The organism is Ruegeria sp. H6 (assembly GCF_056532975.1).
The window spans coordinates 55,373-110,736 of the sequence record NZ_JBQFOA010000008.1; the positions used below are offsets into that span (position 1 = coordinate 55,373).

The 55,364-nt window shown below is 59.0% G+C and carries 60 protein-coding genes (2 of these 60 running past the window's edge); 25 read left to right on the top strand and 35 right to left on the bottom strand.

The annotated features are described in order from the left end of the window. Positions 1–1,233: the 5' portion of a radical SAM protein gene (locus tag ACR0AG_RS14250; RefSeq protein WP_480839996.1), read on the bottom strand. Its footprint begins 141 nt before the window's first position; only the first 1,233 of its 1,374 coding nucleotides appear in the window; the start codon lies at positions 1,231–1,233; the stop codon falls past the left edge of the window. Positions 1,234–1,322: 89 nt separating this feature from the next. After that, positions 1,323–1,814 carry an RNA pyrophosphohydrolase gene (locus tag ACR0AG_RS14255; protein ID WP_480839999.1) on the bottom strand — a complete coding sequence of 164 codons (492 nt, stop codon included), beginning with the start codon at positions 1,812–1,814 and terminating at the stop codon, positions 1,323–1,325. 131 nt (positions 1,815–1,945) lie between these two features. Here ACR0AG_RS14255 and ACR0AG_RS14260 point away from each other — a divergent pair, with 131 nt between their 5' ends. Together ACR0AG_RS14260 and ACR0AG_RS14265 are read left to right on the top strand one after the other, a co-directional pair. Next, complete coding sequence (locus tag ACR0AG_RS14260; RefSeq protein ID WP_480840001.1) at positions 1,946–3,973, top strand: FAD-dependent oxidoreductase; 2,028 nt, start codon at positions 1,946–1,948, stop codon at positions 3,971–3,973. A 48-nt stretch (positions 3,974–4,021) separates the two neighbouring features. Continuing rightward, on the top strand, positions 4,022–5,320 hold the full coding sequence (locus tag ACR0AG_RS14265) for an MFS transporter (RefSeq protein ID WP_480840003.1): 1,299 nt from the start codon (positions 4,022–4,024) through the stop codon (positions 5,318–5,320). Here the strand turns inward: ACR0AG_RS14265 and ACR0AG_RS14270 are convergent. Beyond that, a complete protein-coding gene (locus tag ACR0AG_RS14270) occupies positions 5,307–5,747 on the bottom strand; it encodes a DUF4399 domain-containing protein (protein WP_480840006.1) in 441 nt (146 codons plus the stop codon). The genes ACR0AG_RS14265 and ACR0AG_RS14270 overlap by 14 nt on opposite strands. Before the next feature lie 229 nt (positions 5,748–5,976). On the opposite strand from ACR0AG_RS14270, the gene ACR0AG_RS14275 reads away from it, so the two are divergent. After that, positions 5,977–6,882, top strand: coding sequence for a LysR family transcriptional regulator (locus ACR0AG_RS14275; protein WP_480840008.1), 906 nt, complete (start codon positions 5,977–5,979; stop codon positions 6,880–6,882). 51 nt (positions 6,883–6,933) lie between these two features. Here ACR0AG_RS14275 and ACR0AG_RS14280 read toward each other — a convergent pair whose 3' ends face one another. Beyond that, positions 6,934–7,851: a hydrogen peroxide-inducible genes activator gene (locus ACR0AG_RS14280; RefSeq protein ID WP_480840010.1), complete on the bottom strand. Its 918-nt coding sequence runs from the start codon at positions 7,849–7,851 to the stop codon at positions 6,934–6,936. Positions 7,852–7,948: 97 nt separating this feature from the next. On the opposite strand from ACR0AG_RS14280, the gene ACR0AG_RS14285 reads away from it, so the two are divergent. Next, complete coding sequence (locus ACR0AG_RS14285) at positions 7,949–8,911, top strand: sodium-dependent bicarbonate transport family permease (RefSeq protein WP_480840012.1); 963 nt, start codon at positions 7,949–7,951, stop codon at positions 8,909–8,911. Positions 8,912–8,914: 3 nt separating this feature from the next. On the opposite strand, the gene ACR0AG_RS14290 is transcribed toward ACR0AG_RS14285, so the two are convergent. The 4 genes from ACR0AG_RS14290 to ACR0AG_RS14305 are packed head-to-tail and all read right to left on the bottom strand — an operon-like array spanning position 8,915 to position 11,830. Beyond that, positions 8,915–9,817 (bottom strand): OmpA family protein, encoded by a 903-nt coding sequence (locus ACR0AG_RS14290; protein ID WP_480840014.1) that lies wholly within the window; start codon positions 9,815–9,817, stop codon positions 8,915–8,917. Beyond that, positions 9,814–10,386: a peroxidase-related enzyme gene (locus ACR0AG_RS14295; protein ID WP_480840016.1), complete on the bottom strand. Its 573-nt coding sequence runs from the start codon at positions 10,384–10,386 to the stop codon at positions 9,814–9,816. The genes ACR0AG_RS14290 and ACR0AG_RS14295 overlap by 4 nt, the downstream gene beginning before the upstream one ends. After that, on the bottom strand, positions 10,383–11,111 hold the full coding sequence (locus ACR0AG_RS14300) for a GNAT family N-acetyltransferase (protein ID WP_480840019.1): 729 nt from the start codon (positions 11,109–11,111) through the stop codon (positions 10,383–10,385). Before ACR0AG_RS14300 ends, ACR0AG_RS14295 begins: the two co-directional genes overlap by 4 nt. Beyond that, positions 11,108–11,830, bottom strand: a complete 723-nt coding sequence (locus ACR0AG_RS14305) for a competence/damage-inducible protein A (protein ID WP_480840021.1) — start codon at positions 11,828–11,830, stop codon at positions 11,108–11,110. Before ACR0AG_RS14305 ends, ACR0AG_RS14300 begins: the two co-directional genes overlap by 4 nt. Positions 11,831–11,879: 49 nt before the next feature. On the opposite strand from ACR0AG_RS14305, the gene sfsA reads away from it, so the two are divergent. Continuing rightward, the gene (sfsA, locus tag ACR0AG_RS14310; RefSeq protein WP_480840023.1) at positions 11,880–12,584 is read left to right on the top strand and encodes a DNA/RNA nuclease SfsA; all 705 of its coding nucleotides are present in this window, start codon (positions 11,880–11,882) and stop codon (positions 12,582–12,584) included. A 420-nt stretch (positions 12,585–13,004) separates the two neighbouring features. Next, the gene (map, locus tag ACR0AG_RS14315) at positions 13,005–13,817 is read left to right on the top strand and encodes a type I methionyl aminopeptidase (protein WP_480840025.1); all 813 of its coding nucleotides are present in this window, start codon (positions 13,005–13,007) and stop codon (positions 13,815–13,817) included. On the opposite strand, the gene ACR0AG_RS14320 is transcribed toward map, so the two are convergent. Genes ACR0AG_RS14320 through ACR0AG_RS14335 form a run of 4 tightly spaced genes read right to left on the bottom strand, consistent with a single transcriptional unit; the run spans position 13,805 to position 16,412 of the window. Continuing rightward, on the bottom strand, positions 13,805–13,984 hold the full coding sequence (locus ACR0AG_RS14320; protein ID WP_480840027.1) for a hypothetical protein: 180 nt from the start codon (positions 13,982–13,984) through the stop codon (positions 13,805–13,807). The two genes, map and ACR0AG_RS14320, sit on opposite strands and share 13 nt — an antisense overlap. 25 nt (positions 13,985–14,009) lie before the next feature. Beyond that, positions 14,010–14,645: an HAD family hydrolase gene (locus tag ACR0AG_RS14325; RefSeq protein WP_480840030.1), complete on the bottom strand. Its 636-nt coding sequence runs from the start codon at positions 14,643–14,645 to the stop codon at positions 14,010–14,012. Between the two features lies 1 nt (position 14,646). Beyond that, positions 14,647–15,204: a 16S rRNA (guanine(966)-N(2))-methyltransferase RsmD gene (gene rsmD / locus ACR0AG_RS14330; RefSeq protein WP_480840032.1), complete on the bottom strand. Its 558-nt coding sequence runs from the start codon at positions 15,202–15,204 to the stop codon at positions 14,647–14,649. Continuing rightward, complete coding sequence (locus ACR0AG_RS14335; RefSeq protein WP_480840034.1) at positions 15,201–16,412, bottom strand: NAD(P)/FAD-dependent oxidoreductase; 1,212 nt, start codon at positions 16,410–16,412, stop codon at positions 15,201–15,203. The genes rsmD and ACR0AG_RS14335 overlap by 4 nt, the downstream gene beginning before the upstream one ends. A gap of 98 nt (positions 16,413–16,510) precedes the next feature. On the opposite strand from ACR0AG_RS14335, the gene ACR0AG_RS14340 reads away from it, so the two are divergent. The 4 genes from ACR0AG_RS14340 to ACR0AG_RS14355 all read left to right on the top strand — a co-directional run bounded on the left by ACR0AG_RS14340 (position 16,511) and on the right by ACR0AG_RS14355 (position 18,040). After that, positions 16,511–16,996 carry a redoxin family protein gene (locus ACR0AG_RS14340; protein WP_480840036.1) on the top strand — a complete coding sequence of 162 codons (486 nt, stop codon included), beginning with the start codon at positions 16,511–16,513 and terminating at the stop codon, positions 16,994–16,996. Between the two features lie 103 nt (positions 16,997–17,099). Then, entirely contained in the window at positions 17,100–17,345 is a 246-nt protein-coding gene (locus tag ACR0AG_RS14345) for a glycine zipper 2TM domain-containing protein (protein WP_480840039.1), read from the top strand. A gap of 11 nt (positions 17,346–17,356) precedes the next feature. Continuing rightward, positions 17,357–17,704: an EF-hand domain-containing protein gene (locus ACR0AG_RS14350; protein ID WP_480840041.1), complete on the top strand. Its 348-nt coding sequence runs from the start codon at positions 17,357–17,359 to the stop codon at positions 17,702–17,704. 24 nt (positions 17,705–17,728) lie between these two features. After that, complete coding sequence (locus ACR0AG_RS14355; RefSeq protein WP_480840043.1) at positions 17,729–18,040, top strand: hypothetical protein; 312 nt, start codon at positions 17,729–17,731, stop codon at positions 18,038–18,040. On the opposite strand, the gene ACR0AG_RS14360 is transcribed toward ACR0AG_RS14355, so the two are convergent. From ACR0AG_RS14360 to ACR0AG_RS14370, 3 genes are all read right to left on the bottom strand, one after another. Further along, positions 18,037–18,330, bottom strand: a complete 294-nt coding sequence (locus ACR0AG_RS14360; RefSeq protein WP_480840045.1) for a 4a-hydroxytetrahydrobiopterin dehydratase — start codon at positions 18,328–18,330, stop codon at positions 18,037–18,039. The genes ACR0AG_RS14355 and ACR0AG_RS14360 overlap by 4 nt on opposite strands. Beyond that, a complete protein-coding gene (locus ACR0AG_RS14365; RefSeq protein WP_480840047.1) occupies positions 18,327–19,514 on the bottom strand; it encodes a GNAT family N-acetyltransferase in 1,188 nt (395 codons plus the stop codon). Before ACR0AG_RS14365 ends, ACR0AG_RS14360 begins: the two co-directional genes overlap by 4 nt. 145 nt (positions 19,515–19,659) lie before the next feature. Beyond that, positions 19,660–20,115 (bottom strand): RidA family protein, encoded by a 456-nt coding sequence (locus tag ACR0AG_RS14370; RefSeq protein ID WP_480840050.1) that lies wholly within the window; start codon positions 20,113–20,115, stop codon positions 19,660–19,662. A gap of 340 nt (positions 20,116–20,455) precedes the next feature. Between ACR0AG_RS14370 and ACR0AG_RS14375 the strand changes: the two genes are divergently transcribed. Both ACR0AG_RS14375 and ACR0AG_RS14380 read left to right on the top strand, forming a co-directional pair. Further along, complete coding sequence (locus ACR0AG_RS14375) at positions 20,456–21,226, top strand: MlaA family lipoprotein (protein WP_480840052.1); 771 nt, start codon at positions 20,456–20,458, stop codon at positions 21,224–21,226. Further along, positions 21,216–21,824, top strand: a complete 609-nt coding sequence (locus ACR0AG_RS14380; RefSeq protein ID WP_480840054.1) for an MlaC/ttg2D family ABC transporter substrate-binding protein — start codon at positions 21,216–21,218, stop codon at positions 21,822–21,824. The genes ACR0AG_RS14375 and ACR0AG_RS14380 overlap by 11 nt, the downstream gene beginning before the upstream one ends. Before the next feature lie 25 nt (positions 21,825–21,849). Here the strand turns inward: ACR0AG_RS14380 and ACR0AG_RS14385 are convergent, their stop codons facing one another. The 5 genes from ACR0AG_RS14385 to ACR0AG_RS14405 form a co-directional block, all read right to left on the bottom strand. Further along, entirely contained in the window at positions 21,850–22,596 is a 747-nt protein-coding gene (locus ACR0AG_RS14385; RefSeq protein ID WP_480840056.1) for a hypothetical protein, read from the bottom strand. A 143-nt stretch (positions 22,597–22,739) separates the two neighbouring features. Beyond that, positions 22,740–23,837 (bottom strand): ABC transporter ATP-binding protein, encoded by a 1,098-nt coding sequence (locus ACR0AG_RS14390; protein WP_480840059.1) that lies wholly within the window; start codon positions 23,835–23,837, stop codon positions 22,740–22,742. Positions 23,838–23,842: 5 nt separating this feature from the next. Beyond that, a complete protein-coding gene (locus ACR0AG_RS14395; protein WP_480840061.1) occupies positions 23,843–24,742 on the bottom strand; it encodes a carbohydrate ABC transporter permease in 900 nt (299 codons plus the stop codon). After that, complete coding sequence (locus ACR0AG_RS14400) at positions 24,735–25,607, bottom strand: carbohydrate ABC transporter permease (protein ID WP_480840063.1); 873 nt, start codon at positions 25,605–25,607, stop codon at positions 24,735–24,737. Before ACR0AG_RS14400 ends, ACR0AG_RS14395 begins: the two co-directional genes overlap by 8 nt. Before the next feature lie 57 nt (positions 25,608–25,664). Continuing rightward, positions 25,665–26,909, bottom strand: coding sequence for an ABC transporter substrate-binding protein (locus tag ACR0AG_RS14405; protein WP_480840065.1), 1,245 nt, complete (start codon positions 26,907–26,909; stop codon positions 25,665–25,667). A 221-nt stretch (positions 26,910–27,130) separates the two neighbouring features. On the opposite strand from ACR0AG_RS14405, the gene ACR0AG_RS14410 reads away from it, so the two are divergent. Both ACR0AG_RS14410 and ACR0AG_RS14415 read left to right on the top strand, forming a co-directional pair. Then, entirely contained in the window at positions 27,131–27,868 is a 738-nt protein-coding gene (locus ACR0AG_RS14410; protein WP_480840067.1) for a response regulator transcription factor, read from the top strand. Further along, positions 27,865–29,307 (top strand): sensor histidine kinase, encoded by a 1,443-nt coding sequence (locus ACR0AG_RS14415; protein WP_480840069.1) that lies wholly within the window; start codon positions 27,865–27,867, stop codon positions 29,305–29,307. Before ACR0AG_RS14410 ends, ACR0AG_RS14415 begins: the two co-directional genes overlap by 4 nt. 5 nt (positions 29,308–29,312) lie before the next feature. Here the strand turns inward: ACR0AG_RS14415 and fliP are convergent, their stop codons facing one another. From fliP to fliF, 4 genes are read right to left on the bottom strand one after another with little or no spacing between them, the layout of a single operon-like run. Beyond that, positions 29,313–30,041, bottom strand: coding sequence for a flagellar type III secretion system pore protein FliP (gene fliP / locus ACR0AG_RS14420; RefSeq protein ID WP_480840072.1), 729 nt, complete (start codon positions 30,039–30,041; stop codon positions 29,313–29,315). Next, entirely contained in the window at positions 30,041–30,328 is a 288-nt protein-coding gene (locus ACR0AG_RS14425) for a FliM/FliN family flagellar motor switch protein (RefSeq protein ID WP_480840074.1), read from the bottom strand. Before ACR0AG_RS14425 ends, fliP begins: the two co-directional genes overlap by 1 nt. Then, the gene (locus tag ACR0AG_RS14430; protein WP_480840077.1) at positions 30,321–30,917 is read right to left on the bottom strand and encodes a FliH/SctL family protein; all 597 of its coding nucleotides are present in this window, start codon (positions 30,915–30,917) and stop codon (positions 30,321–30,323) included. Before ACR0AG_RS14430 ends, ACR0AG_RS14425 begins: the two co-directional genes overlap by 8 nt. Further along, positions 30,917–32,500, bottom strand: a complete 1,584-nt coding sequence (fliF, locus tag ACR0AG_RS14435; protein WP_480840079.1) for a flagellar basal-body MS-ring/collar protein FliF — start codon at positions 32,498–32,500, stop codon at positions 30,917–30,919. Before fliF ends, ACR0AG_RS14430 begins: the two co-directional genes overlap by 1 nt. A gap of 119 nt (positions 32,501–32,619) precedes the next feature. Between fliF and ACR0AG_RS14440 the strand changes: the two genes are divergently transcribed. Genes ACR0AG_RS14440 through ACR0AG_RS14460 form a run of 5 tightly spaced genes read left to right on the top strand, consistent with a single transcriptional unit; the run spans position 32,620 to position 37,297 of the window. After that, a complete protein-coding gene (locus tag ACR0AG_RS14440; protein ID WP_480840081.1) occupies positions 32,620–33,117 on the top strand; it encodes a flagellar basal body-associated FliL family protein in 498 nt (165 codons plus the stop codon). Between the two features lie 9 nt (positions 33,118–33,126). Next, positions 33,127–33,654 carry a hypothetical protein gene (locus ACR0AG_RS14445; RefSeq protein WP_480840084.1) on the top strand — a complete coding sequence of 176 codons (528 nt, stop codon included), beginning with the start codon at positions 33,127–33,129 and terminating at the stop codon, positions 33,652–33,654. Further along, the gene (locus tag ACR0AG_RS14450) at positions 33,651–34,235 is read left to right on the top strand and encodes a MotE family protein (RefSeq protein ID WP_480840086.1); all 585 of its coding nucleotides are present in this window, start codon (positions 33,651–33,653) and stop codon (positions 34,233–34,235) included. The genes ACR0AG_RS14445 and ACR0AG_RS14450 overlap by 4 nt, the downstream gene beginning before the upstream one ends. Positions 34,236–34,280: 45 nt before the next feature. Continuing rightward, entirely contained in the window at positions 34,281–35,150 is an 870-nt protein-coding gene (gene motA / locus ACR0AG_RS14455; protein ID WP_480840088.1) for a flagellar motor stator protein MotA, read from the top strand. After that, positions 35,147–37,297 (top strand): hypothetical protein, encoded by a 2,151-nt coding sequence (locus tag ACR0AG_RS14460; RefSeq protein WP_480840090.1) that lies wholly within the window; start codon positions 35,147–35,149, stop codon positions 37,295–37,297. The genes motA and ACR0AG_RS14460 overlap by 4 nt, the downstream gene beginning before the upstream one ends. Before the next feature lie 54 nt (positions 37,298–37,351). Here the strand turns inward: ACR0AG_RS14460 and ACR0AG_RS14465 are convergent, their stop codons facing one another. Next, entirely contained in the window at positions 37,352–38,704 is a 1,353-nt protein-coding gene (locus tag ACR0AG_RS14465) for an MmgE/PrpD family protein (RefSeq protein WP_480840093.1), read from the bottom strand. After that, complete coding sequence (locus ACR0AG_RS14470) at positions 38,701–41,136, bottom strand: GcvT family protein (RefSeq protein ID WP_480840095.1); 2,436 nt, start codon at positions 41,134–41,136, stop codon at positions 38,701–38,703. The genes ACR0AG_RS14465 and ACR0AG_RS14470 overlap by 4 nt, the downstream gene beginning before the upstream one ends. Before the next feature lie 364 nt (positions 41,137–41,500). Between ACR0AG_RS14470 and ACR0AG_RS14475 the strand changes: the two genes are divergently transcribed. Continuing rightward, a complete protein-coding gene (locus tag ACR0AG_RS14475) occupies positions 41,501–41,830 on the top strand; it encodes a hypothetical protein (RefSeq protein ID WP_480840098.1) in 330 nt (109 codons plus the stop codon). Between the two features lie 13 nt (positions 41,831–41,843). Here ACR0AG_RS14475 and ACR0AG_RS14480 read toward each other — a convergent pair whose 3' ends face one another. After that, complete coding sequence (locus ACR0AG_RS14480; RefSeq protein WP_480840100.1) at positions 41,844–42,344, bottom strand: potassium channel family protein; 501 nt, start codon at positions 42,342–42,344, stop codon at positions 41,844–41,846. A gap of 66 nt (positions 42,345–42,410) precedes the next feature. Further along, complete coding sequence (gene trhO / locus ACR0AG_RS14485) at positions 42,411–43,325, bottom strand: oxygen-dependent tRNA uridine(34) hydroxylase TrhO (RefSeq protein WP_480840102.1); 915 nt, start codon at positions 43,323–43,325, stop codon at positions 42,411–42,413. 98 nt (positions 43,326–43,423) lie between these two features. Between trhO and pncA the strand changes: the two genes are divergently transcribed. Next, positions 43,424–44,017, top strand: coding sequence for a bifunctional nicotinamidase/pyrazinamidase (gene pncA / locus ACR0AG_RS14490; protein ID WP_480840104.1), 594 nt, complete (start codon positions 43,424–43,426; stop codon positions 44,015–44,017). On the opposite strand, the gene ACR0AG_RS14495 is transcribed toward pncA, so the two are convergent. Then, positions 44,014–44,547: a hypothetical protein gene (locus ACR0AG_RS14495; RefSeq protein WP_480840107.1), complete on the bottom strand. Its 534-nt coding sequence runs from the start codon at positions 44,545–44,547 to the stop codon at positions 44,014–44,016. The genes pncA and ACR0AG_RS14495 overlap by 4 nt on opposite strands. A gap of 161 nt (positions 44,548–44,708) precedes the next feature. Here ACR0AG_RS14495 and pncB point away from each other — a divergent pair, with 161 nt between their 5' ends. Continuing rightward, on the top strand, positions 44,709–46,001 hold the full coding sequence (gene pncB / locus ACR0AG_RS14500) for a nicotinate phosphoribosyltransferase (protein ID WP_480840109.1): 1,293 nt from the start codon (positions 44,709–44,711) through the stop codon (positions 45,999–46,001). A 2-nt stretch (positions 46,002–46,003) separates the two neighbouring features. On the opposite strand, the gene ACR0AG_RS14505 is transcribed toward pncB, so the two are convergent. The 6 genes from ACR0AG_RS14505 to ACR0AG_RS14530 are packed head-to-tail and all read right to left on the bottom strand — an operon-like array spanning position 46,004 to position 53,416. After that, positions 46,004–47,455, bottom strand: a complete 1,452-nt coding sequence (locus tag ACR0AG_RS14505; RefSeq protein ID WP_480840111.1) for an aldehyde dehydrogenase family protein — start codon at positions 47,453–47,455, stop codon at positions 46,004–46,006. A 33-nt stretch (positions 47,456–47,488) separates the two neighbouring features. Continuing rightward, complete coding sequence (locus ACR0AG_RS14510) at positions 47,489–49,087, bottom strand: ABC transporter ATP-binding protein (protein ID WP_480840114.1); 1,599 nt, start codon at positions 49,085–49,087, stop codon at positions 47,489–47,491. Next, on the bottom strand, positions 49,084–49,899 hold the full coding sequence (locus ACR0AG_RS14515; protein WP_480840116.1) for an ABC transporter permease: 816 nt from the start codon (positions 49,897–49,899) through the stop codon (positions 49,084–49,086). Before ACR0AG_RS14515 ends, ACR0AG_RS14510 begins: the two co-directional genes overlap by 4 nt. Beyond that, on the bottom strand, positions 49,896–50,843 hold the full coding sequence (locus ACR0AG_RS14520) for an ABC transporter permease (RefSeq protein ID WP_480840118.1): 948 nt from the start codon (positions 50,841–50,843) through the stop codon (positions 49,896–49,898). The genes ACR0AG_RS14515 and ACR0AG_RS14520 overlap by 4 nt, the downstream gene beginning before the upstream one ends. Positions 50,844–50,883: 40 nt before the next feature. Continuing rightward, positions 50,884–51,900 carry a hypothetical protein gene (locus tag ACR0AG_RS14525; protein WP_480840120.1) on the bottom strand — a complete coding sequence of 339 codons (1,017 nt, stop codon included), beginning with the start codon at positions 51,898–51,900 and terminating at the stop codon, positions 50,884–50,886. 28 nt (positions 51,901–51,928) lie between these two features. Next, positions 51,929–53,416 (bottom strand): ABC transporter substrate-binding protein, encoded by a 1,488-nt coding sequence (locus ACR0AG_RS14530; protein ID WP_480840122.1) that lies wholly within the window; start codon positions 53,414–53,416, stop codon positions 51,929–51,931. 170 nt (positions 53,417–53,586) lie between these two features. Between ACR0AG_RS14530 and panB the strand changes: the two genes are divergently transcribed. The 3 genes from panB to glpK all read left to right on the top strand — a co-directional run. Then, on the top strand, positions 53,587–54,426 hold the full coding sequence (gene panB / locus ACR0AG_RS14535) for a 3-methyl-2-oxobutanoate hydroxymethyltransferase (RefSeq protein ID WP_480840124.1): 840 nt from the start codon (positions 53,587–53,589) through the stop codon (positions 54,424–54,426). Next, positions 54,423–55,268: a pantoate--beta-alanine ligase gene (gene panC, locus ACR0AG_RS14540; RefSeq protein WP_480840127.1), complete on the top strand. Its 846-nt coding sequence runs from the start codon at positions 54,423–54,425 to the stop codon at positions 55,266–55,268. The genes panB and panC overlap by 4 nt, the downstream gene beginning before the upstream one ends. Before the next feature lie 69 nt (positions 55,269–55,337). After that, a protein-coding gene (gene glpK / locus ACR0AG_RS14545) for a glycerol kinase GlpK (protein ID WP_480840129.1) crosses the window boundary here: on the top strand, positions 55,338–55,364 show its start. Its footprint extends 1,452 nt past the window's final position; the window shows 27 of its 1,479 coding nt (coding positions 1–27); its start codon is at positions 55,338–55,340; the stop codon falls past the right edge of the window.

Genomic DNA, 55,364 nt, shown 5'->3' on the forward strand with positions numbered 1-55,364 from the left:
CCCGTTTGGTGTGTCCACCTCATCCTTTTGGGCCAGGAACATGTCGCGCTGCGCGTTATGGGCACACATCGACATCGGCCCCTTGGCGGTGGCCACCATGAAGACGCACGAGGCGCAGCGGTCTTCTTCCAGGGCATCTGCGGCCATGAAGTTGTGAATGAATACCGATTGCCGCCGCACAGGGCCTTTCCAAAGCCCCGTGCCCAGCCGCAAGGCACGCCCGGTCAGGTACGCAGCCGCCCTGAGCGCAAGCGCCGGATGGCGCAGAACAAGGCGCCGGACACTGTCGCGGATCTCCATATGGCCATCTTCTGTCGTATCCACGCCTTCCAGGGCGTCGATCACGCGATGCACCAATGCACGGTCTGACAGCACGGAAACAGCGCGCCCGCCTGCGGTAAACACACTTGCATAGCGGTTGCACCGCGAATGCCCGACCGAGGCGGCATCAAAATCAAGCGGTGTCTCATACCCCTGTTCGACCGCACGCATCACGCTGTCCTGCGTGATCATGTCGGGTCGTTCTCGCAGGACACCGCGTCCGGTATCGGCCTGCATCTGGAACGAGACAAAGGCGACCTCGGGCTGATCGCGAAGAAACCGGGCCAGGTCGGGCAGCTCGGCAAAATTGTCTTCGAATACCGTTGTGTTGAACAGGATGCGCAGACCCAGACCCCTTGCGCGCCGGATATAGGTGCTGCGGACGGTGTTCAGTTCAACCTCGGTTTCAAACCCTTTGCGTTCCTGTGTCAGATCGACGTGAAAGGCCACATCATCCAGACCAGCGGCGGCCAAACGGGTCAACATGGCGCGGCTGGCCCTTATGCCATTGGTCATCAGGCAAGACCGCATCTCCAGGCGCCGGATTTCGCGGCAGAGCGCCTCAAGATCTTCGACCTTGCGCAGGGTCGGGTCACCCCCGGTCAGCTGGACCGAAACACCTGGCCCATAATGGCTGTGAATCGTCTCAAGCCGCGCGAACAGAACCGACAGGGGCGGGTCATAGGTCATCTCGGCCCGGTCCGAGAGATAGCACAAGGTGCAATCCAGGTTGCAGCGCTGGGTAACCTCAAGAGCGACGCAGGCGATAGGATAAAACCGGCCCGCTGTTTGACCGGGGCCGTATTCGCCACTGCTCCACAAACCGTCGCGCAGGGGCTCGCGCCGGTCAGTGCCGTGGAACCGGCGTCCGGCGGGTTGGAACATGGTCAGATCGGGCAGGGTGTCCTTCATGCGCACCAAGCTATGCGGCGGGGCACGGGCGGGCCATGCCCCCTCACGGCAACGTGCGGCGCGGTGAGTTTTGTTACCTCGGCCTGCTGTCAGGTGCCCGTCAGATAGGCGTCAAACGCTCCAACAACGCGCTCATAGACGTCCCGTTTGAAGGGCACGATCTCGTCAATCAGCTTTGCCGGATCCTGCCACTTCCACTCACAGAACTCGGGGTGGTCTGTGTCGATATTGATCTGATCGTCCGTGCCAGAGAATCGCATCAGATACCATTTCTGTTCCTGCCCGCGATACCGGCCTTTCCAGATTTTCGGCACGATGTCATGGGGCAGGTCATAGGGCAGCCAGCCCTCGGTTTCAGCCACTACCTCAACCAGATCGGTGGAGACGCCGGTTTCTTCCCACAGCTCACGCAGTGCGGCGTCGCGCGGATCTTCGCCCTTGTCCACACCGCCCTGCGGCATTTGCCAGGCGTCTTTGGGGCCGTCGTTGCGCTTGCCCACGAAAATCTTGCCATCAGCATTCATCAGCATCAGCCCGACGCAAGGGCGATAGGGCAGTTTGGCGATGTCTTCGGGTGTCATACGCGGGCCTCTTTCAGTGCTAAGCCGATCTCTAACAACCTGCGCCGCAGCCGCAAAGGGGGTGACGTTAGGTTTCGCGTGACAACAGGCGCATGCGCGTCGATTTTGACGGCACCTAAGGGAGAGGTTCCATGACTGCGTACCCAAACATGCTGGCCCCGCTGGATCTGGGCTTTACCACCTTGAAAAACCGCGTGCTGATGGGCTCGATGCATACCGGGTTGGAAGAAACCGGCGACTGGAATCGCGTGGCCGAGTTCTACGCCGACCGGGCGCGCGGCAGCGTGGCGCTGATGGTGACAGGTGGGATTGGGCCGAACCTCGAAGGCTCGGTCCTGCCCGGTGCCTCAATGATGACCAATGACACAGAGGTCGCCAACCATTCCATCGTAACGCAGAGGGTGCATGAGGCAGGTGGCAAGATCGCGATGCAGATCCTGCATGCCGGGCGGTATGCTTATGGTCCGAAATGCGTTGCACCCAGCCCGGTCAAATCCCCGATCTCGCCCTTCCCACCGCATGAGCTGGACGAAGACGGGATCGAGAAGCAAATCAGCGATATCGTGAATGCCGCGGTTCTTGCCCAAAAGGCGGGCTATGACGGAGTCGAGATCATGGGGTCCGAGGGGTATTTCCTGAACCAGTTCCTGGTGACCCATACGAATAAACGCACCGACCGCTGGGGCGGGCCCTATGAGAACCGGATGCGCCTGCCGATTGAGGTGGTGCGCCGAACCCGCGAGGCGGTCGGTACGAATTTCATCATTATCTACCGCTTGTCGATGATCGATCTGGTGCCCAACGGCTCGACCCATGACGAGGTTGTGCAACTGGCGCAAGAGATCGAAAAGGCCGGGGCGACGATTATCAATACGGGCATCGGCTGGCATGAGGCACGGATACCGACCATTGCCACAAGCGTTCCGCGCGCGGCGTTCGCGTGGGTGACGAAAAAGCTGATGGGCAAGGTGGGCATTCCGGTCATCACCTCGAACCGGATCAATACGCCCGAAGTGGCCGAAGAGGTTCTGGCGACGGGCTGCGCCGATATGGTGTCGATGGCGCGCCCCATGCTGGCGGATGCGGATTTCGTCGATAAGGCCATTGCGGGTGAGGCCGCAAAGATCGCGCCTTGCATCGCCTGCAACCAGGCCTGTCTGGATCACACATTTGGCGGCAAGCTGACCTCATGCCTTGTGAACCCACGCGCCTGCCATGAGACGGAACTGGTGATCGGTCAGGCCGAAACACCCAAAAAGGTGGCCATCGTCGGGGCCGGTCCTGCGGGCTTATCCACAGCTATGACAGCCGCGCAGCGGGGCCATGACGTGACGCTCTTTGATCGCGCGTCTGAGATCGGCGGTCAGTTGAACATGGCCAAACAGGTGCCGGGAAAGGAAGAGTTCTGGGAGCTGGTCGACTGGTACCGCACCATGATGGATGATCTGGGCGTGTCCGTCAAACTGAACCAAGAGGTCAGCGCCGATGACCTGACCGGTTTTGACGAGGTGGTGATTGCCACCGGCGTCAGCCCCCGCGATCCGGGGATTCCGGGCCAGGATCAGGACAATGTCCTCAGCTATGTCGACGTTCTGCAGGGCAAGGCCCCGGTTGGAAAATCGGTCGCCGTGATCGGCGCGGGCGGGATCGGGTTCGATGTTTCCGAGTTTCTGCTTGAGGAAGGGCACAGCCCGACCACCGATTTACCGTTGTGGATGAAAGAGTGGGGTGTAACCGACCCAGCGGATCACCGCTCGGGCCTGGCACCTGAAGGGCCGCAACCGGCCGCACCTGCGCGTCAGGTCACTCTGCTGCAAAGAAAGGCGCAGCGACATGGCAAGGGATTGGGCAAAACCACCGGCTGGATTCACCGCGCAGCCCTGAAGATGAAAAACGTCAACTTCGTGGGCGGTGTGAACTATGAACACATCGACGCGGACGGGTTGCATGTCAGCTTTGGCGAAGATCGCGCCGACCCCACGGTGATTGCCGCCGACACAATCGTGTTGTGCGCCGGGCAGGTCTCGGACCGCAGCCTGGCCGATGAGCTGATCGCGCGAGGAATCACGCCGCATGTCATCGGTGGCGCAGACGTGGCGGCCGAGTTGGATGCCAAACGCGCCATCAATCAGGGCACCCGGCTGGCGGCAACGCTCTAGCAACCGAACAGCTTGCGCATTCCGGTCAGATGTCATCCAGTCGATGGCATGGAGCAGCCGACAGAGCGCGACAGCAAAGACCCGCACCCGATCACCGTGCCGATCATGGCCGGGCAAGGTGCGCTGGCCGTTGTGGCCTGGTCCATGGCCAGTCCGTCTATCGTGATGACCTTTCTGGCCGTGGCAATGGACCTGCCCGTAATCCTGGCAGGTCTGCTGGTCACCATCCGCCACGGGGCAGGCACCCTGTCGGATGTGTTTCTGTCCGGCCGGATCGCAAAGATGAGCCGGAAGAAATCCATCATCGCACGAACGGATCTGGCGGTAGCCCTGTGCTTTCTGCTGGTTGTCCTCACCGTGTTTTACGGGTCCAGACCCATGGTCATCGCGGCCTTTGTCGTCGGGATTTTCATGATCGGCGTGTTGGAAGAGATCAAAAGCCTGATGATCATCGACTTCATCAGCGACAACCTCGCCTCACATGACAGGATGCGCGTCACCTATATGCAAAAGGCAATCGGCGGCGGCGGCACCATTGTGATGGCATTGGTGCTGCATCATGTGATGCAAGAGGCACCTGCGCTTACCCGGCATAGCGTTGTGGTCGCGTTCGGTGCCGTCTGCTTTGTGCTGTCGGCCCTTTTCATCATGCTCATGAACGAGGCTGCGCGCGCACCCGATCAAGCCCTCGAATCGCAGCCAATGACGCTCCGCGAAAAGCTTCAGACCTTCTGGCAGGACACATCCGCTTTGTTGCAGCAGGCCTGGTTCAGGAAATTCATCGTCATCCGGTTGTCTTTCATCTTTGCCGGGCTGTCCTTGCCGTTTTACGCGCTGATCGCTGCGGAATCCCATCACGGATCAACCAGCGGCCTGACGGCGCTGGTGGTGTCGTCTGCGGCGGCCCTGCTGGTGTCGGCACCGATGTGGCGGGCGCTCAGCACCTATTCCAACCGCGCGGTCATGATTGCCGGGGCGTTGATGGTCGCCGCCTCGGGGCTGGCTTTGATCGTGATCCACAACAACGGGCTGGACCACACCGTGCATCTTCACGCCGCGTCGCTGTTCGTAGCCACCGTTGCCGTCACCGGGCTGGGCACGGCGCGCACGCTTTATTTTATGGACATTGCTCCCAAGTCTCAGCGCATCAAAGCCATGGCGATTTCAAAAACGCTCGGACGGCTCGCGATTGTTTCGTTTTCCGCAATATTGGCCACGATTGCCCATATGAATGAGGTCACATGGGCCGTGGTCGCCATTTCGCTCGGCAGTCTGATGGCAGTTCTTGTTGTGTTGTCCTTCGTCGAGCCCGCACCGCGGAGCACGCAGGCACCTACTCGACAGTGATCGTTATCACATCGGAGACAATTGGCGTGGCATGCGGCACGTGCCCTGCATCGCCCAGAACCAGTTGCAACGTGTGCTCACCCGGCGCCAGATCAAGCGTAACCTCGGTCTGGCCGCCGCCGAAATGCAGGTGGTTGTCATCAGCGGGCAATCCATAAGCCAGCTCATCGGCGCCATCTTCGCCCTGACCCAAAGGGGGCCGGTCGATCAGAAGGTGATGATGGCCGGTATTCTCAGCTTCAGTGCCCGATGGGGCAACGCCCATACCGCTGAGCCCGAACACCACAGTCACCGGGGATTGCACGATGTCACCATCCGACAAAGTCACGAAATACACCTTGGCGTCGGGATTCGAAGGAGTCGGCCCGCCAGCCGCCGCGATTGTGGCGGACAGACAAAATACAAGTGTCGCGAGAATTGTTTTCATTTTCACCTCCCAGGTCACAAAATTGCCATTCTCAGCATAGCACGATTGGGCGATGGACCTGAAAAACCATGAAATAAGGCCTGTCTGCCCCGGCCCCGCAGCCTGCGCCCGGCGTTTCCCATCCGCAAACGATCCGATTCAAAACCCTGATATTATCCCATGTCTGCCCCGTTCTTGCCCAGATTGATCGCAATATTGAGACAACGAACAGGAGACCTGGGGAACGAGAATGGATCGACTGACCGAAATGGAGGCCTTTTCCAACGTGGTGGACCAGGGTGGTTTCACTGACGCGGCCAAGAAAATGGGTATCTCCAAATCGGCCGTCTCAAAGCACGTGTCGAGCCTTGAGGCCCGATTAGGTGCGCGGCTGCTGAACCGGACAACGCGCCGGGTTTCACCGACCGAGATTGGACTGGCCTATTATGACCGCGCGCGCCGCGTTCTGAATGATGCGGGCGAAGCGGATGCGCTTGTGACCTCGATGCAATCTGCGCCCTCTGGTCTGCTGCGGATCAGTGTGGCGACGGATTTTGGCGTCAATCACCTGTCGCCGGTTCTGTCGGACTTTCTGTCTGCCTATCCCGACATCACCGTGAACATGGTTCTGAACAACCGCTATGTCGAACTGATTTCCGAAGGGTTCGACGTTGCCGTCCGCATCGGAGAGCTTGAGGACAGCACGTTGCGCGCCCGCAAGCTGACCGAAACCGTGAAACGAATGGTCGCGGCCCCCAGCTATATCGAACAATTTGGGCGTCCGCAGAAGATCGACGATCTGAACGAACACAAATTGCTGCATTATTCCAGCCAGTCTTCGGGCAATGTCTGGAAACTGACTGCGCCTTCGGGTGAAAAACGTCAGGTCCGCACCGCCGGTTGGCTGAGTGTGAATGACGGGCAGTCCCTGCTGAATGCGGCGATCTCGGGTCTGGGTATCGCTTACCTGCCCAGCTATCTCTATGCCGACGCGCTGAAATCGGGACAGGTCGTGGACGCCATGCCCTCCCTGCCGAACGAAGTTCAGGGTGTCTTTGCCGTGTACCCGCCGGGCCGTTTCACACAGCCCAAAGTGCGCGCTTTCATTGATTTTCTTGTCGAGTCCTTTGCAGAACGAGGACCGATGGATTGGTAGAATTCTCCCTGCGGTAGCAAACTGGCCCGTGCTGAAAGGCGCGGGCTTTTTTTATGCATCGATGACACTTACCCCCATACTGTGCGCAACGGATCGCAAGGATTGGGTCAGGACGTTTTGTCCGGGCAAAGGCCTTTCACCGCTGCGCGACAACAGCGCAATATCGCGGTTCGCGTTCGCAATGCCCAACGGGCGCAGGCGCACTTCGTCGCGATAGATGCCCTGACGCCGCGCATAAAGGTCCGGCAATACCGCAACCCCGACGCCCGAGGCCGCCATCAGGACAATCGAATCCAGCGTCGTGCCTTCGTATTCGTCTGATACCACACCGCCACATTCCGCGGCCAACGCATAGACGATGCGGGACAGGCGGTGGCTTTGATCAAGCGTCAGGAACAGTCTGTTTTGCAAGTCTTCTGCCGCCACGCTTTGCAGATCACTGGCCAGAACATCGTCAACCGCAACGGCAACCCAGAGGGATTCGTTAAACAATCGGTGCTGCACCGTGTTCGGGTGATCTTCGGGCGTGGACAGGATCAGGTCGAAGCGCCCCGATTTCAGTCCTTGCTCCAGATCGCGGGTGTTTTCCTCGCGTACGATGACGCGCAAGCCAGGTCGCAACCTGTGCACCTCTTTGATCACCTGTGGCAGCAAATATGGCCCGATCGAGGGCAAAACACCCAGCCGCAAACGCCCACCGACCGACATATCGCTGGACATGGCGTGACGCAGATCCTTCACATCCGCCAGGATTTTCTGGGCGCGCGCGATAAAGTCCTCGCCCCTGGCGGTGATCTGCACGCCACCCCGGTTGCGGTCGAAAATGCGAATGCCCAATTCATCCTCGACCGTCGCGATCTGGGCGGACAGGCTGGGCTGGCTGACGTTCAAAACCTCGGCGGCAAGGCTGAACCGGCCAAGGCGGCTGACGGTGACGATATATTCAAGCTGTCGTAGGGTCGGGCGCATTACATAGTTTTAACCTAATTAAAAATTAGAAAGATAGTATTTGGATAAACAAACTTTGCAAGGCACCTAACCCGCAACGAGGGAATAGGAGCATAAGATGCCCGGAGTGATCGAAACACTGTCCAGCAACCTGCTGGTGCCAACAATTCTGTTTTTCGCGCTTGGCCTGCTGGCCGCCTTTGCGCGCAGCGATCTGTCGATCCCCGCGGGCGCGGCCAAGTTCATGTCGCTGTATCTGTTGCTGGCCATCGGGTTCAAGGGCGGCGCGAGTCTGGCCGAACACGGTATCCATCTGGACCTGTTCTTTACCCTGCTGGGTGGTGTGGCGCTGTCCTTTGCCATTCCATTTGTGGCCTTTGGCCTTTTGCGGGTCATGACCCGACTGGATACCCTGAACGCGGCTGCTGTGGCCGGGCACTATGGCTCGATCTCGATCGTGACCTTTGTGACGGCGACCAGCCTGCTTGATCTGGTGGGTCTTGGCCATGATGGGTTCATGGTGGCTGTCGCGGCTGCGATGGAGGTTCCCGCGATCCTGTCGGCCCTTTGGCTGGCCCACAAAACCAGCGGAAATGGCGTCAAGGATGACGGGTTATGGCGGGATCTTCTGGCCAATGGGTCGATTGTTCTGCTGACCGGTTCGTTCCTGATCGGAGCGATCACCGGCGGCGAGGGCATGCAGATGATCGCACCCTTCATCGTGACCCCATTTACTGGAATTCTGTGTCTATTCCTGCTGGATATGGGTCTTTCGGCGGGGCGCAGCCTGCTTAAGAATCGCGACAAGCTGACACTTGGGCTGTTTGCTTTTGGCGTTGTCATGCCACTGGTCGGCGCATTCATGGCCTGGGGTGTCGGCAGCCTGATCGGATTGCAGCAGGGCAGCCTGTTCCTGTTCATGGTGCTATCGGCCTCGGCGTCTTATATCGCGGTACCGGCGGCCATGAAAATCGCGCTGCCCAAGGCCGAAGCCGGGATTTACCTGACCCTATCGTTGGGCGTGTCTTTCCCCTTCAACATCACTGTTGGGCTGCCGCTCTATCTGTGGTGGGTTGGCTAGGGGCTAGTTGACCAGCAACACGGCCTCGACCCGGCGATTGATATCACGCCCTTCGGATGTGGCATTCGACGTGATCGGGGCCAGATAGCCAGCCCCTTGCGCCTCAACCCGCGCCGCATCCACGCCATGCGCGTCGATCAAGCGCTGCCGCACCGCTTCGGCCCGGCGTTTGCTGACCGAGATATTGGCCTCCAGAGCACCGGTGTCATCCGTATGACCCACCAGCGCCAGACGCGTTCCGGGGTTGTCGGTCAGATAGGTTGCGATCATGTCCAGTGACGCAAACGGCCCCTCGCCCAGTGTCACCTCGCCGGTGCGAAAATGCAGGTCGTCCAGGATCACATGCCCGTTCTGCGCCAGATCGTTCAGCACCCCACCGGGCCCATCGACAACATCTTCGACCACCAAGGGGGGCTCGGGGCGTTCGCCCACCGGGGTCACCCGGATCATCTGCACATACCCGTCTGGTGGGTTGCGGCTGATCAGCAGGCTCAGAACTTCATCATCGCGCGTGGCGGACAAAAACCGATAGTCGTGAATGGCCACGTACATATCAGGCGTCGGCACAACCTCGGTGCCAAAGCGAAAATCAAAACCACCGCACAGGCTGGCTTCGCATTCAAATACGATCTCATAGCCCTGGGCCTCAAGCTGATCGCGAAGGGGGGCCAAAAGCTGCAAGGTCGTGCTTGACCCAGCGGTCATACGCCATGTCGTCCGCTCGACCCGGCCCTCGATGGTATTGGCGGGAACGTGACCATCGGCAAATACAGCTGTCGGCATCTCATAGCTGTCAAGCTCACTGATCCGTTCGCTGATCTGACGCGCATTGGCCGGCAGCTTGAGGTTCTGCGCGGCCACCGGGGCGGCCAAACACGATATGAACAGGATCAGGACCCGGATCATCGGTTCTGTGCGTGGTATTCGGGGTTCGGCACCATGGCCGTGGCACTGGCCACACGGTTGGACATGTTGAAAAACCCGGTCACGTTGGCGATGTCCCAGATATCGCGATCACTGAAGCCTGCATCGCGCAGGACTTGGCGGTCGCCCTCTTCAACTTCGCTGCTGACGGTTGTCATTTTGGCCGCAAAATCCAGCATGGCCCGCTGTCGGGCATCGATGGGGGCGACGCGGTAATTCATCACCAGCATTTCACCCAGCTGCGGATCACCAGACAGCTGCCGCACCGCAGCCCCATGGGCCACAAGGCAGTAAAAGCACTTGTTGATGGAGGACACCACAACCGCAATCATCTCGCGCTCCAACTTGGAGAGGCCGCTATCGGCCAGCATCAGATCGTTATACATCGCGGTAAAGGCATTCAGCTTGTCGATGTCGAACGCATAGGCCTGCAGCACATTGGGCACCATGCCCAGCTTGTCCATGCAGATGTCGAAATACTTCTGGGTTTCGGGCGGCAGCGGGTCCACCATCGGCAGGTTCAGCGCGGTGGGTTGGCTTGTCTTGATCACGGATGCCCCTCTTGTTCAACACGGTGACGATAGTGGTACTCTCCCACGATCTCCATCCCCAGCGCGGTGTAAAGCCCGTTGGCACCGGCATTGGCCTTGGTACAGATCAGGCTAAGGGTCTGCGCCCCGTTGTCCAGCGCCCAAAAGGCCGCGGCCCGCATTGCCCATTGCCCCATGCCATGGCGGCGATGGGCGGGTAGGACTTCGACCGCGTGGACCATGGCGACCCCACTATGAATGGCAACAAATGCCGTTCCTACAGGATGATCATTGTGCCGCATCAGCAGGCCGGTCTTGGGCCCCCTCGCCCGCGCCATCACGGCCCATCGCGCCGGTCCGATGCCGCCCTGCGCCCATATCTCGCGCATGATCGCCAAAGGCTCCCAGATCGAGAACACGGTCACCCGCGGAACCGGGATTTTGGTCAAAGCACGAACCGGGCAGACGTAGATATTCACCGGATCTAGAATGTCATATCCCTGCCCGGCCAGCCGGGTATCCAGTTCTTCGTCACCCGGCCAGAGGCAAAAGATAGGCTTTTGCCCCATATCCCTCATGGCCGCCTCTGCCGCCGCGATGTCCTCATCGGTTTCGTCGCCGATCCGATTGGCCGCCGAAACCCTCGAACCGCCACCTTGCCCGTTGCGCAGCTTGAAAGGGCCAGACACTTGGTATTCGGCGGCGGGCCAAGTGCCGTCTACAACATCCGGCCAATGAATGCTCAAAGCTCAAGCTCTTTGGCCAGGCGTGTCGCGGCGGCGTCAATCCGGGCGCCTTGGGTCCCACGAATGACCACATTCGCGCCAAAAACGCCGTTGATCTGGAACGGGTAGCATCCGATGGACAGATCGTCGAAACTGTCTGCCAAAGCGGCCAGCGTGGCTGCAATGTCACCTTCGCCCCGATCGACACGCAGCGTCTGGGACAAAAGCGGGCTGCCCCCGGTCAGTGAGGGCAAAACGCTGGCCACCATCGCCTGAAACACCAAGGGCACCCCGGCCATCACATGAACATTTTCAAGGATAAATCCCGGTGCGGTCGAAACCGGGTTGTCGATCAGGGTGGCCCCGTCCGGAATACGCGCCATGCGCAGGCGCGCCTCGTTCAGCTCAAGCCCCGATTTGTCGTAATGCGCCTGCAGCAGGGCGCGGGCATCATCACGCACGTCGATATGCGCCCCAAAGGCACGCGCAATGCAATCGGCGGTGATATCATCATGCGTAGGACCTATGCCGCCGCTGGTAAAGACATGGTCAAAGGACTGCGACAGCGCTTTGACGGCCGCTTCAATCGCCGGGCCATCGTCGCTGACAATGCGCACCTCGGTCAGGTCGATGCCATGTTTGGTCAGTTCTTGCGCCAGAAAATGCATGTTGGCGTCGCGGGTGCGACCGGACAGAATCTCGTCTCCGATCACCAGCATTGCAGCGGTTGGATTGGGCATGGCGCTCTTCCTCTTGATCGACCTCTGGCGCAGGTATAGGCCCTGAGACATGCGATTTGAAACCCCCCTTGTCTCCGCCCGCCTGATCCGCCGCTACAAACGCTTTCTGGCCGACTGCACGTTAGAGGACGGGCGCGAGGTGACCGCCCATTGCGCCAATCCCGGCTCGATGATGGGGCTGGCGGAACCAGGCGAGAAAATCTGGTTGGAGCCCAACGACGATCCCAAGAAAAAGCTGAAATACGGCTGGCGGCTGGTAGACCATGAAAACGGCCATTTCACCGGCGTCGATACTTCGGTTCCGAACCGCGCCTTGCGGGCGGCGCTGGAGGCGGGCGAAATTCCCGAACTGTCCGCCTATGAAACAGTGCGCCCCGAGGTCAAATATGGTGACAACAGCCGCATCGATTTCCTGCTGACCCAGCCGGGGCTACCCGATGCCTATGTCGAGGTCAAAAGCGTCACTCTTTCCCGCCAGCCCGGTCTGGCCGAATTTCCCGACAGCGTTACCGCGCGCGGCACCAAACATCTGGGAGAATTGACCAAGATGGTGGCTGAGGGGCACCGGGCAATCATGCTCTATCTGGTGCAACGCACGGATTGTGACCGGTTCACACTGGCCCGGGATATCGACCCGGCCTATGCGGCGGCGTTTGATGCGGCGCAGGTGCAGGGGGTTGAGCGGTTAGTTTATGGGACTCAGATATCGCCGCGCGGAGTCTCGCTAAACGCAAACAACTTGATTAAACTTTGACAGATCGCTTTGCCATCCACTTCAATTTCGAGCGGTGGACGGCAGGGCGTATTGAAACGCAGACTTTAACGGAGAGCAAGAAATTAAGAGCATCTTCTCACTGGCATTTTTTGCGTCGGTCGTGAGCGGCCCGGCGCTACTTTACTATTTTGGTGATGACCAAGACGATGATAAGATTAGCTCTTTCGAAGTAGCCGCATTTTATCTGTTTTTGGTTGGCTTGGTTATATTCGAATCTTTTAGAAAGCGGAATTCAGGTCGCGCCAAGCGACGGGCTGAGGACAAAGACTGAACACTGAATTGAATCGCTTGAATGCAAACCTAAATTTGCAAAAGGGTCCGCGACCCCGCACCCTCTGGAACTTTCTGCACAAGCAGCGTAAGTAAAGGGCTGCGCGCAACAATTGGAGCCTAGCGTCGATGAAAGAGCATCGTGGCCGCCTGACAAAGGACGGTATCCGCATCTATGAACAGGGTGACTTTGCCGGGATGCACGCGGCAGGGGCCTTGGCGGCACGGATTCTGGATGACATTGCGGATCATGTTTTTGTCGGCCAGACCACCGGCGCGATCGATGGGCTGATCACGCAGATGGTCGAAGAGGCCGGCGCTACCTCGGCCACGATTGGCTACAAAGGCTATCAGCACGCCAGCTGCATCAGTGTGAACCACGTTGTGTGTCACGGCATTCCCGGCGACAAAAAGCTGAAGGATGGCGATATCCTGAATATCGACGTCACTGTCATCGTTGACGGCTGGTTCGGGGATACCTCGCGCATGTATGTTGCGGGCAAACTGCCGCGCAAGGCTGAGAGATTGATCCAGGTGACTCATGATGCGCTGTTCAAGGGCATTGAGATGGTCAAGCCGGGCAACACCTTTGGTGATATCGGTCACGCGATTCAGGCCTATGTCGAGGCACATCGGATGAGCGTCGTGCGCGATTTCTGCGGTCACGGGTTGGGTCGCGTGTTTCACGCCCCGCCAAACGTTCTGCATTATGGACGCCCGGGCACCGGAGCCGTTCTGGAAGAGGGCATGTTCTTTACCATCGAACCAATGGTCAATCTGGGGCGTCCGGAAACCAAGACACTGGCGGATGACTGGACAGCGGTAACGCGCGACAAATCGCTGTCGGCGCAGTTCGAGCATTCCGTGGGTGTAACGGCGGACGGGGTCGAGATTTTCACCCACTCACCCGGCGGCAAATACCACCCGACCTATTCCTCGTGATCTTTCGCCTGATCGCGCATCAGCTTTAGCAAAAGCGTCTCGTCCCGCCACGGGATCACCGCGTCGTGGATAAACACCGGCGCGCGCATCGGCTTGGTCGGAGGTCCGGTTGCGGTGTCGGTATCCTTTGAAAAGGCCCAGAGCGGAGGTGTGATGGCGCGGTCCATGGCCGGACCTTACCATGTTTTCCGATCAGAGTCCCAAGAGCATTGGCACCTCAGCCATATCTGAGAATACCTCGGCCCCCAGTTCCGCCAACCGCGCCCCGTCATCATGGGCCGCATAGGCCAAACAGCGCATATTGGCGCGGATTGCCGCCGTGACGCCGCTGTGGCTGTCTTCAATGACAACCGGGGCCGTCGCGTTGAAGTGCCGGGCAGCAGTCAGAAACAAGGTTGGATCGGGTTTGCCAGTGCCCAGCACCTGCGCCGAAAACATCACGTCCTTGAACCTGTCCCAGAGACCGTTCTGACCCAAAGTGATTTGCATCTTTTCGGGCCGTCCGTTCGAGGCGACGCAATATGGGATCCCCTGCGCATCCAGCAGGGCCAACAACTCGCGGATTCCCGCAATCACGGGTGTACCGGCGCGCAGAGCCGCATAGGTTTGCGTATAGACCTGTTCGGTCCAATCGTCGGGAAGAGTTGCACCCATTGAACGCGCCTTGTCGCGAACACCCGTCATGGTGCAGCCCACAAACAAAGACATGCATTCGACAAGCGTCAGGTTCAGGCCATATCCTGCAAGGCTATCAACCAAAACCTGGTTTGAGATCACCTCGCTATCAACCAGAACGCCGTCGCAATCGAAAATGACCAGATCGTGCATGTTAGCTCTCAACGCGGCACATCAGCGAGATATGCGTGTCGCCGTATTTGCGCGTATCCTGCAGACCGAACCCGTCTGGTGCGGCCATGGGGGCATTTTCTTCCCAGACGATCAGGGCGTCATCCGCCAGCCAGCCGCCTTGGATAGCCGCGCTCAGGGCCTTTTGCCCAAGACCCTTGCCATAGGGCGGGTCAAGAAACACCAGATCAGCGGGCTCATTCGGGTTGTCACCCAACCGGGTGGCATCGCGGCGGATCAAAGCGGTTCGGTCCGCACTGCCGGTCAGGTCAATATTCCTGCGGATCAGCCCCTGTGCCGCGCGCCCGTCATCCACGAAGGTCACATGCGCCGCCCGGCGCGACAGCGCTTCAAGCCCAAGCGCTCCGGTGCCGGCAAACAGGTCCAGAACACGCAGACCGTCGAAATCGATCTGATGGCCAAGCACGTTGAACAGGCTCTCGCGCACCCGGTCCGTTGTCGGGCGCAGATGCGCACCCGCATCACCCTTGCCGACCGAGGCCAATGCCCGACCCCGGAATTCTCCGGCGATGATCCTCACGCGCGAAGCAACGGTTTCAGGTCTGCATCAGCGTCTGCCACGACGGCGGGATCAGCGGTTTTACCCGCGTCGATCAGGCGCTTGCCAACCATATAGGCGCGCGGGTCATTCATCGCGTCAACGGCGATCAGCTGATCGCCTTTATAGTACCAGAAAGATACCGTCTGCCCCTCGCCCTGGCGGGTCACGACGCGGTCATAGCCGGTGTTCAGCCCTGCAATCTGCAATTTGACGTCATACTGATCCGACCAGAACCACGGCGTCGCGACGTAGTCTTTGGCCGCGCCCAGCATGTTCTGGGCCACGATCTCGGCCTGATCAATGGCATTGGGCACGCTTTCCAAGCGGATGCGACCATCGCCATGCGGGAACGAGGCGCAATCGCCCGCCGCCCAGATCGACGGGTCCGAGGTGCGGCCGTGCGCATCGGTTTTAATGCCATTGTCGAGTTCCAGCCCGGCCATCTCGGCCAGTTGAGTCGAAGGTGCAATACCCACACCCACAACGACGAAATCGACCGGCAATTCGGTTCCGTCTGTCAGAATCGCACCGGTCACCTTACCCTCTGCGCCCACAAGCCGGTCCAAGCCTACGCCTTCGCGGATATCGGCCCCGTAGCCGCTGTGCAGGGCGCGGAAATAATCACTGGTCTCGGGTGCTGCGACCCGTTGCAGGATACGATCTGCCATCTCGACCAGCGTGACTTTGACGCCGCGCTTGGCGCAGACAGCGGCGGCCTCAAGCCCGATATAGCCACCGCCCACGATCAGTGCACGCGCGCCGTTCGCAACGCGAGGCTCCATCTCGTCGATATGCGCCAGATCACGCACCACATGCACACCGTCCAGATCGCCGCCAATCGCGGCGGGCAGCCGGCGCGGATCGGACCCGGTGGTCAGGGCCAGTTCGTCATAGGCAATGACCTCATCCCCGACAGTCACTGTCTTGGCCTGCGGATCAATCGCCGTGACACGCTGACCCAGGCGCAGGGTGATGTTGTTCTCGGCATAAAAGCTTTCGGGGCGCAGGAACAGGCGTTCCAACTCCATCTCGCCCAGCAGATAGGCCTTGGATAGGGGCGGGCGCTGGTAGGGCAAATGCGGCTCGGCCCCGATCAGTGTAATGTCGCCCTGAAACCCGTCTTTGCGTAGCCGCGCGACCAGCGATGCCCCTGCCTGCCCGGAGCCGATCACAACGATATGAGTCATGTTGTTTTCACCCGTCGATTTCCCGTGGTTACTTCCACACGCTCACCTATATTGCTGATAGCAGCCAATCTGCAAATCCAAACGACAGGAGCGATAAAATGATTTCATCCGGCGATACCCTGCCCGAAGCCACATTGTTGACAATGGGGGCCAACGGTCCTGAGGAAGTGCGGATTTCAGACAAGACCAAAGGGCGCAAGGTTGCGATCTTTGCCGTACCCGGCGCGTTTACCCCGACCTGCCATTCGGCACATGTTCCCAGCTTTATGCGCACCAAGGCGCAGTTCGACGCCAAGGGCGTGGACGAAATTATCTGCGTGTCCGTCAATGACCCGTTTGTCATGGGAGCATGGGGCGAAGCAACCGGCGCCACCGCAGCCGGTCTGACCATGCTGGCCGATCCGGCATCGGAATTCACCAAGGCGATCGGAATGGAATTCGATGCCCCGCCCGCAGGCCTGATTGCCCGCTCGAAACGCTATGCAATGCTGGTTGAGGATGGCAAAGTCACGGCCCTGAACCTCGAAGAAAGCCCCGGTGCGTGTGAGATTTCGGCAGGCGAGGGTCTGCTGGACGTGATCTGATCCAAACGGTCCCGGGTCACCTCGGGGCCGCCTTTGTTCTATTTAACTTGATACAACGGCTGGATGCGCGAATACTCATAGAACGCAACCATGAGGTCATCTGATGAAACTCAAAGCCATTGTTTTCACAATCGGTGCGGCCGGCGCGTTGGCCGCATGCGGCCCGGCGCCGACGCCACAGCAACAGGCCGCCCGTCAGCACGAAATCGCCTGCCTGAGCGGCACTTTGGGGGGCGCCCTGATCGGTGGCGTGATCGGCAATCAGTTCGGCGGCGGCTCGGGGCGGGATATATTGACCGCAGCTGGCGCAATTGCCGGTGGTGCCGGTGGTCAAAGATACGCATGCTGAGGAGACACCGGATGAGACACCTATTTCTGATCGTTGCGACTCTTGGATTGGCAAGTGCCGTTCAGGCCGAAACCGTGGCCGAACTGAACGAGGCCGAGCTGAAAGCCATCGACACCAACAACGATGGCTTTTTGTCGAAAGACGAATTCAACGCCTTTTCCGATTATGCGTTCCAGGAAATGGACGACGACAAGAACGGCACATTAGGTCAGGCCGAGGCGAAACCGTTTCTGGATATCAAGCAATTCCAGAATGTTGACCGAAACGGCGACAGCCTTATTTCAAGGGCAGAATATGACGCCCAAATGGAAAGTGATTTCACATCGGCGGACACGGACGGGAACGGCTTGCTGGACTGACCTCCGCCTTATCAGGAGCATGTCATGAACAAATGGTTGGCGTTTGGCGCAATTGCAGCGCTTGCGGCGTGTGACGTCCCGCAGGCGCCGGTGGTGACTGGCCCGGACGGGCAGGCCCGTATCCAGATCAACACCAGCGGGTTGACCTGTTACAACACGCGGTGTCTGGACATTGATCCCTTCGCGCGCACCGTGCGGTCCATTGGCAACCGAACAACCAGAATCCCCGGCAACATCAATGTCAGCGACGGGACCGTAACCCCGGCCGAGTTTGAACAATTGGGCGTGAAGGCCTCGTTGGCAGGCGGCGTGGGATCCAACGGAGATAGGCGCTAAGCGAGGCTGTCCATCTTGCGGGCCAGTTTTGCATCCTGCGACGACAGACCGCCCACGTCATGCGTGGTCAGCGTGACTTCGACCGTGCGGTATACGTTTGACCATTCCGGGTGATGGTTCCACTTTTCCGCCCAGATGGCCGCTTTGGTCATCCAGCCAAACGCCTCGACGAAATTGTCGAATGTGAACGTCTTGGTGATGGCGTCGCGGCCCTCGACCATTGACCATCCGTTGCTGAACAGCGGATCCAGCAGTGGGCCTCGGGTCTCGGTCGACAAAAGTTCGGTCATTGCTGTTCCTCCGGGTTCGATTTTCGAAACGGACCGTAATCCGTGAGAATCTCGATCTCTTCTCCTACAGCGCGGGCTTCGGCGTCCAGAAATTTGGCAACCGCATCCGCAAATCCGGGGTCGCCGACCCAATGCAGGCTGTGCGTGCGCGTGGGCAGGTAGCCGCGGGCCAGCTTATGCTCGCCCTGCGCGCCAGCTTCGACGCGGATCATGCCATGGGCGATGGCAAAGTCGATCGCCCTATAATAGCACAGTTCGAAATGCAGGCAGGCATGATGTTCGACACAGCCCCAATAGCGGCCAAAGAGCGTATCGCGACCAATGAAGTTCAGCGCCCCTGCGATCGGATACCCATTCCGTTCAGCCAGCACCAAGGCCATGTCATCTGCCATGGCTTCCTGAGCGATATCAAAGAATTGCCGCGTCAGATACGGCGCACCCCATTTGCGCGCGCCGGTGTCCTGATAGAACCGCCAGAACGCATCCCAATGTTCTGGGCGTAGTTCGGGACCTGTCAGCGTGCGAATCTCGCCGCCGAAATCACATGCTTGCGCCCGTTCTTTGCGGATGTTCTTGCGCTTGCGCGAGGACAGCGCCGCCAGAAACCCGTCGAAATCGTCATAGCCGTCGTTCAGCCAGTGAAACTGCTGTGAATAACGGGTCATCAGCCCCATCTGCTCACCAGCGAGGGCCTCTTCCTCGGTACAGAAGGTCGCGTGGATCGACGAAACCCGATTGTCGGCGGCCAATTGTACCGCCCCCTGAACCAGAGCCGACAGGCCGATGACCTCATAGCCCGGGCGCACCAGAAACCGCCGCCCGGTGGCAGGCGTAAACGGCACGGCAAATTGAAGTTTCGGGTAGTACCTGCCGCCCGCGCTTTCATAGGCATGGGCCCAGCTGTGGTCGAATATGTATTCACCCTGGCTGTGCGACTTTGCATACATCGGCGCGGCGGCAATCAGAGCACCGTCCTGATAAGCCGTCAGATATTGCGGCTGCCACCCGGTCCCCGGTCCGACCGAGCCGCTGTCTTCAAGCGCCGACAGAAACCGGTGCGTCGTAAAGGGATCAATTGGGCGGCCACCCTCGGCGGCTTCGGGGCAGGCACAACTGTCCCACTCTGCCGCCGGAATTTGGCTGAGAGAGTTCAGAACCTGTACTTCGATCTGTGCCTGATCCATGCGCCCTCCGCGATACCTCTAGTATCTGTGGTGGCCGGTGCCGGGTTCAAGCGGAGGCGGGCGACCAATGTGACCTTGAATGTCACATTGGCGGCACCGCGGAGGCTTTACCGCCAGCAGTGCTCCCAATGCCCGCGACGCGCCGTTATTGAACCTCGAAGATGCCTTCGATTTCGACAGCAACACCAAATGGCAGCGACGCCGCGCTGACGGCAGAACGCGAATGACGACCGGCGTCGCCCAGCGCTTCGACCAGAAAATCCGATGCCCCGTTGATCACTTGCGGCTGCGCTGTGAAATCGGCGGTCGAGTTCACGAACCCGGTCAGCTTGATCACCCGCACCAACTTGTCGATGTCACCACCACAAGCCGCTTTGACCTGCGCCAGCAGATTGATGGCGCACACCTTGGCCGCAGCGGCACCCGCCTCGACATCCAGATCATCCCCCAATTTGCCGGTGATCAGATCATCCGCCTTTGAGATCTGGCCTGACACGTAGACAATGTTGCCAACACGCACGAAAGGCACGTAATTGGCCGCAGGCGCCGGTGCGTCCGACAGTATGACACCCAGGCTTTCGAGTTTTGCTGCGATGCTCATGTGATGATCCTTCCCTTAAGTCGACTCGGGCGGACGCTAACCGGGATGGGCCCTTTCGAAAAGCGGGAAAGCGCCGAATTGGCCCAGGTTTGCGTAGTGAACCTATCTTATCGCGTTCAGAAAGTGTTGATCTGGTGTCACTTTACCAGCCCCTTGCATCTGGGTTAAACGCTAAGAGTTTCAAACCGCCCGTGAAACGTCTATGTGACAACGGATTGTGCGACCGGATCGCACCGAAACGTATTGATTGAATGCCCCGATCCCCCGAGGGCCGTTTTTTGGAGAAGCAAGGACAGTGCTCAGCCGGAACCCCATCAGATACCTTCTTGTCCTGTCCCTGATGACACTCCTGACCGCCTGCGCCTCGCAGCCTCAGGACGAAGCAGCACGGGGTGAGGTCTTTGATCCTTACGAAGGTACCAATCGTTCGATCCACAAATTCAACCTGGGCGTCGACCGCTTTTTGTTCCGGCCTGCATCCAAGGGTTACGTGAAGATCGTGCCCGACCCCATGGTCACAAGTTTCAGCACATTTGCCGAAAACATCTCGTTGCCTGGGCAGGCGGTGGACTATCTGTTGCAGGGCAATCTCAAGCAATCGGGCAATGCCTTACTGCGGTTCGTGATCAACATGACCGTTGGTGGTGCCGGGCTGTCTTCGCCTGCTGACGAATTGAACCTGCCGCCCGTAGACACGGATTTCGGCGAAACACTGCATGTCTGGGGCTTTGGCGAAGGCGCCTATGTCGAATTGCCGTTTTACGGTCCGTCGACCGCGCGCGATGCTGTTGGCGTCGTGGTCAACTTGTTCTCGAACCCGATCAATTTCACCCCGACCCGCCCGGCAGACAATCTGGGCGTCTATGCCGAGGTGGTGCGCCGCATGGGCGACCGGGGCCGGTTCTCGGATACGGTTGACTCGATTCTCTATGAAAGTGCCGATAGTTATGCGCAAGCGCGCACGATCTACCTGCAAAACCGTCGCTTTGAACTGGCACGAGACGACGAAGACGCCTATCTGGGACTGTATGACGATCCCTATGCTGCAATCGGGACCGACCCTGTCAGGGACCCCTATCTTGACCCGTATGAGGACCCCTATGCCGAATAACCTGTTGAACCGACGTCGATTTGTGGCCTCTGCCCTGACCGGGCTGACAGTTGCCGCATTGCCTCTGCCCGCTTTTGCGCTGACGGAAGCCGGGGCCAAACAACTGGTCGATAGCGTGGTGGCGGATATCACCCGCATCATCGACTCGGGCAAATCCGAAAAGGCCATGTTGCGGGATTTCCAGAAGGTTTTCGTACAATATGGCGATGTACCGATCATGGCGCGCTATGCGCTGGGTGCGGATGCCCGCACGGCGTCTCCCGCACAGCTGCGTCAGTTCACCAAATCGTTTGAGGGGTATATCTCGCGCAAATACGGCCGCCGGTTCCGCGAGTTCATCGGCGGTGAGGTCACCGTGCGCAATGCCCGCAAGATCAAAACGGGGTACGAAGTCAGAACCTCGGTGAAACTGCGCGGGTCGTCTCCGTTCGAGGTGACGTTCCTGGTTTCGGACAAATCCGGCAAGGGCAAGTTCTACAACATGTTCATCGAAGGGGTGAACCTGCTGTTGACCGAGCGCACCGAGATTGGCGCAATGCTCGATGCACGCGGCGGAGACCTGAATCGTCTGATCAAGGATCTGGGCAAGACGGGTTGATCGCTGCCAACAGCCTGGTTGCAATTCAATCCAAGGGACGCTTTTCCGGGTCGTCTTGGTCGGAGACGCAGATTTCAGAAAGATGCGCGCCTGCGCGGAAGTGTTCGAAAGTCATGCGGCTGAATTTCCAGATATGGGCAGCACCATCTTCTATTTTGTAGATCCGGGGCGTGTCTTCACCGATGATCCAGTTCAGCCGTAAATCATCCGGTTTATGAACCCTCCGCGAACCGCTCAGTCCGGATGTATAATAATCATAAACCGACTGGCGAATGACGCATTCGGTCTTCAGATCCAAAGCGGACAAGGCACGCAACAACTCAGTAGTGAAATGAGAGCGTGCCAATAAAATGCCGGACGGTACGGTCGCGGCAAGAGAAACGGCCAAAAAAGCGGCTATTCGCCAACTGGACACAAACACAAAAGCGAGCGCTGTAACACCCGCGAAAACCGATGAGTCAAAACCGCAATTTGTGAACCTGTCGTACCCACCCGACAACCCGCTGAAAGTACACTCGATCTGTCCTGGTATCGGTCCAAAATGCCAGATCAACGCAGCCAGAATGACTCCAATGAACAATCGCCTTGACCGGAGAATGTAGGCGAGAGCCGCCGCTGCACAGCATAAAAGAAATGACGCGCGTCTGCTCCACACCAATGCGGGGTAGACCCAGGTGTCTCCTTTTGCGGCGAGACAGATGTAGATCAGCGGAAACGCGCAACACGCGACCAGGAAGCTCAGCAAGAATTGCAGCGTTGTCAGTTTTGACATGAATGTTCCCGTTTGCGCATTCGACACCCGGGAAGCTTAGAGGCACTACACTCAATTTTTAGTGGAGCAGATTCGCAATTTTTGTGCAGATCCGTTGGGAAAGACCACGCGCGGGCGAGGTCTTCCAAAAGGTTTCAGAGACCTCAGTTTAACCGTTCACCGGTGTCTTTGGCGAAATAGGAAACCTTGCTCATGTCGATGGCGAGGTTCAGTTTTCTGCCGGCTGCAGCGCTGGTTTCGGCGTGCAGACGGGCTGTGACCTGTTTGCCGCCCAACTCCGAAACCACGTAAGTGTCGGCCCCTGCGGGTTCGACCATATCGACCAGGCATTCAGCCTCTTGCACACCGGCACCGGCGCGGAAACCCGCTTCGGCGATGTCTTCGGGGCGCAGGCCCAGAATGACGTCCTGTGGCAGGTCCAGATCGCGCGCGTCGTTCAGCACGATCGGATCGCCCGAGGCGCGCGTGATCGAGATTTGCGTGCCCGAGCCGTTCTTGGCCGCCTGCGCCGGGATCAGGTTCATGGCCGGTGAGCCCATGAAATCGGCCACAAACAGGTTGGCCGGGTGGTTGTAGATCTCGGCCGGGCTGCCGATCTGCTGCACGATGCCGCCTTTCAGGACCACGATTTTGGTGGCCAGCGTCATCGCTTCGATCTGGTCATGAGTCACGTAAACGATCGAGGCATCCAGGGTCTGGTGCAGCTTCTTGATCTCGGTCCGCATCTCAACCCGCAGCTTCGCATCAAGGTTCGACAGCGGCTCATCAAACAGGAACAGCTTGGGGTCGCGTACCAGCGCCCGGCCCATCGCCACACGCTGACGCTGACCACCGGACAATTGGCTGGGGCGGCGATTCAGCAGCGGCTCGATCTGCAGCAATTGAGCGACCTCTTTCAGCTTCGACTCTTGCGTGGCGGGGTCGACCCCGCGCACTTTCATGCCGAAGGTGATGTTTTTGGCCACCGACATGGTCGGGTAAAGCGCGTAGGACTGAAACACCATGGCGATGTCACGATCCTTGGGGCTGACATGGGTCATGTCCTTGCCGCCGATGGCCAATGTGCCGCCCGTGATCGGTTCCAGCCCGGCGATACAGTTCAACAAGGTGGACTTACCGCAGCCCGAAGGGCCGACCAGCACCAGGAAGTCACCGGGATCAATCGAGATGTTGATATCCTTCAAAATCTCGGTCGCGCCGTAATTCTTGTAAAGATTGTTGATGTCGAGGATGGGGGCCATGGGTCTTATCCCTTCACGGAACCGGCGGTCAGGCCGCGGATGAAATATTTACCGGCAACGACATAGACAAGCAGCGTCGGCAGGCCCGCGATGATCGCGGCGGCCATGTCGACATTGTATTCTTTGACGCCGGTGGTTGAGTTGACGATGTTGTTGAGCGCAACGGTCACAGGCTGTGTTCCCGCCTCGCTGAAGGACACGCCAAACAGGAAGTCGTTCCAGATCTGCGTGAACTGCCAGATCACAGTCACCACGATGATCGGCAGTGACAGCGGCAGGAAGATCGACCAGAAAATCCGCAGAAACCCGGCCCCATCGACGCGGGCCGCTTTGACCAGCTCGACAGGGATGGTGACATAGTAGTTGCGGAAAAACAGCGTGGTGAAGCCAAGGCCATAGACGACGTGCACAAAGATCAGGCCCGGAATGGTTCCGGCAATCTCCATCATCCCAAGCACGCGCGCCATCGGCAGCAACACCACCTGAAACGGGATGAAGCAGCCAAACAGCATCATCGAGAAGATGATATTGGCCCCTTTGAACTTCCACTGCGCCACGACATAGCCGTTCAAAGCGCCCAGCAGGGTCGACAACGCCACCGCAGGCACCGCGATCAGGACCGAGTTCCAGAAATAGGGCCGCAGACCTTCGCACTGAATGCCAGTACAGGCCCCGGACCAGGCGGTTTTCCAGGCCTCAAAGCTGACCTCACGCGGCAGCGACATAAGGGAACCTGTGCGGATCTCCTCAAGGCTTTTGAGCGATGTTGTAAGCATCACGAAAAGCGGCATCAGGTAATACAGCGCGAAGAGGCCCAGCATTACATATAGCAGCCAGCGCAGTGCGATTTTGCTGGTCGCGCTTTGGCTGCGCGTTTCGGTTTGGGGCATCGACAGATCAGTCATTTTTCGCCCTCAATTCTGAGTAGAGATAAGGAACAACGATGGCAAAGACGACCAGCATCATGATCATCGCGGACGAGGCCGCCTGACCGATATCGCCGCGTGAAAACGCCATGGCGTACATGTAGGTGGCGGGCAGATCGGTCGCATAGCCCGGGCCACCGCCGGTTAGTGCGATGACAAGGTCAAAGCTCTTGATCGCCAGATGCGCCAGCACGATGAAGGCCGACAGGAAAATCGGTGCCATCGAGGGGATGATGATCGCCGTATAGATGCGCCATGTGGGGATACCATCGACCTGCGCGGCCTTGATGATCTCACCATCCACAGACCGCAGACCAGCCAGAAAAAGGGCCATGACAAAGCCCGAGCTCTGCCAGATCGCGGCAATCACGATCGTGTAGATGGCGTAATCGGGGTTCACCAGCCAGTCGAATTCGAAGTTTGGAAATCCCCAGCCCTGCACCATGGATTCGATGCCGAGCCCTGGGTTCAGTATCCACTTCCATGCGGTGCCTGTAACGATCATCGACAGCGCCATGGGGTACAAATAGATCGTACGGATTGCCCCTTCGACGCGGATTTTCTGATCCAGCAGGATGGCCAGCAAAAGGCCCAGCACCATCGCGATCACGATGAACAGCGCACCGAACAGATAAAGGTTGTTGATCGCCGTATCCCAGCGGGGCGAGTCAAACAGACGTTCATACTGGATGAAGCCCTTGATCTCGTATTTCGGCAACAGTTTCGATCGGGTCAGCGACACCCATGCGGTCCATCCGATAAAGCCGTAGACAAAGATCAATACGGCGATGAACGACGGTGCCAGCACCACCTTGGGCAGGTGGTCTTCCAGCCATTCGGACATTTTAGCCTCCGGGGAAAGGTGCTCTGCCCCTCAGCATAGGGGACAGAGCGTGTTGGATCAGTAGCTGTTCGCCACTGCGTCCGCCAGTTGCTGAACCGCGTCAGCCGAGGACATATCCGAGTTGAAATGCGCGGTCACAACGTCTGTGATCGCTCCGGCCTGCGATCCGCGCAGCGCCATGCCATGGGCGTAAGATGGCAGCAGCGAACCGCCAGCCGAGGTCGAGCCCATGTCTTCGGCCGAGATTTTGGCGCAGATGTCAAACGCGTCCAGCGCCACATCGGTCCGTGCCGGGATCGAACCCTTGTTGAGGTTGAACACCTCCTGGAAGTTCGGACCGACAATCAGCTTGGCGAGCAATTCCTGACCGGCACGGTTGTCGTCGCCTTCCACTTCGAACATGGCAAAGCTGTCTACATTGTATAGATATCCGTCACCGGGAGTCGAGGCACACAGGAAATCCTCGCCGGGCTTTTTGCCTGCGGCCAGGAATTCGCCTTTGGCCCAGTCACCCATGATCTGGAACGCGGCTTCGCCGTTCATCACCATCGCAGTGGCAAGGTTCCAGTCCCGGCCCGAGAAGTTTTCGTCCACGTAACCACGCAGGGTGCGCATCTGATCAAAAACCTGCACCATCGTGTCCGAGGTCAACGCCTCGGGGTCGAGATCGACAAATGCCTTCTGGTAGAACTCGGGTCCACCCAGACCCAGGGCAACCGCTTCGAACACGGTCGCGTCCTGCCATGCCTGACCACCATGGGCCAGCGGGATCACACCGGCAGCCTGCAGTTTTTCGGCAGCGGCGTTGAACTCGTCCCAAGTGGTCGGCATTTCGATGCCATTGGCGGCCAGAACATCCGCATTGGCCCAGATCCAGTCGATCCGGTGGACGTTCACGGGTGCGGCGCACCATGTGCCTTCGCACATCATATGACCGGCGATGGACGCAGGCAGAACGTCGGCCCAGCCTTCGGCCTCGGCCACGGATGAGATATCAGCCAGTACACCCTCTTCATACCATTCCTGAATGGCGGGGCCTTTCAGCTGAACGGCGGTCGGTGCGTTTCCGGCCAGAACCCGGGCCCGCAGCGCGGTCATCGCCGCATCGCCACCACCACCGGCAACCGGCATATCGGTCCAGGTGCCGCCATTCGAGGCAAACTCTTCCTGCAGAACGCCAACGGCCTTGGCTTCGCCGCCGGACGTCCACCAGTGCAGAACCTCGGCCTGGGGTTCAGCCACAGCGTACGACCCGGCCACAACCGCCAGGCTGGAAACAGTGGCAAATGCAAAACGCTTCATTTTTTGATCTCCTCCCTAGAGAACTTAGTAACTGCGAAAAGCAGCGATGCTCGATATAGCGCTAACAGATTGGAACCTGGCAACGCGGAATCCACGCTGAATCTCAGCCACAGTCCAGTTTTTCACTGCTTTTGTTACAGCGTGTTACGTTGACATTGAATCTGTTTCCGTTCGTTACAATGCATGAAGTCGGAGGAGCAGAATTTGGGAGGAGCAACCGTGTGAGCATTCCGCGACTTCTGGTGGTGGATGACGACCCCGAGATGCGGTCGATGATGACCCAGTTCCTGCATCAGAACGGGTTCATCGCCCTGCCCGCCAGTTCGGAAAGTGAAATCCGCTCGCATCTGACCGCAGGCCGGATCGACCTGATCCTGCTGGACGTGATGCTGGGGGACGAAAACGGCGTCGAGATCTGTGCCCGCCTTCGCGCCGAACAGGATGTGCCGATCATTCTGGTCTCGGCCCTGTCTGCCGATCACCAGAGGATGGCGGGGTATGAGGTTGGGGCCGACGACTATATCGCCAAACCCTTCAACCCTCAGCTTTTGCTGGCCCGCGTGCGTGCCGTGATGCAGCGGGCGCAGCGCACACCGTCGCTGGCTTATCGCCGCCGTATCCGCAATTTCCGTTTCGACGGCTGGGTGTTTGACGGCAAGCGGGATGAAGTGTTTTCGCCCGAAGGCTATCTGGTATCGTTGTCTCAGCGCGAAACCGCCCTGCTCAAGGTGTTGCTGGCCAATCCACATATTCCCCTGACTCGCGATGAAATCGCCGCAGCGCTGGACGTGACCGGCGAGGCCGACAAACCCGAGGCGCAGGGCCGCGCCATCGATATGCTGGTGGGCCGTCTGCGGTCCAAGATCGAGGCCAACCCAAAAGACCCACAGATGCTGCGCACCGAGCGCGGGCTGGGATACGTGTTCGCGGCCGAGGTTTGTGTGGAAGAGGACACATGAACCTGCGTCTGCGCAGCTTGGGCTGGATCTGGACGCTGACCGCGTTTGCCGCAGGGCTGATCGCGGCCGGAATGTGGTTTGCCTCGGCCCGCGCCTGGGACACATTCCTGACCCGCGCCTATGTGGCCGGGTTTTCCATCTACGAAGAGCTGCGCACCGGAAAGGCACCGCTGCCAGACGTCACGATCATAGCCCTATCCGCGCAAGCGGCATCTCTGGCGAATGACGGCGTGTTCGAACAAATGCCTGGATTTTCAGATCGCCGCTTTGTCACCAACCTGTCCATCCTGACCGACAGCTCATCTCCGCTGAACGGGCGCGAATTGACCTTGGCGGTGATGTCCGACCGCCTGATCTATCCGGTTTCGGGCATCGTTTCGGGTATTGATCAGACCGGCCCGGAAAAGATGGGCAATCTGACCCGGCTGTTGGCAACCTATTGCAGCGAACCGGTGCTGATTGCCCGGTATGGGCGCGGGATGTGGCAACAGGTGGACGGCACCGGCATCTGGGGATGCGATGCACAACCGACAGACATGCGGCTGCCCGCCATTCTTGTGGGCATCGTGGCGCTGGCCATTATTCTGACCTCGGTGGGCAATGTGGCCGATCTGTTTACGCGGTTTTCCCAAGCCCTGCGCGACAGAAAGCGCCGCGGCGGGCCCGACAGCTATACCGCGGAAGGCCCGTCCGAGTTGCAGGACATTGTTGCCGCCGTGAACGACCACCTTGACGATGAGCGGTCTCAGCTGGAAAAGCGGGCGATTGTCCTGTCCGGTGTCAGCCACGATCTGGGCACACCCGCCACACGCATTCGCCTACGCGCCGCGCTGATTGCCGATGCCGAACTGCGTGAAAAACTTGAGGCCGACATCGACCAGATGACAGGCATGATCGAAAGCGTTCTGACATACACCCGGTCCGAGTTGAGCGTCGAGGAACCACGCCAGATTTCGCTGACCTCGCTGGTCGAAGCGGTCGTGGCCGATTACGAGGATATGGGCCAGCCTGTCACATTGCAGGCTATCGCGCCGGTTGCCGTTGAAGGGGCTCCGTCGCTGTTCATGTCGCGGCGGGGGCACGGGTCGATCCCCGAAACCCGGCGCATTCTGGTGACCGCGCGCCCTGTGTCGCTGCGGCGGGCGCTCACAAACCTGATCGACAACGCCCTGAAATATGGCCGCCATGCGGATGTGTATCTCGAAACCGATGCCAGCACCGCGACCATCATTGTCGAGGACAAAGGCACCGATTTGTCGGTCAGCGATATCGAAGCCCTGATGACCCCGTTTCAACGCGGCTCAAACACCGGATCCGCCGACGGGCTCGGTCTTGGGCTGACCATCGCAAAAACAGTGGCCGAACAACATGGCGGGTATTTGCGGTTTGAAAACGGCGAGTGCGGCTTGCGGGCGCGGCTTCAAATCACCCGGCAATAGGATCCTTAAGTGTAGCTGCGCACCAACGCACCCGCGATCAGCGCCCAGCCGTCTGCAATGACGAAAAACGCCAGTTTGAACGGCAGCGAGACCGTCGCAGGCGGCACCATCATCATCCCCATGGACATGAGCACGGCGGCCACCACAAGGTCGATGATCAGAAACGGCAGGAAGATCAGAAAGCCGATCTGAAACGCGCGCGCGATTTCGGACAGCATGAAAGACGGCATAAGCACCGAAAGCGGCGCGTCCGGCGACAGTTGTAGGGCTTCGGTATCCGGCCTCAGCGCCGCCATGGCCTGGAACGTATCCGCGTCCAGCCGCGCCGCCATGAACGCGCGAAACGGAACCAAGGCCCGTTCCAGCGCCGGTTCGACCTCCATGGTTTCGTCAACCATGGGTCGGATACCGGTTTCCCAGGCCTCAGAGAACACAGGCTCCATAATGAAATAGGTCAAGAACAACGCCAGGCTGACGATCAGCATATTGGGGGGCGATTGCTGTAGCCCGATTCCCTGGCGCAGGATGGCCAGAACCGTGATCAGGAACGGAAAACAGGTGATCATGATCGCCAAACCGGGCGCCAGGCTGAGCACGGTGATCAACAGGATCAGTTGTATGGTTCTGGCCGAGATCGACTGCCCGTCGCCCAAAGAAAGCGACAGATCCTGCGCCAGACTGGCCGAGGGCACAAGCACCAGTACGGCCAGAGCAACCAAAACGGACAGGCGCATTATCCCAACCCGTTCTGAATGTCCGATATTTCGGTCAACCGCACCGCAAGCTGGCCGGCTTGATCGCCTTCCATCTCCTCCAGCAACCCTCGCGCAACCAACTGGTCACCAACATAGAGGTCGACGTGGTCCTCGATCCGTTTGTCCAACGTCAGAACCGCGTTTTCGCCGAGGTTCAACAGATCGCGCACCAATGGCCGTGCGCGTCCGACCGAGACGGTAACCTCAATCGGTACGGCCTCGAACGGGTTTGGTCGTTCAGGCTTCGGGGTGTGTTCGTCACTCATGTGATGCTGCCCTTTTTGCTTCAAAGATATAGGCGTCGAAGGCCTCGGCGATGGATTGCAGGACCGCATCGCTGTCCACTTTGCGGCGCGAAATGCCGACCTGCAGAACCGCCTGCCCTTTGGATAGATCCGGGTCTTCGACAAGTTTTGGGGGCGGGGACAGATCCGTCGGCATGGCAGCACTCACCTGCTCCGCCAATCCTTCGGCCACTGACAAGATCATCGGCTGACCAACCTGCTCTAACGCCATGTCCCGCAATTCTTGGGTCAGACGCGCCGCAAATCCCCGATCCAGAATGTCGGGCAACACGGCCTGAACCAGGCTTTCGAACATTGGTTCCAACGACAGGGACATGCGGGTCAGCGCCTCATGATAAGTAAAGGACATGTCCGCAAGGCTGCCTGCTAGTTCTGCCGATATCTGACCCTGGCTTTGTTCCTGCGCGCTGATTGCGTCTTCCCACCCCGCGCCATAGCCCTGTTCAAAGGCTGCAAGCCGTTGTTCTTCCAATGCAGCGTCGTCCAGGCAATGAACCGGTCCTACGCCCGTGTGCACCGAAAAATCCTCAAGCAAATGGGCGATGGACATCAAACCTTCTCCTCGCCTTCTTCAAGCCAGCTGCGCAGGATTTCGACCGTTTCCTCTTGCTTGTCGCCAATCATCGAGCGCAGGCGGGCGACGGCATCTTCGCTTTGGGCGCCTCCAATCGCAGGCACGCTCTGCTGCGCCGGACCCGGCAGAGTTCGGGCTGTGTCCGGTTCAATCTCTCCGACCAAATAGGATGCATCTTCCATCTCGGGCGCAGGCGGGCCAGCCAGCATCGCGGTTTGTGCGGGCTGTTTCGTCAGGATCGGGCGGATGACAAATAGCCCAAGCACCAATGAGACTAGCGCCAGAACGGCCATCTGAATCAGGGACATGGCATCAAAATGCATGGTCTGCCAAATGGAGCTTGCCACCAGCGTGCCCTGCGGCTCGACCGAAGGCAGATCGAGGGATTTCAACGTGATCACGTCGCCACGCGCTGCGTCGTATCCCACCGCCGAGGCGACCAGTTCCTCCAAAGCGTCAAGCTCTGCTTGCGGCAGTGGCTCAAACGCCACTGTCCCGTCCGCGCCTTGGGTTCGGGTGCCGTCAACCAGCACCGCCACGGTCAGGCGCTTGACGGCACCGGGCGCGCGGTGAACCTCCAGCTCGGTCTCGGACACTTCGTAATTCACCCGCTCGCGTGATTGCGTCGCGGTTGAATTCGATTCGTCACCACCAGCGCCATCGCCATCCGGGAGATTCGACGCAACCGTGACGTCGCCGGACTGATTGCGTGCGCTGTCGGACCGCTCTTCGACATCTGTGCTGATGGCAACCCGACCGGCCGGATCGAAACGCCGCTCGCGAATGGACTCGGTTTCGGTCACTGTGTCGACGCTGACCTCGACCACCGCGTTGCCCGTCCCCACGCGCGCCTCGACCAATCGCAGCACGCTGTCCCGTAATTGCCGGGCCTTGTCGTCCGAGGTATCGGTCGCAACATTCGTGTCCTGCGCTCCGATGACTGAGCCGCTTGAATCCACAACCGTGACGTTTTCCGAGGCCAAACCGCTGACAGCGGAAGCCACGAGAAACCGCACAGCCTTGGCCTGATCCGCCGTAATTTGCGCACCCGAGGGCACGAGATACACCGAAGCCGTGGGCGCAACGCTGCGTTGAAACGGGTTGCTGGAGCCATTGGCAATGTGCACACGCGCCTGGCTGACATGCGGGCTGCCGACGATTGTTCGGGCCAGTTCCCCTTCTTTGGCGCGCCAATACGCGGCATCGAACATCTGCGAAGTTGTCCCGAATCCGCTGAGCGAATCGAGTAACTCGTAGCCCTGATTGCCGTTCGCAGGCAGCCCTTCACTGGCCAGGGTCATGCGCAGCTCATCCCGTTGCGCGCCTGGCACATAGATCGATCCGCCCCTGATCTCATAAGGGATACCGCGCTGATCCAGCGACCGGACAACCTCACCCGCTGTGCCGCTTTCCAGACCCGCATAGAGCAACGTCATTGAGGGCGACGACACGATCCGGGACATGCCCAGAACACCGAGGAATACCGCCACAGCAGCACCTGCCACCATGATCTGCTTACGCCTGTCCAAATTTGCCCAGACAGTACCGATTTGCTGCACGCTCACCTCCGACTCACCGACATTCTGTGCGGCTCGATCCCTGTTTGAACGATTGCCCTTAACAATCGGTTAGTCCCTCCGAGGTTATGACGGTTGTCGAACGGAATGATGAGGACGTCATGACAGACGCAACAAGTGGCGAGGTCGAAGCCGCTGAAAAATCTGGAAAAAAGGGAATCATCCTGGCGGCAATCCTTGCCGTTGCAGGGGCTGCAGGCGGATTCTATCTGACCAGTTCAGGCCTTTTGCCAATCGGTGGCAAAGCAATGTCAAAAGACGCTGAGGCCAAGCCGGAAACCAAGGCGGCAAAGGCCTTGCCCGCGGTCAGTTTCATAGACCTTCCACCCGTCATCGTTGCCGTGAATTCAAACGAATCGCGCCATCTGAAATTTCACGCGCAGCTTGAGGTTCACAGCGAATACGCCGGCGATGTCGAAAAGATGCAGCCGCGAATCATGGACGTCCTGAACAGCTATCTGCGCGCGGTTGAAACGTCCGACCTTGAGGATTCGCTGGCTCTGGTCCGCATCCGCGGTCACCTGCTGCGCCGTATCGGCATCGTCGTCGGCGATGGCAGGGTGCGGGACGTTCTCGTCATGGAATTTGTACTGAATTAGGAGGCAGCATTGGAACTTATCGCCGATATTCTGCTGGTCGCCGGCGCTCTGGGCGCGGGCATGTACTGTTTTGTTCTGGCCCGGCGTCTGAAACGGTTTACCGATCTTGAAAAAGGTGTCGGCGGCGCGGTGTCCGTGTTGTCGTCCCAGGTGGAAGAGCTGAAAAACTCGCTGGAATCGGCACGGACCGCATCGGATCAATCGGGGTCGGCACTGCAGGAATTGACTTTGCGCGCCGAGGCCGTGGCCCAACGGCTGGAACTGATGATGGCGTCTATGCACGATATCGTTCCGGCTGAAAAAGACGATCCCAAGCTCGAAAACGAGCCGGAACCCGAACCCGAGGCCGGGTCTTCCGATATTGAGGTTGAGAACACGGATGAGTCCTCGCCCAATACTGCCTCCAATGAAGAGGCTGAGGCTGAGGCTGAGGCTGAGAACACATCACACGAACCGGAAAAGGAAACCCCCGTCAAAGCACCGGAAGGTGTCATGTTTTTCCGACACGCCCGCGCGCAGGGCGGTGGTGCGAAATGAAACGCAAACATGCCCAGAAACGCCCGCATGGCGGGGTTCTGACCGTCATTTCCCTGCTGATGATTGGATCTGCAGCACTCCGGCTGGGGTTCGAGGCCGGTCCGGCCCTTGCCAAATCGGTTGAGGATGCCTCGCGCACGTCATCTGAGGCGGGTCTGAAACAGCTTCAGCCCGCTGACCTGCAAATCGTGCTGGATGCGCTGAAACGCAGAGAGATGGCGCTGGACAAGCGCGAAGGCGTGATCCTCGACAAAGAGAGGGCGATTGAAATTGCAGATCAGGCCATCGCCATGCGCCTGAAAGAACTTCGAAATGCCGAAGAGTCTCTCCGCGAAACGTTGGCGATCGCTGACAAGGCCGCCGAGCGGGATCTGACACAGCTGACCGATGTTTATCAAAACATGAAACCCAAAGAAGCCGCGCAGCTGTTTGAAACAATGGATCCGGTCTTTGCCGCCGGGTTCTTGTCGCGAATGCCAGCGGAAGCTGCGGCAAATGTCATGGCCGGTCTCAGCCCCGAGGCCGCCTATACGGTCAGTGTTGTCATGGCCGGGCGCAACGCCCTGGCGCCTGAGGAATAGGGCCATGTTTTACCATTTTCACCCCAGACCCACCGGAGCAGCCCGATGATTGGAATCATAGGAATTGTCGTCATTTTCGTCATGGTGTTCGGCGGGTATCTGGCCGCGGGCGGCAAGATGACGATCATCATGAAATCCCTGCCGTTCGAGATGATGATGATCGGCGGCGCCGCCGTTGGTGCCTTTTTGATCAGCAATGACATGGCCGCTGTGAAGCACGCTGCAAAGGATATCGGCAAGGTGTTCAAAGGCCCGAAATGGAAACCCGATGATTACCGGGATCTGCTGTGCCTTTTGTTCTCGCTGATCCGAATTGCCCGTGCCAATCCCGTTGAATTAGAGCAACATATCGAAGAGCCGGAAAACTCGGCCCTGTTTTCCGCCTATCCCAAAATTCAAGCCGACAAAGAGGCTGTGGATCTGATTTGCGACACGCTGCGGTCGGCATCGATGAACTACGATGACCCCCATCAGGTTGAGGAAGTTCTGGAAAAGCGCATGGATGCGAATTTCCATCATGCCATGCACTCCAGCCACGCTCTGCAAACGGTGGCCGATGGGTTGCCTGCGCTTGGCATCGTGGCCGCGGTCCTTGGCGTGATCAAGACGATGGGGTCTATCGATCAGCCGCCCGAGGTTTTGGGCAAACTGATTGGGGGCGCCCTTGTCGGTACATTTCTGGGCGTCTTTCTCGCCTATGGTCTGGTCGGTCCCTTTGCCGGGAAGGTGAAAGCTGTCGTGGAAGAGGACAATCATTTCTACCAACTGATCAAAGAGGTTTTGGTCGCCAATTTACACAACCACAATGCTGCAATGTGCATTGAAGTTGGCCGACAGAACACACCCACGCATAACCGTCCGGGCTTTGCCGAGCTGGAGGACGCCCTGAAAGAACTCAAACAGGCGGCGGCATGATCCGGGCGGTCATTCTGGCGGTTGTCACGGCCATATGGGCTACTTCTTCGGCCGCACAGGCGTTGCGAGTGCGGTCCGGTGAGCATGACGGTTTTACCCGGCTGGTGGTGCAGATCCCGCCGGGCACGAAGTGGTCCATCGCACAATCCGGAAAATCTGCGCAGCTTTCAGTAGGTGGCGAAACCACAACGTTTGACACAAGGTCGGTTTTTGGCCGGTTATCGGCGCAACGGTTGGTCGATTTAAACCAGCCCAAACCTGGCGATCCGCTGGACATGACATTTGGATGCGAATGCGTTGTGACGGCGTTCTTGCACCAAAACGCGATGATTGTTCTCGATATCGCACCCGGAACAGTGCCCGAAACAGTGGCCAAGACGGATGCACTGGGGCTTTTATTGCAACAAAGTAAGGTCCAGCCGCTACAGCCCCCTGAAATTCCGAGCGAAAACCTGGCTCTGCCGCTTTTGCAGATCAATCGCCGACAATTGGAGGATCTTGTGGTGCTCAGGGTTCTGTCAGGGGCGGACCGGGACGTTGTTGATCTGACCCTGTCCGAGGTTGGCCCGCGGCGCAGCCGGAGCACGGATCTGACGTCATCTGTTGTAGACGGCAGCAACAATTTGAAAGTCACCACGGTGCTGGATGAACTGCGCGCCTTGCAAGATCTGACCGAGCCCAGGATAAAGCAGCAGCCAAAGTGCATTTCCAATGCCGAATTGAGTTTCGCGGCATGGGCCGAACCGATCCCTTTTGCTGATCAGATCACCGGTCTGAGGGAGGGTTTGTATCAGGAATTCGACAAGTTAGACACTGAAAAGGCGATCAAACTGGCCAAGCTATATGCTTATTTCGGGTTTGGAGCAGAGGCTGTTCAGATCCTCGATCTGCTGCCGTCTCACCCCCCGGATTTGGACCACGTTCGCGCGGTCTCACTGATCACTGATAAGGACATGTCACCTGATCCAAATCCGTTCGGCGGCCAGCAAAGATGCGATGGGGACGTTGCCCTATGGGCGGTTCTGACCGAGCGGGCTTTGCACTCTGACGCGAATCTGGTCGCGATTGAACATGCCTTTGGCCGCCTTCCCCAACACTTACGGCATCACTTCGGCCCCCGACTGGCCGAGATTTTGGCGCGTGCTGAGAAACTGGAGGCATCGCGCCGCATTTTACGTGCGACGGATCGCACCTCGGATGCGCCTCAGCCTGGAACACAGTTGGTGAAAGCCCAAATCGCCGAAGCCGAAGGAAATGAGGCAGAGACCGAGACCCTGTTAAAGCAAGCCGTGGAAACGCCAGATGCCCCAAGCGATGCCCCGCTGGCTTTGGCGCGGCTGATCGAAAAACGCTGGTCTGACAGGGCTTCGGTGTCACAAAAAGAACTGGATTTGGCCGCGGCCTACGCGGTGGAGCTTCGACGGTCTGAGCAAGGGCCCATGATGGCGCGCGGCCATGCACTGGCGCTTGCGCTGACAGGAGATTTTGACGCGGCGCTGGCACTGACCAAAGAAGCCGAACAAACCCGCACGTGGAACCGAACGCACGGGCAGGTATTTCAATTGCTATCGGAACGCGCGGACGAGGTCACCTTCTTGCGCCATGCTTTAAGCCTTTCTGCATCCAAAGGCACTTTGGATGAAAACATCGCCCGGGTCATAGCTGAAAGGCTAAGCGCGATCGGATTTCCTGACGAAGCGGTTGCAATGTCCGATCTAGACACTCACGCGTCGTCTCAACGCGCGCAGTCACAGATCAAGGCGCGGGTTGCGTTGCAGGACGGACGCCCCGGGCAGGCATTACTCGAACTTTTGGATGATGACACGAAGGCCGGGATGCAGTTGCGTGCACAAGCTCTGGAACAAACCGAAGCCTTTGACGAGGCGGCCGACCTGAGGAAGCAGTTGGGTGACTTGGAAGCCGCTGAAAGAAACCGATGGCGCGCCGGGTCAGCAGAAGAAATCAATCCCGCCTCGGACAGCGTGTTTGCCGAGCTCTCCAGATTGTCGACGGCCGTGGCGCAACAAGTCGAGCAGCAGGCCCAAAAACCACTGGCGAATGCCGCGCTGCTGCTGGAAGACAGCGAGGCGACAAGAACCAGGATCCAAAAAATGCGCGCATTGCTGGACCAGGGTCAGGAGAATTAGGCAGATGCTTAACTGATAATGACGGCGCGGAGCGAAAAGTGTCTTGATTAGAGCCTATATTCTCAAGGGATCAAAGATCAGATCATGTACCGTCGAATAGCACGCCTCGGGCGCGTCGAGCCCCAAAATGGCGTCCCGGATCTGTTCCGCGCGCGATCGGCCCAGCGCAGGCTCTGACAACTGCATGAACTTGTCGACCACTTCGTGGGTTTGCATCGGTGCCTCGGGACCGCCACGGGCATGAACATCCCCCGACGCGAATTGCCTGCCGTCCGTTGTTTCAATGACCACATCAGCCCATCTGCCCTGCGGAAACCGGGCAGAGTGTCTTTCCTGTTCCTGGACATGAATGCGCGACATGACATCGGCCACCGTCGGATCAGACAGGCCCGCCCCGGAAATTTGCGCCACTCCGATATTGTTATGCACCGCGTAGGTAGCGACAGCAAACGGCAGAGAGTACTGAGCTTGGGATGTGGTTTGAGGCATATCCGAAAACAGGCAGGCGGCTTCGTGAAAGCTGTTGATATGTATTGATTTAATCTGCTGATGCGCGAGCTGATGATCCAGCATCAGTTTGCGAACCCCGTCAATTGCCGCGTGGGCCCAGCGGCAGATCGGATAGGGTTTCACATATTGATGCTCGATCTGCCAAAAGGTCCCCAGATCAGCCCAATGGTCGGCGACCTGATCTTCCTCGACGGTAGTGGCAGGCGCACCGGTGAAACCCTGCTCGGCCAGTATTGCTGCCGAAAGCCCAACCAACGCACCCCAGCCTGATCCGTCATGCAGCATGGTCGGATTTGCAATTTCGCGCATCATCTGACTGCGAGGACCGTGATATTCCGCGATGCCCAAAGCCTGTCGGAATTGCGCAGGCGTTTGCTGACGCAACCGGGCCGCCATCGCAACGATACCCAACGCATTCCAGGCCCCGGATGTGTGATAGTCACTGGCGGTCGCATGCAGGGCCAGACCCGCGCGCCCGGCAACCTCATATCCGATGATGACGGCCATCAACGCGTCACGCCCGCTCAGGTCCGGGCAGTGTTCCGCCAAGGCCGCCAGCGCTGGGACAACCACGACGCCGATATGACCTTTGGTCGGGTTATACCCATCATGCGCGTCCAGATTATCTGTCTGCGTTGCCGCCGCATAGGCCGCCCCCGCAAGGCTGACGGGCCGACCATCAAACATCATCCGGGCGCGGCAATCCGCATTGTTGCTGGCATAGAGCAAAGATGCGGTGTCGCGCGCGATCACACCGGCCTCCATCGGGGTCGACGCAATGATCACGCCCATGGTGTCGAGCATCATGAGAGCGGCGGCCTGCCGTGCGGATGCGGGAACATCCTCGGGATCGTGCTTCAGAACAAACTCCGACAGGCTGGCAAGCACGGGGGTCATGAGGTCAGCGCCTCGACAATACCCCTCAGCTTGTGCCCGTCAGGATCGAAAGGCGGCTTGTCGAGGATGCGCGCAGTGTGCGGTTTGCCCAGGATGAAAACCTCGACAGTATCGCCGGGTCTTGCCGTCCGAGGGTCGGCAAAACCAAGCGCGAGGGATTTGCCCACCGAATAGCCATATGCGCCCGAAGTTACACGGCCGACGGGTTTGCCGTCGGGGGTGAATATCGGCTCACCGCCCGTGGCGTCGGCAACGGTGGCGTCGACCTCAAAGATCGACAGAACCTCACGCGGCGCGTTGTCCTTAACGGCCAGATAGGCGTCTTTGTGCAGGAAATCTTTGTCCAATTTGATCAGGCCCGCCAGCCCAACTTCCTGCGGCCAGTATTCCTGAGAATACTCGCGCCCCCAGGATCCATAGCCCTTTTCGACACGCAGCGATCCCAGCGCGCGACCACCAACCGGGCCGCCGTTCAGGTCCTTGGCGGTCTCCAAAAGCGCTGTATAGAGCCTGATTTGATCAGATTCAGCACAGTGCAGCTCCCATCCCAGGTCACCCGTAAAGCTGACGCGGATGGCCAGACAGGCGACGCCCGCCACCTCGATCCTGCGCGAGCGCATGAAACGGAATCCCTCATTCGACAGGTCCGCATTGGTCAAACGCTGCAACAGCTCGCGCGATTTTGGCCCGGCCACATTGAAGCCTGCAATGCGATTGGTGGCGACCTCAAAGGTTGTGCCCTCGGGCAGGTCAACCATGTTGAAAAACCGCTGATGATACCGCTCGGCCATGCCCGAGCCGATCATCATGTATTCTTCTTCAGCCACTTTGGTTATGGTGAAATCACCAGCCACCCCACCCCGGACCGAGATCAGAGGCGTCAGGCAAGACCGGCCCACCTCGGTGGGAACCCGGTTCGCGACGAGGGCATCCAGCCACTCATGGGCGCCGGGGCCCTTGATGACGTAGTTGGCGAAATTCGAGATATCGATGACACCAACATGATCGCGCAGCATTTGCACTTCACGACCTACCGGTTCCCACCAGTTCTGACGGGTGAAGCCGTTGGTTTCCTGCGTTCCCGGCTGATCGGCAAACCACAGCGGATGTTCCCACCCGCAGTTCAGACCAAAGACGCATCCCATATCCTTTTGCATCTCATAGGCCGGGCGCACGCGGGCGGGTCGTCCGGCGCTGCGTTCTTCGTTGGGGAAGTGGATGGCGAAGCGGTGGGTATAGACATCCTCGACCCGCGCCTTGGTAAAGGCCTTGTCCGCCCAGTCACCAAACCGCGCCAGATCCCAGGCAAACATGTCGTATTGCGGCTCGCCCTCGATCATCCATTGCGCCGACAAAAGACCCAGCCCGCCCGATTGCGAAAAGCCCGGAATGATTCCGGTGCAGCAGAAATAGTTCTTCAACTCGGGCACCGGCCCCCAGATTGCGTTGCTGTCGGGGGACCAGATCATCGGCCCGTTGATCACCCGTTTGACGCCCGCCGTGGCAGCCACAGGCACCCGTTCAGTGGCACGAATGACGTTTTCCATGATCCGGTCCAGATCGTCGGGGAACAGATCATGAGCAAAATCCAGCGGCGTCCCGTTTTCGGCCCAGAACCGCATGTCTTTTTCATAGGCCCCAATCAGCAACCCGTTGCCTTCCTGGCGGAAGTAATATTCGCCATCGCGGTCCGCGATCGAGGGCAGTCGGCGGCCCAGATTGGCCACTTCATCTATGGCGTCGGTGACAAAATACTGATGTTCGGTCGGTTGCAGCGGCAGTTCGATCCCCGCCATCGCCGCGACCTCGCGCCCCCAAAGACCCCCTGCATTCACCACCCATTGCGTATGAATATCGCCTTTTTGGGTGTGCACGATCCACGACCCGTCAGGCTGCTGTTCTGTCCCTATAACAGGACAAAACCGCTCAATCGTGGCCCCCATAGCACGCGCGCCAGCCGCATAGGCATGGGTCACGCCCGAGGGGTCGACATTGCCGCCATCGGGTTCGAACATGATACAGCGGATATCGTCGAACTGCGCCAGTGGATGCAGATCCATCGCCTGCTCGCGGCTGATTTCATGAAAGTTCAGACCATAGAACCTGGCTTTGGCCTCTTGCAGGCGCAGCTGATGTTCCCGATCCTCGGTCTGCGCCAGATAGAGCGAGCCGGACTGAAACACACCGCAACCCTGCCCGGTTTCCTTCTCCAGCTCTTTATACAGGTTCATTGTATAGTGCTGGATACGGGTGATGTTGTTGTTGTCGTGCAGCCCGTGAATATTGGCCGCCGCGTGCCAGGTTGAACCGGAGGTCAGCTCGTCCCGCTCTAACAGCACCACGTCGGACCAGCCAAGCTTGGCAAGGTGATACAAGATCGAACAACCAACAAGGCCGCCCCCGATCACAACTGCCTGCGCATGTGTTTTCATCGTGCGACTCCCGTTCGTTCCAATACTCAGGTCAAAGTCAGCCACAGCTTGGGATGCGCGTATGCTCTGTTCCCGACGCGAAATGTCGGTATCTGATCACGGGTGACAGGTTGCGAGGCCCAATCAAACAGCATGGGCGGATCACCGCAAACGCGCGGTTTTGTGACTTGGCGTGGGTTGAAATCAGGTCAGGCGATTCTTTGATTAGAGACTGAAGCGTAAGAAATGCGCGATTTTTGGTCGTAAGAACGACGGGACAGGCCGAGTTGAACAAGGGCGACAAAAGCCCTGACCGGCAGAAATCTTGAAAAAGTTCCTAAAATGTTCTATATTTGTTCCTATGTGGAACGGAGGTTTTCGAGCTATGACCAACGCTGCCCGTCAAAGCTGGTTCGATGCACCCAGCAACGATTATCATCTGCTGCCGGTAACAGACCGGCAAATGCGCTTTGCCCGCGCCATCGCCGAGCAATCCGCGATGGAGATCCCGGTCGAGGCGAAGCGAGATCGCAAGTCCCTGTCCGACTGGATTTCGGCAAACAAACCGCACGATCCGTCGCCTTTCGCGAACTATCCGACAGGCAAGCAAGTGGCCTTTGCAGAACGAATTTCCCGGACCAAGCGTCGCCCGATCCCGTCCGAGTGTTTCCGCGACAAACAATTGATGTCCCGGTGGATTGACGCGAACAAATAAGTCGGCCGATCCCTCAATGCTCGTGATTGCGCGCATAAAGCGCGACGGCTGCCGCGACGAAAACGCCCAATAGGATGTAGCCTGTAACCGCCTCGAACACCGCCAAACCGCGGCACAGTCCAGTGGGGGCCATGTCGCCGTATCCTACGGTTGTGAAGGTCACATACGAGAAATAGAGGATGTCAGCGGGTCCATTCGCGCCGACAACACACAGATCGTTATAGCCGAACGCGCCATAGACGGCGGCAAACAGGAACGGCACGACCTGGATGAACGACACCCCCATGAGGAACAGAAGCCTTTTTGGGGATTTTACCTGCGTCATGTAGAACCACGATTGCGAGATCAGCCAAAGGACCAGCCCAACGGCGGCGATGGTTCCAATCGTGTCACCTGCGGCGGCTTCGCTCAGGCGCGACAGGCCGAACCACGCCAGAAAGCTGGCAACGACCAGCCCCAAAGCGGCGTAGAGCGTCGATTTCCATTCTTCCAGAGTTTTGGGTTCGCGGGACATGTGTTCTCCGAATATCGGCCTGACCGCGATCATCAGCCGGGCAGAGGCCGTCCGCAAGCCAAATGATCAGGCAATTCCGTCCGAGCCCAAATGCTCGGTCCCACGGGTTCTGGCCAAAAGTATCTGCTTTTGACGCTCACGAAAGCGCGCCTTGTCCTGATCTGAGGTCTCATTGATGCAGCGATGGCAGGTCACGCCATGTTCGTATTCGGGGCGCTTCATGTCTTCGGGCAGGATCGGGCGACGGCATCCGTGGCACAGCTTGTGCGGCCCCTCGATCAGCCCGTGCCCAACCGAAACGCGATTGTCGAAAACAAAGCACTCGCCCTGCCATGTGCTGTCATCTGCCGGCATTTCTTCGAGATAGCGCAGGATGCCGCCTTTGAGGTGATAGACATCCTCGACCCCCTGTCCCAACAGGTAATTGGTCGATTTCTCGCACCGAATGCCCCCGGTGCAGAACATCGCCACACGTTTGTTGTGGAACCGGTCCTTGTTGTGCTGCCACCATTCCGGGAATTCGCGGAAGCTGGCGGTTTCAGGGTCTATTGCGCCCTCAAACGTCCCAATCGCCACCTCGTAGTCGTTGCGCGTATCGATCACCACCACATCGTCTGAGCGGATCAGATCGTTCCAGTCTTCGGGCTCGACATAGTGCCCAACGCTGGCGCGCGGATCCACGTCGGGCTGGCCCATTGTGACGATCTCTTTCTTCAGCCGCACTTTCATCTTGCCGAATGGCGGATGGTCCGAGGTTGCCTCTTTCCACTCCAACCCCGAACAACCGGGCAAGGCACGAATATGCGCCAGTACCGCGTCGATACCGGCGCGCGGGCCTGCAATCGTGCCATTGATCCCCTCATGCGCCAGCAACAGGGTGCCTTTAACTTCTTCGGCCTGGCACAGGGTCATCAGGGCCGGGCGCAGGACATCCGGGTCGGGAAAACGGGTAAAATGATATAGAGCCGCGATCGTATACATGCGCGCGATCTAATCCCATGGCCCGAAAGACGCAAGAGATTGCATTGACGGATGCCACCCGTCCCCATACCGATAGAGGCAGAAAACGGAGGTCCCCGATGTCGCACGCCCTGCTTGTCATAGATGTTCAGAATGATTTCTGCCCGGGCGGCGCGCTTGCTGTCGAAACCGGGGACGAGATCGTGGCCCCGATCAACGCCATGATGGACGATTTTGATGCCGTGATTCTGACGCAGGACTGGCACCCGGCGGGCCATTCCTCTTTCGCCAGCTCGCATGCGGGCAAGGCCCCGTTTGAGCTGACCGAGATGCCCTATGGGCCACAGGTTCTCTGGCCGGATCACTGCGTGCAGGGCAGCGATGGCGCCGCGTTTCACCCAAAACTGCGCACAGACGCCGATCTGGTCCTACGCAAAGGCTTTCGCAGCGCAATCGACAGCTATTCCGCCTTTTTCGAGAATGACCAGACCACACCCACAGGACTGAAAGGGTATCTCGAAACACGTGGAGTAGATCGGCTGACGCTGGTCGGACTGGCCACGGATTTCTGCGTTCACTTTTCCGCCGTGGATGCAGCGCGGCTTGGGTTTGAGGTGACTGTTCGGCATGATGCATGCCGCGCGATTGACATGGATGGTTCGCTGGCCGCAGCACAACAGGCCATGCAGGCCGCCGGTGTCACGCTGGCTTAGGGGGTCGCACCACGTTCGGCCAGATATTTCAAGGTCACGAACACGACAACCGCCAGCCCAAAGGCAAAGCCCAGACGCCCCGGAACAGTCCGACGTGATGCCCGCGAAGGCAATGCTGGTTCAGACTGTGCGTCCGCCACAGGTTCAGATACGCGTGTGTCTTCGCCGGGTCGCGCGGTGCGCACGTGGTTGAGAAAGTGCCAGAAATCGAACTCACCACAATATTCGCCTTGAACACCCATATTCCGGATATTGGCAAACAATCGTCTGAGGATGCGCTCGCGATCTTCAGCCTCGGATGCCGGATAGATGCCGGACTCGGCCTCTTGGCCTCGGGTTTCCAGGCTAAAGCCGGATTCCTCGAAGATTCTGCGAATCTTAGGAGACGCTGCTCGCAAAGCATCTGCAGTTCTGACATCGCGGAACTGCGCGCGAACGGGTCGGTTTCCTGTGACCGCTGATACAGCGTGTTCAGGATCGACCTCATCTGGCGCTATGGCGACGATATCAAAGTCGTACTCGAGACCCATTCACAAACTTCAACTCAGTTAACGTTCCCACCTCGCTACCGCGCAAGGCGCACACATATTAAGCCCGCAATGTGACTTGACCTAGGCATTGTTACCAATTTGGCGACTCTTGCCAATCACCGCGTCGATTGATCTAACAACAGAAATTGCAGGAGCCCCCTATGGTCGACATTGCGACGCGCGTCTACAATCACAAATGGAAGATAGACCCGATTGTAAGGTCTTTAATCGACACGGATTTCTACAAACTGCTGATGTGCCAGTCAGTGTTTCGAAATAAGCCCCAAACCGATGTCACATTTTCGCTGATCAACCGCTCGAATCACGTGCCGCTGGCCCGTTTGATCGACGAAGGCGAGCTGCGCGAACAGTTGGACCATATCCGATCCCTGAGTCTCAGCCGCGGCGAAAGCACCTGGCTGCGCGGCAATACGTTCTATGGAAAACGTCAGATGTTCCGGTCGGATTTCATGGAATGGTTCGAGGATCTACGCTTGCCGCCCTATCACCTGGAACGCCGGGGCGATCAGTACGAATTGACCTTTGAGGGCAAGTGGCACGAGGTCATGCTGTGGGAAATCCCCGCGCTGGCGGTGTTGATGGAACTGCGCTCGCGCGCGGTGCTGAACGACATGCGCCGGTTCGAACTGCAGGTGCTATACGCCCGCGCGATGACCCGCGTCTGGGAAAAGATCGACCAATTGCGCGGGATCGAAGGCCTTGGAATCGCCGACTTTGGCACCCGGCGCCGCCATTCCTTCCTGTGGCAGGACTGGTGCGTACAGGCGATGATCGAAGGGCTGGGGCCTGCATTTACCGGTACATCAAACTGCCTGATCGCCATGCGGCGCGAGGTTGAGGCCATCGGCACCAACGCCCATGAATTGCCGATGGTGTATTCTGCGCTGGCCGAAAATGACGAGGAACTGGCCCAGGCGCCCTATGACGTTCTCAGCGACTGGCACGAAGAACATGATGGCAACCTGCGCATCATCCTGCCTGACACCTATGGCACCAAGGGGTTTCTGGATCGCGCGCCGGACTGGTTGGCGGGTTGGACAGGTATCCGGGTCGACAGTGGCGATCCCGCCACCGGCGGTGAGATCGCAATCGACTGGTGGAAATCACGAGGCGAGGACCCGACGCAGAAGCGGATCATCTTTTCCGATGGGCTGGACGTCGACAAGATCAAGGACCTGCACGCGCAGTTTGCCGGTCGGGTCAACGCCTCATTCGGTTGGGGCACTCTGTTGACCAACGATTTCCGCGGCCTTGTCCCGAATGATGCGTTGGCGCCGTTTTCTCTTGTCTGCAAAGCCGTGTCCGCAAATGGGCGGCCCACGGTGAAATTGTCGGACAACCCTGAAAAAGCCATGGGCCCCGCCGATCAGATCGAACGGTACAAAAGGGTTTTCGGCGTGGGTGCTCAGCAACCCATCGAGGTGATCGTCTGAGCTTAGCCGTGATAGGCTGCGACCGTCTTCAGCTGGGAGAACCCGAAAAGCGCCTCGAACCCTTTTTCGCGGCCATGGCCGGATTTGCCAACACCGCCAAAGGGCAGCTCAACTCCACCGCCCGCGCCATAGTTGTTCAGAAAGACCTGCCCGGATCGCAGCCCTTTGGCCAATCGCATCTGGCGCGCACCATCACGGGTCCAGACGCTGGCGACAAGGCCATAATCGGTGCTATTCGCTATGGTTAGAGCCTGTTCTTCGGTGTCAAACGGGATCAGAACCTGAACCGGGCCAAAGATTTCATCCTGCGCCAGAACATGGTCGGGCGCGACATCCGCAAACAGCGTTGGGCGCACATAAGCCACGGTTTCAGGCGCATCGTCGACGATATGACCTTGGGCGGCGATTGTCAGATCCGCGCCTTTCTCAAGAAAACGGCTGACGATTTCTTTTTGCCTCGCCGAGATCAATGGGCCAACCCGCAGATCATCCTGGGCCGGGCCAACCGTCAATTGCTGATATGCTTGAGCCATGCGGGTTTTGACCTCGTCATACACGCCACGCTGCACCAGTATCCGCGATGAGGCCGAACAGGTCTGACCCGCATTCTGGATGCCCGCATTCACCAGAAACGGCAGCGCCGCGTCCAGATCAGCATCGTCAAAGACCAACTGCGGGGACTTTCCTCCCAGCTCCAGCGTCACCGGCACCACATTTCGTCCGGCGGCCTGCTGCACCAGCGCGCCGGTCGCAACCGAACCGGTGAACGAGATATGATCAATGCCGGGATGTCCGGACAGCGCCGCACCGGCCTCGGCCCCCAAACCCGGCACGACGTTCAGCGCGCCGGCGGGCAATCCAGCCTCGACCGCAAGATGCGCAAATGCGAGCGCGGTCAGGCAGGCTTCTTCCGCCGGTTTTAGCACGCAGGCATTGCCCATCGCCAGCGCCGCACCCACGGAACGCCCGATGATCTGCATGGGATAGTTCCACGGCACGATATGCCCCGTCACGCCGTGCGGTTCGCGCAGGGTATAGACGGTGTAGCCGTCCAGATAGGGGATGGTTTCGCCCGTCACCTTATCCGCTGCCCCGCCGTAAAATTCGCAATACCGCGCAAGCGCCACCGCATCCGCACGCGCCTGAGTCAGCGGTTTGCCCACATCCATGGCCTCAAGCTGTGCAAGGTCATCGACGCGATCCAGAACCAACTGCCCCAGCCGCGTCAGAATGCGACCTCTCTCGAACGCGGGCATCCGCCCCCATTCGCCGTTCAATGCGGCCCGAGCAGCCGTGACCGCAGCGTCGATATCCGCTGCATCGCCACGCGCAATCTGGCAAATCTCGACCCCGTCGGATGGGTTGATCAGGGGCAATGTAGTGCCCGAGGTCGGAGCAACCCATTGCCCTCGGATCAGGCAAAGGGACGGATCAAACCATGGCATTTGGGTCATTGGACACTCCGATTCAGGCTCTAACTAGGGGTTTCAAGCGGCACCTGTTCTGATTTCCGGCAAGGTTGGCGCAGCCGCAATCAGCTTTTGGGTATAGGGATGCTGGGGGTCGGTAAAGACATCTTCGGTCATGCCCTGTTCGACAATTTGGCCCGCCTGCATGACCATGACACGATCGGTGATCGTGCGCACAACGCTTAGATCGTGGCTGATGAACAGATAGGTCAGGTTGTATTCCGCGCAGAGTTCAGCCAGCAAATCCAGGATTTGCGCCCGCACGGAGACATCAAGAGCCGAAACCGCCTCGTCAAACAGGATCAATTCGGGGCGGATGATCAGGGCACGGGCAATGGCAATACGCTGACGCTGTCCGCCCGAAAACTCATGGATATAGCGATCCGCATCATCGGGGGACAGGCCCACGGCGGTCAGCATCTCGGCAATGCGATCCTGCCGTTCAGATGCCGAGGGTTGCGTTTGCAGCAGGTGAAACGGCTCGGTGATCAGGCGCGACACGCGATGGCGGGGGTTGAAGCTGCCGTAAGGGTCCTGAAACACCACCTGCATCTTGCGCCGCACCGAAAGATCCGGCTTGTGTCCAGAAAAGACCGGCCTGCCATCCAACAAGATTTGTCCGCTTTGAACCTCTTCAAGTCCCAAAATGGCCCGAGTTAGTGTCGATTTTCCACAACCAGACTCTCCGACCAACCCCAAGCGCTCACCTGTGTTCAAGGTAAAGCTTATACCATCAACCGCGCGGTGATGGTTGGGTGGCTCAAACAGTTTATTTCGCGGCAGGCGATAGTCCCGAACTACATTCGTGACTTCCAGCAAGGGTCGCGGAACTGGTGCCGTGGGCAACGCGACCTGATGGCCAGAGGCTGCGAACAACATCCGGGTATAGGGGTGCTGCATATGTTGCAGCAGATGGTCGGTCGCACCGGTCTCGACGACTTCACCATGGCGCATGACGACGATGCGGTCCGCCATGTCCGACACCACGGCCAGATCATGGGTGATCATCAGCATCCCCATCCCGAACTCGGACACCAACCCTTTGAGCAGATTGAGGATTTGCGCCTGCGTCGTGACATCCAGCGCGGTGGTCGGTTCGTCGGCGATCAACAGGCGGGGGCGCAGGGCGATGGCCATCGCGATCACCACTCGCTGCCGTTGCCCGCCCGACAGCTCGTGCGGATAGCGTGACAGGGGGAAACGGTCTGATGGCAGACCGACGCGGGCCAGAACCTCTTTGACCCTGTCCCGCGCCTGATCAGGGGGCATGGCCTTGTGGATCAGGATGGTCTCCATCACCTGATCCCCGATGGTCTTAACCGGGTTCAGGGCCGTCATCGGTTCCTGAAACACCATGCCAATGGCCGCCCCGCGCAAGGCACACATCTGTTCCTCGGGGTGACCCACCAGTTCCTGCGCATCCAATTGGATCGCGCCTTGAATCCCGGCCCCATTTGGCAGCAGCTGCATCACCGACAGCGCCGTCATCGACTTGCCCGAGCCGCTTTCGCCAGTGACGGCCACGATCTCACCCGGATTGATGGACAGGTTCACCTGCTTCAGGATCGGCTGATCGTGAATGGTGACCGACAGGTCTTTGACATCCAGCAAGCTCATGCGCGGGCCACCCTGATCCTTGGGTCCAGCCAGTCGCGCAGCCCGTCCCCCAGCAGGTTCAGGCCCAGTACCGTGACAATGATCGCCAAGCCGGGAATCAGAGCCAAATGCGGGGCAAAACTGACCATTGTCTGCGCATCGGCCAGCATCCGACCCCAGCTGGGTGTCGGTGGTTGCGCCCCTAACCCGACATAGGACAACCCGGCTTCGGCCAGAATACCCAGGCTGAACTGGATGGTGCCCTGCACAATCAACAGATTGGCCACATTGGGCAGGATATGTTCCGCAGAAATACGTGCCGCGCCTTTGCCCGACACACGGGCGGCCAAAATGAACTCACGCTCCCACAGCGAAAGGGCCGCGCCACGGGTGATGCGGGCGAAGACGGGAATGTTGAAGATGCCGATGGCGATGATCGCATTGATCGCCCCTGCGCCAAACACGGCAGTGATCAGGATGGCAATAACCAGCGACGGGAAGGCAAAGATCAGGTCATTGCCGCGCATGATCACCTCGTCCAGCCACAACCCCTTTTGCGCGGCCGCCCACAGGCCCAGCGGCACGCCCAGCGCCATGCCAATCCCAACCGCGACCAGCGCCACGGCGATCGAGGTCCGCGCGCCCACCATGATCATCGAGAACATGTCGCGCCCGAAATGATCGGTGCCGAACCAGTTTTGCGCATTTGGCACTTGCAGCTTGGACGGGATGTCCAAAGCCGCATGGTCATAGGGTGTCCAGACGAAGGAAGTCAACGCCGCCAGCACAACCAGCGACGACAGCGCCGCGCCAAGGATGAGATTGCGGCTCATGTTCGGCTCCTCAGCCGCGGATCAACGGCGGCATAGGCAAGATCGACCAGGAAGTTCACGGTGATCACGGCAAAAACCAGCAGCATGACAACGGATTCGACGACGATCAGATCACGGGCCGAGATGGCCTGAAACACAAGTCGCCCAAGGCCGGGCAGATAGAATACCTGCTCGATAATGATCGAGCCCGCCAGCAGGAACGAGAATTGCAACCCGATGATGGTCAGCACCGGGATTAGCGCATTGCGCACCCCGTGCCGCCACAGCGCCTGTCGACGGGTAAGGCCTTTGGCCCGCGCGGTGCGCATGAAATCCTCGCCCAGAATATCCAACAGGGCCGAACGCATGACCCGCGCCAATATCGCCGCCTGTGGCAACGCCAAGGCGATGGCAGGCAATGTCAGCGAATGCAGCCCGGCCCAGATCCCGGTCTCCCACCCGGCAAAACCACCGGCATTGAACCAACGCAGGTTGATGGCGAAAATCAGTACAAGCATCATTGCAAACCAGAAATTGGGTACGGCGATGCCCAACTGCGTTGCCCCCATAACCGCCACATCACCCGGCTTACCACGGCGCGCGGCGGCATAGATCCCGGAGGGAAAGGCGATCAAGGTGGACAGGGTCAGCGCATAAAGCGCCAGCGGCAGCGACACCCACAACCGGTCCGCGATCATCTGCGACACTGGTGTGCGATAGGTGTATGAGGTGCCAAAATCTCCGGTCAGCATCCCGCCGACCCAGTTAAAATACCGCTGGGTTTTCGACACATCCAAGCCCAGCTCGGCCCGGAGGGCGGCCAGCGTATCCTCTTGCGCGTTGACGCCCAGCATGAACGACGCCGGATCACCCGGTGCAACCTCGATCACTGCAAAGATCACGACCGAGGCAACCACAAGGCTGACAAGTAATGAAATCAAACGTTTGAGCGCGTAGCGTAGCATTGGCAACAGGTTAAGTGCCCGGGCTTTGCCGGTGCAACACCTACTTGTAGAGCAAGCGTTCCTTTCGGACCAAATCTATCGCACAGGACGAAAGCTGTGCCGCTGGCGCGCTGTCGGCCAGCCATTCAAGGTTGGTCTCTGTCCGGGCCAAGGCCGCGCGGCGCAAGACCATCAGCCGTGCGCGTGGGCTGTCCAGAAATCGATCCTGCGGGATTACGGTTTCCAGTGGGCTATCGATGCGGATGACCTCGAAATACCCCCCCGACAGGGCAAGAAACGCAAAAGCGCAGGCTGGGGCCTCGTTTTCGCACTGATCCGAGCATAGCTGTGCCACCGGGCGCGTTGCCTCAGACGTCATCAACCAGCTTTCAACTGCCCCGCGCCAGGGATTTTCAGGGGAAAGGTCGCCGTATCCCAGGCCAAGCGCCAACACACCGGCCATGCCCAGCGCCTGATCCGAAGAGGCTTTGACCGGTTCGGGCTGAATATGCCGCAAAGCAGCCAGACCGTCACCGCGCGGCTCGGGCTCGACAGACAGATAGGTCAGATAGGGCTTGAGGTCCCACATCAGACCTGCATCAGCCAATAGATGCGCACGCAGGTCAGCATCACCATAAAGCGCCGCGATGCGTGTCGGATAGTCGGTGGCCTGGTGCTCTCCCGACGCGTTGAGCTGTTTGATCAGATACGGATCTGGCGTGGGGCGTTTGGCCGCCAGCAGTGCTTGCGCCAGCGGATTGCCCGCGTCAGCCTCGACCCTTAGCCATGAGCGGCCAAAGTTGCTGTGATCCCGCAAGCGAAACAGCGCACGCGATTGCTCGGGCGTCAGGGACTGCCGATAAGGGGAGGGTCCAAGATCCGCCGTCTCGATCCTTCCAAGCAAAAGACGAGCCTGGGCGTTCCCATCGTTGGCAAGCTTTGCCAACAAGGGTAATGCCTGCGCATCGTTTCCGGCCAGCCAAAGCGCGACCGCCTGCTCCAGGGGCGAATCTGCTTTGGCCTGCGGTGCCACCAACGCCAGCACCGCCACGACCAGCGCGGTGAAGAAGGGCCTCATCGTTTTGTCCCTCTCTCGGCCGTGCAGTCTATTCGTCCCAGCTGATCGCGGTCAGGTCGATGGCCGCGGTCGGAGCGTTCGCCCACAGACCCTGAATACCGGCTTTGGCCACGCCCAGCTTGGCCAGCTGGAACAGGTAGCCGTTCACATAGTCATCCGCGATCAGGCGTTGTGCCTCGCCCATCAGACGGGCGCGCTCCTCAGGATCAGTGGTCATGTTCAGCGTATCCATCAGCGCCTGGAAATCGGTGCTTTCATATTGGAAATAATAGTCAGGCCGCGCATAGATGTTGATGTCCATCGGTTCGGTATGGCTGACAATGGTCAGGTCGAACTCTTTGCCTTTGAAGACCGATTCCAGCCATTGTGCCCATTCCACGTTGATGATCTCGGCGGTGATCCCCACATCTGCCAACTGGGCTGCGATGATTTCACCTCCGCGACGTGCATAAGACGGCGGCGGCAGGTGCAATGTGGTTTCAAACCCGTCGGCATAGCCTGCCTCGGCCAACAGGGCCCGCGCTTTGTCCGGGTCATAAGCGGAATTGCCGGTCAGTTCGACATAGGCCGGGTTGTGGGGGGCGAAATGGGTGCCAATGGGCGTGCCATATCCAAACATTGCCCCATCGATGATCGCCTGGCGGTCGATGGCATGGGCCAGCGCTTGCCGGACGAGAATGTCATCAAACGGCGCCTGTTTGTTGTTGGTGGACAGGATCGTCTCACCCTCGGTCGAGCCGACAAGCACCTGAAAGCGCGGATCGGCCTCGAACTGGGGCAGGTTTTCGGGTGCAGGAAAGTTCTCATAGTAGTCCACATCTTCGGCCATAACGGCAGCGAAGGCAGCGGTCGGATCCGGGATGAACTTGAACGTCGCTTTCTCTAACGCGGGTTGATCGCCCCAATAGTCGGGATTGCGGTTCAGTGTGATGCTGTCGCCCTGCACCCAATTGCCAAAGGTATAGGCACCGGTGCCGACCGGGTTGGTCTTGATGTTCTCGATGCTCTCAGGTGCGACAATCACCGCATCGCCCCAGGCCAGGTTAAACAGAAAATTTCCGTTCGGCTCGGATAAGGTGATCTTGACCGTCAGCGGATCCATGACCTCGACGCTTTCGATGCCTGTAAACAACGCTTTCTGCGCATTGGCGCTGTCATCTGCGCGGGCCCGGTCCAGACTGAACTTGACGTCTTCGGCATCCATAGTGGTGCCGTCATGAAAGGTCACGCCATCGTGCAGTTTGAACGTATAGACCGTGCCGTCATCCGAGATTTCCCAGCTTTCGGCCAGACCGGGAACGATCGAACCATCGCCCATGAAACGGGTCAGACCTTCGAAAATATTGGTGTAGACAACCGAATCGATGGCCTGCGCCGCCGCGCTGGTTGGGTCCAGATGTGGCGGCTCAAGCTGTATCGCGATGGTGATATCGGATTTCGCAAGGGCCTGCGTGGCAAACAGGCTGGCACCGACCGCAATGGCCGACGCAAAGGACCGAAACGTCTGCAGTGTCATGAAATTTCTCCCTGTGAATGGTGACATGCCCTGATTTCGGATGGGCTGTTCTGCACCCAATGTCCCTGCAAACCTTGGGTCAATCAAGGAAATGTTCGCGCAAACTGGGTTCCGCTTAATAGGCTGCATCTGCTATGCCGCGCTGCAACATGAACCTTGCCCGAGACGACATGAGCGCCACAGCCCGCAAAAAAGCCCCGAACGCACAGGACATCCGCGCCCGAAAGGGGGGCGAGCCTCTGGTCAGTCTCACCGCCTATACTACGCCGATGGCGCGGTTGATGGATGCCCATTGCGACTTTGTTCTGGTGGGCGACAGCGTCGGCATGGTGCTGCATGGGCTGGACTCGACCCTGTCTGTGACGATGGAGATGATGATCCTGCACGGGCAGGCCGTTGCGCGGGGTCTGGACAAGGCAATGATGGTCATCGACATGCCCTTTGGCAGCTACGAGCACACGCCCGCCGAGGCCTTTCGCAACGCCGCCCGGCTGATGGCCGAGACAGGGGCGGGTGCGGTCAAGCTGGAAGGCGGCGTTGAGATGGCCGAGACCATCCGGTTTCTAGTCAAACGCGGGATCCCCGTCATGGCCCATGTCGGGCTGACCCCTCAGTCCATTCACACGCTGGGCGGCTACAAGGTTCAGGGCCGGGACGCGCAGGCCGAGACCCTGCTGGAGGATGCCCGCGCCGTGGCCGAAGCTGGCGCATTTTCCGTCGTGTTAGAGAAGATCCCACAAGGTCTGGCCGACCGGATCACCGCCGAAGTGGCAATCCCGACCATCGGCATTGGCGCCTCGGCCGGGTGCGACGGGCAGATTTTGGTGGTCGACGATATGGTCGGGTTCTTTACCGCGTTCAAACCCAAATTCGTCAAACGCTATGCCGAGCTTGGGCCACTGGCCGAGGCCGCCATCGCCGAATACGCAGCCGAAGTGCGCGCGCGGGCCTTTCCTGCGGCGGAACATGTTTTCTCCGATCAGGCCCCGGCCAAAAGGTCTGCGCGATGACAGCACAGATCCTCCGCCGCCTTGCCGATTTGCGGGCCCGGACGTCACAATGGCAGGGGAAAACCGTAGGTGTGGTGCCCACGATGGGCGCTTTGCACCAAGGACATTTGTCCTTGGTCGAAGCCGCCAAATCCGAATGCGACCATGTGATCGTGACGATCTTTGTGAACCCCAAACAGTTCAACAGCCCCGAAGATCTGGCCAACTACCCCCGGACCGAGCATGACGATGCAGAAAAACTGGCGCCCTTTGGCGTTGATCTGATCTATGTCCCCGAGCCCGAGGAAATCTATCCCGACGGCTTTGCGACCACAGTTACCGTATCTGGCCTGACTGACATGATGGAGGGGCCGAACCGTCCCGGCCACTTTGAGGGCGTGGCCACCGTGGTGGCGAAACTGTTCCTGCAAACGCAGGCGGATCGAGCCTATTTCGGGGAAAAAGACTATCAGCAACTTATGGTCGTGCGCCGAATGGCCCTGGATCTGGATATTCCCATTCAGGTGATTGGATGCCCAACGGTGCGCGAACCCTCGGGCCTTGCGAAGTCGTCGCGCAATCAAAGGCTGTCCCCGCAGGGTCTGGTCACTGCCGCCCAAAAGCACCGGATCATGACGGACATGGCCGCACGGTTGCACGCAGGCGACGCATTTGCCGACCTCGTGCCAATGGCCAAAGCCGAGCTGCGCGACGCGGGGTTTACCGATGTTGAATATATCGAGTTGCGCTGCGCTGAAACGCTTGAGCCGTTGGGCCATACTGATCGACCTGCCCGGCTGTTCGTTGCGGCCTGGGCGGATGGGGTACGGCTGATCGACAATATCGCTGTTCCGGCGGGGTAAATTCCCCTCTGGCACCGGCGCGTCTGTTTGCGCTAAAGTTCCGCGAAACATCACGGGGAAAGGGCAAGCATGACCTATATTCTGGCTATCGATCAG

Bases quoted from the DNA above. Each gene is read 5' to 3' on its own strand.
- ACR0AG_RS14255 (WP_480839999.1), bottom strand. From the start codon at position 1,814: ATGACACCCGAAGACATCGCCAAACTGCCCTATCGCCCTTGCGTCGGG.
- ACR0AG_RS14260 (WP_480840001.1), top strand. From the start codon at position 1,946: ATGACTGCGTACCCAAACATGCTGGCCCCGCTGGATCTGGGCTTTACC.
- ACR0AG_RS14265 (WP_480840003.1), top strand. From the start codon at position 4,022: ATGGAGCAGCCGACAGAGCGCGACAGCAAAGACCCGCACCCGATCACC.
- ACR0AG_RS14270 (WP_480840006.1), bottom strand. From the start codon at position 5,747: ATGAAAACAATTCTCGCGACACTTGTATTTTGTCTGTCCGCCACAATC.
- ACR0AG_RS14275 (WP_480840008.1), top strand. From the start codon at position 5,977: ATGGATCGACTGACCGAAATGGAGGCCTTTTCCAACGTGGTGGACCAG.
- ACR0AG_RS14280 (WP_480840010.1), bottom strand. From the start codon at position 7,851: ATGCGCCCGACCCTACGACAGCTTGAATATATCGTCACCGTCAGCCGC.
- ACR0AG_RS14285 (WP_480840012.1), top strand. From the start codon at position 7,949: ATGCCCGGAGTGATCGAAACACTGTCCAGCAACCTGCTGGTGCCAACA.
- ACR0AG_RS14290 (WP_480840014.1), bottom strand. From the start codon at position 9,817: ATGATCCGGGTCCTGATCCTGTTCATATCGTGTTTGGCCGCCCCGGTG.
- ACR0AG_RS14305 (WP_480840021.1), bottom strand. From the start codon at position 11,830: ATGCCCAATCCAACCGCTGCAATGCTGGTGATCGGAGACGAGATTCTG.
- sfsA (WP_480840023.1), top strand. From the start codon at position 11,880: ATGCGATTTGAAACCCCCCTTGTCTCCGCCCGCCTGATCCGCCGCTAC.
- map (WP_480840025.1), top strand. From the start codon at position 13,005: ATGAAAGAGCATCGTGGCCGCCTGACAAAGGACGGTATCCGCATCTAT.
- ACR0AG_RS14320 (WP_480840027.1), bottom strand. From the start codon at position 13,984: ATGGACCGCGCCATCACACCTCCGCTCTGGGCCTTTTCAAAGGATACC.
- ACR0AG_RS14325 (WP_480840030.1), bottom strand. From the start codon at position 14,645: ATGCACGATCTGGTCATTTTCGATTGCGACGGCGTTCTGGTTGATAGC.
- ACR0AG_RS14335 (WP_480840034.1), bottom strand. From the start codon at position 16,412: ATGACTCATATCGTTGTGATCGGCTCCGGGCAGGCAGGGGCATCGCTG.
- ACR0AG_RS14340 (WP_480840036.1), top strand. From the start codon at position 16,511: ATGATTTCATCCGGCGATACCCTGCCCGAAGCCACATTGTTGACAATG.
- ACR0AG_RS14345 (WP_480840039.1), top strand. From the start codon at position 17,100: ATGAAACTCAAAGCCATTGTTTTCACAATCGGTGCGGCCGGCGCGTTG.
- ACR0AG_RS14350 (WP_480840041.1), top strand. From the start codon at position 17,357: ATGAGACACCTATTTCTGATCGTTGCGACTCTTGGATTGGCAAGTGCC.
- ACR0AG_RS14355 (WP_480840043.1), top strand. From the start codon at position 17,729: ATGAACAAATGGTTGGCGTTTGGCGCAATTGCAGCGCTTGCGGCGTGT.
- ACR0AG_RS14360 (WP_480840045.1), bottom strand. From the start codon at position 18,330: ATGACCGAACTTTTGTCGACCGAGACCCGAGGCCCACTGCTGGATCCG.
- ACR0AG_RS14365 (WP_480840047.1), bottom strand. From the start codon at position 19,514: ATGGATCAGGCACAGATCGAAGTACAGGTTCTGAACTCTCTCAGCCAA.
- ACR0AG_RS14370 (WP_480840050.1), bottom strand. From the start codon at position 20,115: ATGAGCATCGCAGCAAAACTCGAAAGCCTGGGTGTCATACTGTCGGAC.
- ACR0AG_RS14375 (WP_480840052.1), top strand. From the start codon at position 20,456: ATGACACTCCTGACCGCCTGCGCCTCGCAGCCTCAGGACGAAGCAGCA.
- ACR0AG_RS14380 (WP_480840054.1), top strand. From the start codon at position 21,216: ATGCCGAATAACCTGTTGAACCGACGTCGATTTGTGGCCTCTGCCCTG.
- ACR0AG_RS14385 (WP_480840056.1), bottom strand. From the start codon at position 22,596: ATGTCAAAACTGACAACGCTGCAATTCTTGCTGAGCTTCCTGGTCGCG.
- ACR0AG_RS14390 (WP_480840059.1), bottom strand. From the start codon at position 23,837: ATGGCCCCCATCCTCGACATCAACAATCTTTACAAGAATTACGGCGCG.
- ACR0AG_RS14395 (WP_480840061.1), bottom strand. From the start codon at position 24,742: ATGACTGATCTGTCGATGCCCCAAACCGAAACGCGCAGCCAAAGCGCG.
- ACR0AG_RS14400 (WP_480840063.1), bottom strand. From the start codon at position 25,607: ATGTCCGAATGGCTGGAAGACCACCTGCCCAAGGTGGTGCTGGCACCG.
- ACR0AG_RS14405 (WP_480840065.1), bottom strand. From the start codon at position 26,909: ATGAAGCGTTTTGCATTTGCCACTGTTTCCAGCCTGGCGGTTGTGGCC.
- ACR0AG_RS14415 (WP_480840069.1), top strand. From the start codon at position 27,865: ATGAACCTGCGTCTGCGCAGCTTGGGCTGGATCTGGACGCTGACCGCG.
- fliP (WP_480840072.1), bottom strand. From the start codon at position 30,041: ATGCGCCTGTCCGTTTTGGTTGCTCTGGCCGTACTGGTGCTTGTGCCC.
- ACR0AG_RS14425 (WP_480840074.1), bottom strand. From the start codon at position 30,328: ATGAGTGACGAACACACCCCGAAGCCTGAACGACCAAACCCGTTCGAG.
- ACR0AG_RS14430 (WP_480840077.1), bottom strand. From the start codon at position 30,917: ATGTCCATCGCCCATTTGCTTGAGGATTTTTCGGTGCACACGGGCGTA.
- ACR0AG_RS14440 (WP_480840081.1), top strand. From the start codon at position 32,620: ATGACAGACGCAACAAGTGGCGAGGTCGAAGCCGCTGAAAAATCTGGA.
- ACR0AG_RS14450 (WP_480840086.1), top strand. From the start codon at position 33,651: ATGAAACGCAAACATGCCCAGAAACGCCCGCATGGCGGGGTTCTGACC.
- motA (WP_480840088.1), top strand. From the start codon at position 34,281: ATGATTGGAATCATAGGAATTGTCGTCATTTTCGTCATGGTGTTCGGC.
- ACR0AG_RS14460 (WP_480840090.1), top strand. From the start codon at position 35,147: ATGATCCGGGCGGTCATTCTGGCGGTTGTCACGGCCATATGGGCTACT.
- ACR0AG_RS14465 (WP_480840093.1), bottom strand. From the start codon at position 38,704: ATGACCCCCGTGCTTGCCAGCCTGTCGGAGTTTGTTCTGAAGCACGAT.
- ACR0AG_RS14470 (WP_480840095.1), bottom strand. From the start codon at position 41,136: ATGAAAACACATGCGCAGGCAGTTGTGATCGGGGGCGGCCTTGTTGGT.
- ACR0AG_RS14475 (WP_480840098.1), top strand. From the start codon at position 41,501: ATGACCAACGCTGCCCGTCAAAGCTGGTTCGATGCACCCAGCAACGAT.
- ACR0AG_RS14480 (WP_480840100.1), bottom strand. From the start codon at position 42,344: ATGTCCCGCGAACCCAAAACTCTGGAAGAATGGAAATCGACGCTCTAC.
- trhO (WP_480840102.1), bottom strand. From the start codon at position 43,325: ATGTATACGATCGCGGCTCTATATCATTTTACCCGTTTTCCCGACCCG.
- pncA (WP_480840104.1), top strand. From the start codon at position 43,424: ATGTCGCACGCCCTGCTTGTCATAGATGTTCAGAATGATTTCTGCCCG.
- ACR0AG_RS14495 (WP_480840107.1), bottom strand. From the start codon at position 44,547: ATGGGTCTCGAGTACGACTTTGATATCGTCGCCATAGCGCCAGATGAG.
- pncB (WP_480840109.1), top strand. From the start codon at position 44,709: ATGGTCGACATTGCGACGCGCGTCTACAATCACAAATGGAAGATAGAC.
- ACR0AG_RS14505 (WP_480840111.1), bottom strand. From the start codon at position 47,455: ATGACCCAAATGCCATGGTTTGATCCGTCCCTTTGCCTGATCCGAGGG.
- ACR0AG_RS14510 (WP_480840114.1), bottom strand. From the start codon at position 49,087: ATGAGCTTGCTGGATGTCAAAGACCTGTCGGTCACCATTCACGATCAG.
- ACR0AG_RS14515 (WP_480840116.1), bottom strand. From the start codon at position 49,899: ATGAGCCGCAATCTCATCCTTGGCGCGGCGCTGTCGTCGCTGGTTGTG.
- ACR0AG_RS14520 (WP_480840118.1), bottom strand. From the start codon at position 50,843: ATGCTACGCTACGCGCTCAAACGTTTGATTTCATTACTTGTCAGCCTT.
- ACR0AG_RS14525 (WP_480840120.1), bottom strand. From the start codon at position 51,900: ATGAGGCCCTTCTTCACCGCGCTGGTCGTGGCGGTGCTGGCGTTGGTG.
- ACR0AG_RS14530 (WP_480840122.1), bottom strand. From the start codon at position 53,416: ATGACACTGCAGACGTTTCGGTCCTTTGCGTCGGCCATTGCGGTCGGT.
- panB (WP_480840124.1), top strand. From the start codon at position 53,587: ATGAGCGCCACAGCCCGCAAAAAAGCCCCGAACGCACAGGACATCCGC.
- panC (WP_480840127.1), top strand. From the start codon at position 54,423: ATGACAGCACAGATCCTCCGCCGCCTTGCCGATTTGCGGGCCCGGACG.